The organism is Arcicella rosea (assembly GCF_040543805.1).
GTDB classification, from domain to species: domain Bacteria; phylum Bacteroidota; class Bacteroidia; order Cytophagales; family Spirosomataceae; genus Arcicella; species Arcicella rosea.
The window spans coordinates 1-57,671 of the sequence record NZ_JBEUMS010000013.1 but is presented as its reverse complement, the minus strand read 5'-3'; the positions used below and the strand labels follow the sequence as shown (position 1 = coordinate 57,671).

General features: G+C 35.5%; 45 protein-coding genes. 11 read left to right on the top strand and 34 right to left on the bottom strand.

What is annotated here, in order from left to right:
* Positions 1-77: 77 nt before the first annotated feature.
* Positions 78-1,067 (bottom strand): ClpXP adapter SpxH family protein, encoded by a 990-nt coding sequence (locus ABID42_RS16555; RefSeq protein WP_367284616.1) that lies wholly within the window; start codon positions 1,065-1,067, stop codon positions 78-80.
* A 305-nt stretch (positions 1,068-1,372) separates the two neighbouring features.
* Between ABID42_RS16555 and ABID42_RS16550 the strand changes: the two genes are divergently transcribed.
* From ABID42_RS16550 to ABID42_RS16540, 3 genes are all read left to right on the top strand, one after another.
* The gene (locus tag ABID42_RS16550; RefSeq protein ID WP_323689281.1) at positions 1,373-1,696 is read left to right on the top strand and encodes a winged helix-turn-helix transcriptional regulator; all 324 of its coding nucleotides are present in this window, start codon (positions 1,373-1,375) and stop codon (positions 1,694-1,696) included.
* Between the two features lie 191 nt (positions 1,697-1,887).
* Entirely contained in the window at positions 1,888-2,787 is a 900-nt protein-coding gene (locus tag ABID42_RS16545) for a helix-turn-helix domain-containing protein (RefSeq protein WP_435521481.1), read from the top strand.
* Between the two features lie 65 nt (positions 2,788-2,852).
* The gene (locus tag ABID42_RS16540; protein ID WP_367284614.1) at positions 2,853-3,602 is read left to right on the top strand and encodes a hypothetical protein; all 750 of its coding nucleotides are present in this window, start codon (positions 2,853-2,855) and stop codon (positions 3,600-3,602) included.
* Positions 3,603-3,741: 139 nt separating this feature from the next.
* Here ABID42_RS16540 and ABID42_RS16535 read toward each other — a convergent pair whose 3' ends face one another.
* The 17 genes from ABID42_RS16535 to ABID42_RS16455 all read right to left on the bottom strand — a co-directional run bounded on the left by ABID42_RS16535 (position 3,742) and on the right by ABID42_RS16455 (position 32,146).
* Complete coding sequence (locus ABID42_RS16535; RefSeq protein WP_367284613.1) at positions 3,742-6,837, bottom strand: efflux RND transporter permease subunit; 3,096 nt, start codon at positions 6,835-6,837, stop codon at positions 3,742-3,744.
* Between the two features lie 11 nt (positions 6,838-6,848).
* Positions 6,849-7,904: an efflux RND transporter periplasmic adaptor subunit gene (locus tag ABID42_RS16530; RefSeq protein ID WP_367284612.1), complete on the bottom strand. Its 1,056-nt coding sequence runs from the start codon at positions 7,902-7,904 to the stop codon at positions 6,849-6,851.
* 11 nt (positions 7,905-7,915) lie between these two features.
* Positions 7,916-9,247: a TolC family protein gene (locus tag ABID42_RS16525; protein ID WP_367284611.1), complete on the bottom strand. Its 1,332-nt coding sequence runs from the start codon at positions 9,245-9,247 to the stop codon at positions 7,916-7,918.
* 70 nt (positions 9,248-9,317) lie between these two features.
* The gene (locus ABID42_RS16520; protein WP_367284610.1) at positions 9,318-9,749 is read right to left on the bottom strand and encodes a MarR family winged helix-turn-helix transcriptional regulator; all 432 of its coding nucleotides are present in this window, start codon (positions 9,747-9,749) and stop codon (positions 9,318-9,320) included.
* A gap of 169 nt (positions 9,750-9,918) precedes the next feature.
* On the bottom strand, positions 9,919-13,206 hold the full coding sequence (locus ABID42_RS16515) for a glycosyl hydrolase (RefSeq protein WP_367284609.1): 3,288 nt from the start codon (positions 13,204-13,206) through the stop codon (positions 9,919-9,921).
* 198 nt (positions 13,207-13,404) lie between these two features.
* Positions 13,405-13,695 carry a Dabb family protein gene (locus tag ABID42_RS16510; RefSeq protein WP_367284608.1) on the bottom strand — a complete coding sequence of 97 codons (291 nt, stop codon included), beginning with the start codon at positions 13,693-13,695 and terminating at the stop codon, positions 13,405-13,407.
* A gap of 155 nt (positions 13,696-13,850) precedes the next feature.
* Positions 13,851-17,066: a TonB-dependent receptor domain-containing protein gene (locus ABID42_RS16505; protein ID WP_367284607.1), complete on the bottom strand. Its 3,216-nt coding sequence runs from the start codon at positions 17,064-17,066 to the stop codon at positions 13,851-13,853.
* Positions 17,067-17,399: 333 nt separating this feature from the next.
* Positions 17,400-18,479: a FecR family protein gene (locus ABID42_RS16500; protein WP_367284606.1), complete on the bottom strand. Its 1,080-nt coding sequence runs from the start codon at positions 18,477-18,479 to the stop codon at positions 17,400-17,402.
* 80 nt (positions 18,480-18,559) lie between these two features.
* Positions 18,560-19,129, bottom strand: coding sequence for an RNA polymerase sigma factor (locus tag ABID42_RS16495; protein WP_323689273.1), 570 nt, complete (start codon positions 19,127-19,129; stop codon positions 18,560-18,562).
* Between the two features lie 225 nt (positions 19,130-19,354).
* Entirely contained in the window at positions 19,355-20,980 is a 1,626-nt protein-coding gene (locus ABID42_RS16490) for a sulfatase family protein (protein ID WP_367284605.1), read from the bottom strand.
* A 220-nt stretch (positions 20,981-21,200) separates the two neighbouring features.
* The gene (locus tag ABID42_RS16485) at positions 21,201-22,586 is read right to left on the bottom strand and encodes a replication initiation protein (RefSeq protein WP_367284604.1); all 1,386 of its coding nucleotides are present in this window, start codon (positions 22,584-22,586) and stop codon (positions 21,201-21,203) included.
* A 736-nt stretch (positions 22,587-23,322) separates the two neighbouring features.
* Positions 23,323-24,213, bottom strand: coding sequence for a hypothetical protein (locus tag ABID42_RS16480; protein ID WP_367284603.1), 891 nt, complete (start codon positions 24,211-24,213; stop codon positions 23,323-23,325).
* Between the two features lie 4 nt (positions 24,214-24,217).
* Positions 24,218-25,165 carry a ParA family protein gene (locus ABID42_RS16475; protein ID WP_323689269.1) on the bottom strand — a complete coding sequence of 316 codons (948 nt, stop codon included), beginning with the start codon at positions 25,163-25,165 and terminating at the stop codon, positions 24,218-24,220.
* A 655-nt stretch (positions 25,166-25,820) separates the two neighbouring features.
* Complete coding sequence (locus ABID42_RS16470) at positions 25,821-27,266, bottom strand: TolC family protein (protein WP_367284602.1); 1,446 nt, start codon at positions 27,264-27,266, stop codon at positions 25,821-25,823.
* Complete coding sequence (locus tag ABID42_RS16465; protein ID WP_367284601.1) at positions 27,266-30,457, bottom strand: efflux RND transporter permease subunit; 3,192 nt, start codon at positions 30,455-30,457, stop codon at positions 27,266-27,268. The genes ABID42_RS16470 and ABID42_RS16465 overlap by 1 nt, the downstream gene beginning before the upstream one ends.
* Positions 30,458-30,483: 26 nt before the next feature.
* Positions 30,484-31,569 (bottom strand): efflux RND transporter periplasmic adaptor subunit, encoded by a 1,086-nt coding sequence (locus tag ABID42_RS16460; protein ID WP_323689266.1) that lies wholly within the window; start codon positions 31,567-31,569, stop codon positions 30,484-30,486.
* Between the two features lie 160 nt (positions 31,570-31,729).
* Positions 31,730-32,146, bottom strand: a complete 417-nt coding sequence (locus ABID42_RS16455) for a hypothetical protein (RefSeq protein WP_367284600.1) — start codon at positions 32,144-32,146, stop codon at positions 31,730-31,732.
* Between the two features lie 617 nt (positions 32,147-32,763).
* Here ABID42_RS16455 and ABID42_RS16450 point away from each other — a divergent pair.
* A complete protein-coding gene (locus ABID42_RS16450) occupies positions 32,764-33,945 on the top strand; it encodes an ATP-binding protein (protein WP_367284599.1) in 1,182 nt (393 codons plus the stop codon).
* A gap of 292 nt (positions 33,946-34,237) precedes the next feature.
* Here ABID42_RS16450 and ABID42_RS16445 read toward each other — a convergent pair whose 3' ends face one another.
* The 4 genes from ABID42_RS16445 to ABID42_RS16430 all read right to left on the bottom strand — a co-directional run bounded on the left by ABID42_RS16445 (position 34,238) and on the right by ABID42_RS16430 (position 39,196).
* Positions 34,238-36,151: a YgiQ family radical SAM protein gene (locus ABID42_RS16445; RefSeq protein WP_323689262.1), complete on the bottom strand. Its 1,914-nt coding sequence runs from the start codon at positions 36,149-36,151 to the stop codon at positions 34,238-34,240.
* Positions 36,152-36,370: 219 nt separating this feature from the next.
* A complete protein-coding gene (locus ABID42_RS16440; RefSeq protein WP_367284598.1) occupies positions 36,371-37,267 on the bottom strand; it encodes a helix-turn-helix domain-containing protein in 897 nt (298 codons plus the stop codon).
* 12 nt (positions 37,268-37,279) lie between these two features.
* The gene (locus ABID42_RS16435) at positions 37,280-38,293 is read right to left on the bottom strand and encodes a zinc-binding alcohol dehydrogenase family protein (RefSeq protein ID WP_367284597.1); all 1,014 of its coding nucleotides are present in this window, start codon (positions 38,291-38,293) and stop codon (positions 37,280-37,282) included.
* An 84-nt stretch (positions 38,294-38,377) separates the two neighbouring features.
* Complete coding sequence (locus tag ABID42_RS16430; RefSeq protein WP_367284596.1) at positions 38,378-39,196, bottom strand: SDR family NAD(P)-dependent oxidoreductase; 819 nt, start codon at positions 39,194-39,196, stop codon at positions 38,378-38,380.
* Positions 39,197-39,443: 247 nt separating this feature from the next.
* Here ABID42_RS16430 and ABID42_RS16425 point away from each other — a divergent pair, with 247 nt between their 5' ends.
* Positions 39,444-40,475 (top strand): sensor histidine kinase, encoded by a 1,032-nt coding sequence (locus ABID42_RS16425; RefSeq protein ID WP_367284595.1) that lies wholly within the window; start codon positions 39,444-39,446, stop codon positions 40,473-40,475.
* Complete coding sequence (locus tag ABID42_RS16420; RefSeq protein WP_367284594.1) at positions 40,476-41,174, top strand: LytR/AlgR family response regulator transcription factor; 699 nt, start codon at positions 40,476-40,478, stop codon at positions 41,172-41,174. It abuts the gene before it with no gap.
* A gap of 161 nt (positions 41,175-41,335) precedes the next feature.
* On the opposite strand, the gene ABID42_RS16415 is transcribed toward ABID42_RS16420, so the two are convergent.
* The 7 genes from ABID42_RS16415 to ABID42_RS16385 form a co-directional block, all read right to left on the bottom strand.
* Entirely contained in the window at positions 41,336-42,931 is a 1,596-nt protein-coding gene (locus tag ABID42_RS16415; RefSeq protein ID WP_367284593.1) for a Na+/H+ antiporter, read from the bottom strand.
* A gap of 105 nt (positions 42,932-43,036) precedes the next feature.
* Positions 43,037-44,122, bottom strand: coding sequence for a 4-oxalomesaconate tautomerase (locus ABID42_RS16410; RefSeq protein WP_367284592.1), 1,086 nt, complete (start codon positions 44,120-44,122; stop codon positions 43,037-43,039).
* A gap of 201 nt (positions 44,123-44,323) precedes the next feature.
* Positions 44,324-45,103: an NAD(P)-dependent oxidoreductase gene (locus ABID42_RS16405; protein WP_367284591.1), complete on the bottom strand. Its 780-nt coding sequence runs from the start codon at positions 45,101-45,103 to the stop codon at positions 44,324-44,326.
* Positions 45,104-45,114: 11 nt separating this feature from the next.
* Positions 45,115-45,732: a 4-carboxy-4-hydroxy-2-oxoadipate aldolase/oxaloacetate decarboxylase gene (locus ABID42_RS16400; RefSeq protein WP_367284590.1), complete on the bottom strand. Its 618-nt coding sequence runs from the start codon at positions 45,730-45,732 to the stop codon at positions 45,115-45,117.
* Positions 45,733-45,804: 72 nt separating this feature from the next.
* Positions 45,805-47,463, bottom strand: a complete 1,659-nt coding sequence (locus ABID42_RS16395) for a carboxylesterase/lipase family protein (RefSeq protein WP_367284589.1) — start codon at positions 47,461-47,463, stop codon at positions 45,805-45,807.
* A gap of 28 nt (positions 47,464-47,491) precedes the next feature.
* A complete protein-coding gene (locus ABID42_RS16390) occupies positions 47,492-48,208 on the bottom strand; it encodes a PIG-L deacetylase family protein (protein WP_367284588.1) in 717 nt (238 codons plus the stop codon).
* A 22-nt stretch (positions 48,209-48,230) separates the two neighbouring features.
* Positions 48,231-49,187 (bottom strand): VOC family protein, encoded by a 957-nt coding sequence (locus tag ABID42_RS16385; protein WP_367284587.1) that lies wholly within the window; start codon positions 49,185-49,187, stop codon positions 48,231-48,233.
* Positions 49,188-49,287: 100 nt separating this feature from the next.
* On the opposite strand from ABID42_RS16385, the gene ABID42_RS16380 reads away from it, so the two are divergent.
* From ABID42_RS16380 to ABID42_RS16360, 5 genes are all read left to right on the top strand, one after another.
* Positions 49,288-50,166 carry a helix-turn-helix domain-containing protein gene (locus ABID42_RS16380; RefSeq protein ID WP_367284586.1) on the top strand — a complete coding sequence of 293 codons (879 nt, stop codon included), beginning with the start codon at positions 49,288-49,290 and terminating at the stop codon, positions 50,164-50,166.
* A gap of 112 nt (positions 50,167-50,278) precedes the next feature.
* Positions 50,279-50,617 (top strand): zinc ribbon domain-containing protein YjdM, encoded by a 339-nt coding sequence (locus ABID42_RS16375; protein ID WP_367284585.1) that lies wholly within the window; start codon positions 50,279-50,281, stop codon positions 50,615-50,617.
* A 345-nt stretch (positions 50,618-50,962) separates the two neighbouring features.
* The gene (locus ABID42_RS16370) at positions 50,963-51,415 is read left to right on the top strand and encodes a DUF2141 domain-containing protein (protein ID WP_367284584.1); all 453 of its coding nucleotides are present in this window, start codon (positions 50,963-50,965) and stop codon (positions 51,413-51,415) included.
* Between the two features lie 100 nt (positions 51,416-51,515).
* The gene (locus ABID42_RS16365) at positions 51,516-52,559 is read left to right on the top strand and encodes a sensor histidine kinase (RefSeq protein WP_367284583.1); all 1,044 of its coding nucleotides are present in this window, start codon (positions 51,516-51,518) and stop codon (positions 52,557-52,559) included.
* Positions 52,534-53,301 (top strand): LytR/AlgR family response regulator transcription factor, encoded by a 768-nt coding sequence (locus tag ABID42_RS16360; protein ID WP_367284582.1) that lies wholly within the window; start codon positions 52,534-52,536, stop codon positions 53,299-53,301. The genes ABID42_RS16365 and ABID42_RS16360 overlap by 26 nt, the downstream gene beginning before the upstream one ends.
* 74 nt (positions 53,302-53,375) lie before the next feature.
* On the opposite strand, the gene ABID42_RS16355 is transcribed toward ABID42_RS16360, so the two are convergent.
* The 5 genes from ABID42_RS16355 to ABID42_RS16335 all read right to left on the bottom strand — a co-directional run bounded on the left by ABID42_RS16355 (position 53,376) and on the right by ABID42_RS16335 (position 57,227).
* Positions 53,376-53,963 carry a porin family protein gene (locus ABID42_RS16355; protein WP_367284581.1) on the bottom strand — a complete coding sequence of 196 codons (588 nt, stop codon included), beginning with the start codon at positions 53,961-53,963 and terminating at the stop codon, positions 53,376-53,378.
* A 239-nt stretch (positions 53,964-54,202) separates the two neighbouring features.
* Positions 54,203-55,198 carry a type II toxin-antitoxin system HipA family toxin gene (locus ABID42_RS16350; protein WP_367284580.1) on the bottom strand — a complete coding sequence of 332 codons (996 nt, stop codon included), beginning with the start codon at positions 55,196-55,198 and terminating at the stop codon, positions 54,203-54,205.
* 1 nt (position 55,199) lies between these two features.
* Entirely contained in the window at positions 55,200-55,523 is a 324-nt protein-coding gene (locus tag ABID42_RS16345; protein ID WP_367284579.1) for a HipA N-terminal domain-containing protein, read from the bottom strand.
* Between the two features lie 11 nt (positions 55,524-55,534).
* The gene (locus ABID42_RS16340; RefSeq protein ID WP_367284578.1) at positions 55,535-55,738 is read right to left on the bottom strand and encodes a helix-turn-helix domain-containing protein; all 204 of its coding nucleotides are present in this window, start codon (positions 55,736-55,738) and stop codon (positions 55,535-55,537) included.
* A gap of 196 nt (positions 55,739-55,934) precedes the next feature.
* Positions 55,935-57,227: a DUF4861 family protein gene (locus ABID42_RS16335; protein ID WP_367284577.1), complete on the bottom strand. Its 1,293-nt coding sequence runs from the start codon at positions 57,225-57,227 to the stop codon at positions 55,935-55,937.
* Positions 57,228-57,671 lie beyond the last annotated feature (444 nt).

Below are 57,671 nucleotides of genomic sequence, written 5' to 3'. Positions count from 1 at the left end.
AGGGGGAAATAAACATAGTGAGCATCATTCTATTGCTAAAATGATGCTCAAAAATAGGCTTGCATTTTGTTGGGTTGCTACTTTTTCTTCCAAAGAGAACCATTCTTACTTGCGATTTGAGTCAATTCCCCATTTTCTACAAGCTTTTGAAGGTAAGCATCCGTTTCATTTCTAGGCATTCCCGACAGTTCTGCAAATTCTCTAGAGGTAAGTGTTTGATATTGTGTGAATAAATTATTCCAATTTTTATTAATTTGATTTTTCTCAACTTTGGGCTGTAGTTTTTTTAACGTTTGTTCATAAACGCCAAAAGGCTTACTTCCATAAATGGTTTCGTATTTTCCTTCGCTATCTACAAAATACATGGTCGGGAAACCCCTCACTCCTAGTTTGCGCCCCAATTGTAAATCTTCTGAAAAAAGTGTTTTGGCTTTCCCTTCATAATCTTCTTGCAAACGATGAACATCTAAACCCACTTTTTGTGCAGCAAGCGATATATTCTCCCATTTAGCGATGTTCTTCTTTTGCAGGAAAACCATTTCTCTGATTTCACGAAGAAACAACAGTGCTTTTTCTTTACTCTGTAGTTCTGCTGCTTTAAAAGCAATAGAAGGCGGGTAGGAAGAATTAAGTGGATCTTCAAACCAAATATCACCATCAATGGGCATATCATAATATTCACTTACTTCATCCCAATGGTGCGCCACATCTGATGGTTTACTGATTCCCCCACGGTTATACGACCAGTCGGGCAACAAGCCCCCCATTCTGTATTCTACCTCTATATTTTTACCGTATTCAAGCTTTAATTTTCTCAATTGTGGCTCTATTCCCCAACATGAAGAACAAATAGGGTCGGTATAATAAATAATTTTAATCTTTTTTTGGGCTTCGTCTTTTAGTGTTTTTGAATTTTCGTTAACATCCGAATCAGCTATTTCGCAAATGCCAGTTTCTAAGTCACACAAAAGAGGATTGTTTGTTGAGTTATTCATATTTTGTTGTTTCACCTGAGCGGTAGCCAAAATTGGCAATAACATCAGGCTTAGTATTAAGGTATATTTCATTTAGAATAATACCGTGTAGGTTTAATTTAATTGTTCCTTGAGTTTCTGATACAAAGCTCTACATATTTTTGATGGGTGTCAATTAGTCAGAAAAACATGACTATTAAATAATGCCTTATTTTTAATTTTTTTTGCAAAAGATGTTAATTGAAGTTAAAATCAGCTTGAACAAAAGAATAAATCAAGTAAATTGCCCAATTACTATCATTTTGAACTTTATCAAATAAGAAAGAGTTAACATACCAATTGAACATTTTTTCAGAAGAGCCGCCTTACTATATCTGAATATCAGCGCATTAAAATTTATGGAATTTAAGACAGCAAGTACTGATGGATGCCCAGCAGAACATCTTTTAAAAACTCTTTCTGGGAAATGGAAACCCCAAATTTTTCGAATAGCCTTAGAAGGCCCTATTCGTTTTAATTTGTTATTACGACAAATTGAAGGTTCTAACAAACAATCTATTTCGGTAGCTTTAAGAGAATTGGAAGAACAAGAATTATTAGAAAAAGTAATTATCAAGCAAAAACCATTGCATATAGAATATAATTTGTCTGAAAAAGGCAAATCACTTATTCCTATTTTTCGTCAGTTGGAGTTCTTGTCACATGAACAGGTTTTGAATTAAACATTACCATTTATAAATACCAAAGGGAGTATGGAGGCTAAAACTTTTGTACTCCCTTTTTATATGTCATTACCTATAAATCTCAAGGATTATATAAATTACTGTATATAATACCATTATTACTGATTAAGAATATAAATATAAAATCCATGAATATTTATATTAATTTTGGCACAACAGTCAGTACAATCATGGATAAAATCGTAAAATTAGAAAGCGTAGTTCAGTTTAACGCAAAGAGAGGTCAAGAAACTTTACATCCATTGGTAAGTGTTCTAGACCAATCAAAATCAATTCCCATTGAAGCCAATCGCTATGTTTCAGAACTTTATGTCATCTTTTTAAAAGATGTAAAATGTGAAGAAATGAAATACGGACGTAGCCATTACGACTATCAAGAAGAAAGCCTAATTTTTATTGCTCCGGGTCAAGTATTTGGCTTTGAGTTATCCGACAAAATATTGGTTCAGCCAAGCGGTTGGGCATTGGTATTTCATCCAGATTTTATTCGTGGTACTGCACTCGGCAGGCATATTAAAGATTATACTTTTTTCTCTTATGATGTCAACGAAGCCTTACATATCTCCAATCGTGAAAGAGAAGTAGTGTTAGAATGCTTTAAGAAAATCAAATTTGAATTAGAAAATGGCATAGACAAACACAGTAAAACATTAATTATCAGCAATATAGAATTGTTTTTAAATTACTGCGTAAGGTTTTTTGACAGACAGTTTATTACTCGTGAAAATCTAAATAAAGATGCTTTAATAAGATTTGAGCGATTATTAGACGGTTACTTCCAATCTAATAATCCCCAAAAATTAGGTTTACCATCCGTTAAATACTTTGCTGAACAACTTCATTTATCAGCCAATTATTTCGGAGATTTAGTCAAGAAGGAAACAGGAAAATCCGCACAAGAATACATCCTCAGCCAAGTAATCGACATTGCCAAAGAGAAGGTTTTCGATCATAGCAAATCTATTCAAGAAATTGCTTATGAAATGGGTTTTAAATACCCACAACATTTTACTAGACTGTTCAAGCAAAAAGTGGGGCAATCTCCCAATGAATACAGACTGCTTAATTAAAGAAGTTACAATTATCAGAATCAATCAAAAACCCAACTAATATAAAAACGATGTCTTATCAGCGAATGCAAACCTGTGCCCTAAAACGGCACTTGTTATTTAGTTTATTGCTTGTTTCCAATATTATTTTCTGCCAAAAAACAGATAGTCTTCAGCACAGTACTCATTTAGAAGGAACTGTAACCCTAACCAATAATGGACTTTCGTTTATTCCAACTTTTATGTTGGGAAAGCCCGCTACGATATTCGATTTTATAGTCCGCAAAAATCGTTTTAGTTTTGAACCTCAGCTTCGTTTTGCCATTGAAGATGCCAAACCTTGGTCTTTTCTTTTTTGGATGCGCTATAAATTAGCACAAAAAGAAAAATTCAAAATGGGCATAGGCATTCATCCTTCTATTGTTTTTCAAAATAAATCCATTATCGACAACGGAGTATCAAAAGATCTCATTACCGTCAGGCGTTTTTGGGCAGGAGAACTAACTCCGAATTATTACCTTTCTAAAGACATTAGCATTGGGCTTTATCTTTTATATTCAAGAGGACTTGCCGATGCTACTCAACATACCAACTTTGTGGCATTAGGAAGCAATTTCACAAACATTAAAATTAATGAAGCTTTTTACATGAAATTTGCGCCACAAGTTTATTATCTGAGATTAGACAAAGTAGATGGCTATTATGTAACCTCAACAATTACTTTAGCAAAACATAAGTTTCCTTTGTCACTTTCTTCAACCGTAAATCAAAAGATTCAATCGAATATTCCTAGTGATGATTTTGTTTGGAATGTTAGTTTAGCGTATTCCTATTAAAAGAGGCTGTCCAAAAAGTTTTTATCGCCCAATATTATTCTGCGAAAGATCTCAGCCCTGACGCTCAGTTAAGCACCAAAGAATATTTAGTTGTTGCTTTCTTTTAGGACAGCTTCTTTATTAAAAATCTATCTATTTCTTATTTAGCTTGAAAACGTCTTAAAATTCTATTCTTCATGCCTTCAATAATGTAATACATACAAGGTACTAACAATAAAGTCAGGAACATTGAACTTGTTAAGCCTCCGATAATTACCCAAGCCATTCCATTTTTTACTTCTGCTCCGGAACCTGAAGCCAACGCAATCGGCAACATACCCGTAATCATGGCGATGGTCGTCATTAAAATTGGGCGTAAACGTTCTTTCCCTGCTTCTACCAAAGCTTCTTTTACCGATAAACCTTGTTCTTTTAAGTGATTGGTGAAATCGACAATCAAAATCCCATTTTTTGCCACCAAACCTAATAACATAATCAAACCAACGATAGCGAAAATTGTCAACGATTCCATCGTTAAAGCCAAGGCTAATAACGCTCCAATTAATGCCACAGGAATTGAAAACAGTACTACAAATGGATAAACAACACTTTCGTAAAGTGCAACCATGATTAAATACACTAACAAAATTCCTAATAACATGGCTGTTCCTAAACTACCAAAAGCATCTTTTTGACGTTGGGCTTCTCCTTGATAATCAATCACTACGCCTTCTGGTACTTTAATTTTAGCAATTTGTTTTTGTAAATCTGCTACAATCGTTCCTGTTGGGCGACCAACTGCCGAAGCCGTTACTTTGATTGAATTCATACGATCGGAACGTTCTAACACTGCCTGACCCACTACTTCTGAAACGGTAGCAACATCTTTTAATTTTACAATCGTGTTACGACTATTACGAAGTGTTAATTCACGAACATTTTCGATAGAACGTTTATCCGATTTTTCTAAAGAAATATTAATCGGATACTCCTCTCCTGCTTGTTTAAACTTCGATTGGTCGTTCCCTCTAAAAGCTAATTGAATAGCCCCTCCTACTTCTGGAACTGTCAAACCAGCATTGGCAATTTTATCACGGTCGAGTTCAATGGCAATTTCTGTTTTTAAACTTTTCGTGCTAAATTCTACATAATCAGTTCCTGGCGTTTTACGCACTATGGCTTTGATTTGATTCGCAATATCCTGAATCACAGCCATATCCACTCCTTTAATCGCAATTTGAATCGGTGCTTCGCTACCTCCTGTAAGGCTCACTGGACGAATCACTACTTTTACACCTGCAATTTTCGTTATTTCATCTCTTATGGCTGCACTAAAAGCATCTGTCGAAACTTTACGATGTTCTTTTTCTACCAAAGTAACCGATATTTCCGAAATATTTGAATTAGAACTTCCCGTACCAGCCGCACCTGTTTGCGTACCTACATTGGCAAAAACTTTTGATACTTCTGGTTTCTGCAATAATAATTGTTCCACTTGTTTGGTCATCAAATTGGTTTGTGCCAAAGGCGTTTGCGGAGCCATTTCAAGCTGAATGGCAAACTCGCCACGGTCGCCAGAACCTGCAAAAGATGAACCCACAAAACCTGTTGCTAACAAGGCAATTGAACCTACAAACATCACAAAAATGCTAATTAATACCCATCTTTTATGACCAAGTGCCCATGTCAATAATTTGCCATATTCTTCTTTTACATTATCTAAAAATCTCTCAAAAGCTAAGTTAATTTTTCCCCAAAGGCTTGATTCACTCAAAATTTCAACTTTCCCCCATCTTGAAGCTAATAATGGCGTTAAAGTAAATGACACGAACAAACTCATCAAAGTAGAAAAAACAACTACCAATGAAAATTCACGTAAGATATTTCCAATTAAACCGCCACTCATTGATAAAGGTAAGAATACCACAACGTCCACCAAAGTAATCGCAATCGCTGTAAAGCCAATTTCTTTTCGTCCTTCAATCGCTGATTCTACTCTACTTTTACCCATTTCAAGGTAACGATAGATGTTTTCTAAAACCACGATACTATCATCCACCAAAATACCTACGACTAAGGAAAGTCCCATTAATGTCATCAAATTGAGCGAAAACCCAAAAATATACATCAAAATAAAGGTCGGAATCATTGCCGATGGAATGGCAACCAATACAAAAAGTGAACTTCTGAAACTATGTAAAAAGAACAACATTACCGCTCCAACAATGATAATCGCCAAGAACAAATCGTGCATTACGGCATCGGCAGAAGCCAACGTATAAATAGATTGATCAGCAGCAATATCATAAGAAAAGCTTTTCGAAGCATAACTCGCTTTAATTACTTGCAATTTTTCTTTTACCGATTTACTCACATTCACCGCATTGGCATCGGCTTGTTTTACGATTTCAATACCAATTCCTGCTTGACCATTGTTTCGGTTCAAGGTTTTTGTTTCTGTTTGTCCGTCTGTAATAACCGAAAGGTCTTTTAATAAAACTCTACTTCCATCCGCATTTTGACGAATAATCAAGTTTCTTAATTCTTCTACTTTTACCAATTTGGCATCCAAACGAATAGAAGTACGACTGCTGTTACTCAAAATACTTCCCGCAGGATACGAACTATTACTGTTCGAAATCATTTGATTTACCTGTGCCGAAGAAATATTATAAGCTTGTAACTTATCGTTATCTAAGTTTACTTGAATTTCACGCTCGTTTCCACCAATCAAACGTACTGTACCAACGCCTGCGACGTTCGATAAAATTGGTTTGATTTTTTGATCAATTAAATCATACAATTCTGGTTCAGACATTTTTGCCGAAGCACTGATTCTTAATACAGGAATTTCGTCTGTATTAAAACGATTCACAACAGGGTCGTCGGCATCGTCGGGTAAAGTAGATTTAATTTGATTAATTTTTCTTTCTGCATCTCTTTGTGCATCAAGCGTATTAATCCCAGATTTTAATTGTACAGTTACTAATGAAAGCCCTTCTGAAGAAGTAGAAGAAATCTTGTCGATGCCTTCAATGGCCGAAACGGCTTCTTCAATCGGTTTGGTTACAACGTTCTGAATTTCATCGGAAGACGCACCACGATAGGTCGTCTGAACCATGATAATATTCGCTTCAAATTTAGGTAATAGGTTATAATTCAATTGTTTATAACTCACAAAACCAAACAAAATAAGCGTTACGAAAATTACTGTAATCAGTAATGGTCGTTTTATTGATATTTCGGTAATTGACATATTGTTAACGATTATTGATTGGTAGTTTTACTAATTTTACTTCCGCTAGTCAAGTTGATTTGTCCGCTGGTTACTACTTCTTGTCCTGCTTGTAAGCCAGAAATTACTTCAATGTTTTCTCCGATTTCACGTCCAACAGTAATTTTCTGAATCGTAGCGACATTGTTTTCCACCACATAGACATAAGGATTTTTTGTACCTTCTACCAAAGCCAATTTCGGAATTTGTAAAACACTTGCTTTACGACCTAAATCAAAACCAACCATTACATAAGTACCTGCTCTTAATTGATTGGTGTTCAATTGTAATTCTACTCTGTAATTATGGTTTTCGTCACCTTTTGGCGAAATGAATTTCACTGTTCCAACAAAGCTTTTGTTTGGAAAAACATCCGAAGAAATCGTAGCTGCTTGTCCTAATTTCAATTGATACACATCTTTTTCATTCACAAACACAACGGCTTTCAAATGAACGTCATCAACAATCGTTGCGATAACTGTTCCCGGACTTACATATTCACCAGCCATCAATTTTCGAGAAGTAACAACTCCGCTAATCGGTGCGACAATGTTCCCATCCGCAATTTGTTGTTTTACTTGTTCAATTTGAATACGAGTATTTTCAACATCATATTTAGAATTGATTACGCTCAATTCTGTTCCTGCATTTCCTTTGAACAAATCGTTATTACGTTGATACTCTTTTTCTAATTTATTAAGTGTTAACTCATTAGCTTTCAAATTGATAATTTTCAATTTTGAATCTAATTGCCCAATCACTTGTCCTTTTGAAACTCTTGAACCAACTTCAACCGAAAGTTTTTCGATTTTACCTTGAACGCCGATGGCAATTGTTGCTTCGTTGCTCAATTCTAAATTGGCTGGCAAACTTACTTTGCCATCAAATGGTTGGAAATCTACTTTAATCGTTGAAACTGCTACAGGAATAATTGAGCGGTCAACCACTACTTTATTCGCTTCAATTTTTTTCTTATTTTTAGCAAGTGTGAATGCGATTGCTCCTGCCAAAACAAGTAATGATAATGTTATGATGAAAGACTTTTTCATGGGTCTGAAGATTAGAATTGGTTGATATAGCTTTTTAAATTTCCTTTAGATTTTTCGTATTCAAGTCTTGAACTCATTACGTTAATCAAAGAAGTGATATAATTACTTTGTGCCTCTTTATATGAATAATCTGCATTGAGCAAATCAGAAAGCGTTGAAACGCCTTTTTGATATTCCAAATCGCTACTTTCAAAAACCTGTTTGGCGAAATAGAGATTTTCACGATTGATGACTAAATCTGATTGTGATTTCTGCAATTGTGCATTTGAATTTTTGAAAGATAATTGCAAATTATTAGCACTAATTTGCATGTTTGCTTTAGCATTCAATAAACTAATTTCTGCTTGCTTCAACTGACTTAATTTGCGGTAGCCACTGAAAATTGGCACACTTACTTTCAAACCAACCGTTGAAAAATCAAACCAATTAGAAAATGATTTTGCAAATTCATTATTCAAACTGGTAGCGCCATAACGTGCGTACATCGAAACCGTTGGCAAAAAAGCGGCTTGTTTACGTTTTACGTCAAATTCTTGTAATAAAGCATTGTTGTTTTGAATTCTGTAATCCAACAAATTACTTACTTGAAAATTATTGTCTTTTTCAACAAGCGCTAAAGATTCATAATTTGAAAATTCTATCACATTAATTTCTTCGTCCAACGACATCCCCATAGCATGTTTTAGTTTGTTCAATGCCACTTGCTTATTCATTTCCAAGATTGATTTCTGCGAAACGATATTATTCAAGCTTGATTTAGTACGGTCGTAATCGGTCTTTTTAATGACTCCTTTTTCTAAGCGCAATTTTAGAATGTCCAATAATTCACGGTATTTTTTCTCATTTTCTAGCGTGATTTTTTCTTGTTCTAAATAAACCAATACTTGAAAATAAGCACTGACCGTATTGTAAATGATATTGTCTTGGTTTTGCTCTTTTTTCAAAATCGACAATTGGTTATTCGGTTCTGCGGCTTTGATTCCTACCAACATCGACTTATCATATAATACTTGGTCTAATTGAGCTGTACCTGTAGTATTATATTGCGTACCAAATTGTAACCTAATTTCTGTCGGACTAAATGCGCCTGCTGGAATAATAGAAACTTGTCTTTTGAGGTTATCATCAAAAGTAATATTGGTACTTACTTGTGGTAAATAACCCGCTAATGCTTCTGTTGATTTTTGCTTGGCAAGGGCGATTTCGTTCTCGTAAACAGTGTTGCTCACATGGTTCTTGAGCGCAAAATCTACACACTCTTTTAAGGATATATTCTTTTGTGCATGAACATCATAGCCCAAAACGAATAATATCAGATAAAAGAAAATCTTATTCTTTTTCATAATGATAGTTGATAAAAATATTATTGACTTTAGTGATAGTTGATTTTGTCAACTATTTGAGCAAAAAAAACTACTTTTCAGCGTTCTCTTTTAATTTAATAAGTACTTTTTTGAATATCTCTAATTCATCTTCTGAAATATCTTGCATATTTCTTTCACTAAGACGATTGATAATTTCCTCGCATTTTTTGATTACTTGTGTGCCTAATTCTGTGATAACAATATGTTTTTTACGGCGATCAACGGCATCATTTACTCTAACAACATAACCCATTTTTTCAAGCTGATCAATATGGCGCATAATCGCAGATTTATCTTTTTGCATGATTTCTGCTAAATCCGACTGTATCGACTCTTCTTGTGATGTTAAAATCCTGAGTAAATAATGTTGTTCAGGAGTTATGTTAACATTCTGATTTTCAAACTCTTTAGCCGATTGTTTGAAGAGTGCTCTTATTGTATTGGCGAATAAAAACTGAAATGAAGTCTTTGTAATTTCCATAAATTCGTTGACATTAAATATAGTTGACGTTATCAACGATTCAAAATTACAACTATTTTTGATTGTACAAAAACATTTTGTAATTTATTTTTAGAAGGAATAAAAAACCACAGTAAAACATTGAGAAATAATGTTTTACTGTGGTTAAAATTTACACCTAAAATTCAACTTACTTCTTCTGCAAAATTTTCACTTCAGTCAATAAACCCGAAGGTAATAAAGTTGAATTGGCTTGATAGAAAGGCATCGTTGTAAAAGTTGTTTTGTTTTTTTCATTGGGTTGTGCATCACCAATAAGTCGGTTTACCCAAAGGTTGGTTACTTTTACTTCAATCGTATTTTCTCCAGTTTTAATCACTTCTGAAATATCCACTTTGAATGGTTTTTTCCAAGCCACACCCACATTTTTACCATTGATAATTACTTCAGCAATGTTTTTAACCTCGCCTAAGTCTATTTCAATTGATTTTTTATCCGATAAATTATTGATTTTAAACGTGTTGGTATAAGTTGCCGTTCCTGAAAAATATTTAACATCAGCATCCGTGTTTTCAGACCAAGAACTTAATTTATCGAAAGTCACATTTTTGTTGTTGAAACTTACTTTCCACGGACTGTCGATTTTAGTCAATACTGTTTCTTTTTTCGAAGGAACGGTATAAGTATTAGCTATTGCTTTGTCTTTGAAAACAACAAATAAAGCTCCCCAAGAATCAAATTTCAATGGAACAATTGTTCTTCCATCTTTAATTTGGAAAGATACTTTTTCAGATTTTCCAGTTACAGGATTCCACAATTCTGGTGTTTTACCTGTTACTCTGAAACTGATTTCTGCTTCATTTTCCTGCTCACTTCTACTGTCTAACCAATAAATATCTTGTTCAGTCGTTTGACGATGACGGAAAAGTATTTTGCTTTTAGCATTTTTAATAATCACATCAGGTTGAATATTGAGTTTATCAAAGCTTGTTACATTCGCATTTTTCCAAATTTCATTAGCTAAAGCTTGGAAAGCCTCGTCATTATCTGATAAACTTGGTGATTTTACGGGTTTGTTTCCAATTACTTTAATACCAGCATCTACTAAAGTTTTGATTTTTTTCAAAACTGATAAAGTCATTACTTTAGCCGATTCGTCTAACATCAACACATCATAGGTATTACCACTTTTTGCCACTAATTTGCCATTTTTCGCTTCAATCACATTTTGAAGTGCGGTAGCATTCACAAAATCAAATTCAAATCCTGCTGGAATATTTGGTAATTTTTCACGACAAATCCATGTAATATTCGTGTTTTCGCCATAATAGTACAAAATATCCGCTACGTTTTTACCTTGTTGAAGCATATAACTGCTTCTTCCTAAATACTCCATCCAAGCTTTTCCGCCAGTTTCAGACCAAGTTTCGTGACGAGTAAAATACTGACCGAATGGTCCAAGTGAGAAACCTGGTTTTTTATCGTCTAAAGGTTGGTGAACAGAAGTATGAATCACAAAACGGTTCAAGCCCGAAGCCAATTCTAAATCGGCAGTACGTTTTAGTTTTTCTGGATTCCAACTAAAAGCATTTTGAATAGAAGTCATCGACTCAGCCGCTACAATATTTTGTCCGTAAATATTGGCTACCGACGCTGCTTCACGAATATCTGCTTCGCTACGTACTTCTTCGTTATTTCCACCTGCCAAACTTCCGGGAGTCCACATCGCAGACATCGGAATATCTGCATAACGTTTTACGTCCATCCCATCCGCTAAGTAAATACGACCACCCTCATGCGATTCTGTGTAGCGTTTCATCCCTCTTTTGTGCAATTCTTCGCCAATTACGTCGTAATGGTTTTCGGCAATCATCTCGCCAATCGTTTTTCTGAAATCCCATAAGAACTTTTCACTGGCTTCAACACTTTTCACAACTCTGCCCGTCAACACAGGAATCCAAGTAATGAGGTCATAGCCACGTCTTTTCTTAAATTCAGCTGGCATATCTTTCGTCCAGTTCATGTGACCAGCTTCGTAGCTATCCAAAATCATGTACTCAAGTCCCTTCGCTCCCATCATGCCACCCGTGGCATCTTTGTACATATCCAGATATGTATTGATGTACTTTCTTACGGCATCTTTGTCTAATTTATCAACTTCCAAACCTGTTGCTTCTGGCGATGCTGGGTGATTTTGACGACCCGTCAATGAATATCCCAAACGCACAACCATCCAATTTCCAGCAGGAACATCCCATTCTAAACTGCCATCGGCTTTTAATTTACTCGTTAAATCAATCACATTTTCAGAAGAAATAACGTCAGCATTTTCTGGTGAATAAGTTTTTGAATCTTCTTTCCAAGGAGAAAAACCTGCTTTCTCTTCCGTTTGGTCAATACGAGAAGTATTGAAAAGTACAAATTCTGAGACCTTTGTACCTTCTGGCTTAGGTTCGCCTGTGGGCATACCAATCATGGCGGCAAAAGGACTTATTGCCCCAGGAAGTGTCTCGAAGCAAATTCGCCAATATTTTGCCGTCGTGGCTGGAATTCCAACCGTAATAAATGGCAAAGTACTGTTAGGAACTTTAGTAATCGTTCTGAAATTCACACCATCATCACTTACTTTTAAGCTACGATTGGTTGGCCCTCCGTTAAATTCTGCCAGTTCTCCTGCTGCACCAACACCAACTGCAAAAGCTTTGAAGGTTTGTGGAGTATCAAATTCATACTGTACCCACATATCTTTTCCAACTTCCATCGCTGGTAGCTCATAAACTTTGCTCAAGTCATGGTCTAACATCAATTTGGTATCAAATTCGCCCCCACTTTTTGTCATTTTGGGGTTTAAATCCATCAGATGCTTTTCGTTAGATGGTAATTTGTAAGCAATTACAAGTGCATCCGCAGCAAATTGTGGCATTGTCCCAATAAATCCACCCATTATTCCGCCTGATTCAGTGCCAATTTCTTGAAATTTACCCACTGCTTCGGGCAATTTTGGTAACTGAACATTTTGTTTTTTTCCGCCTTCAACAATTGCTTCTGTCCAGATATACTTTTTCATCGCATCTTTAGGCTCAACCCAAGGGCCACCTGTAACACTCCAACCCGGCGAGCCTGCAATTGCCATTTCAAGTCCTTTTTTGTCGGCTAATTCCGTCGTGAATTTGAAAGCATCTTTCCATTCTGGTGTCATAAACACCAATTTTTTAGGCACGACAACAGGTGTAAATAAATTGGCATCAAAGTTTTGGAAACCGCCAATTCCCACACGACTCATCCATTCTAAATCTTTTTGGATACCGTCTTTTGTAATGTTTCCATTCATCCAGTGCCACCAAACTCTTGGTTTAGCCGAATTGGGAGGTGCCTGAAAATCTTTTTGTAAAGAATTGACTTGCTGTGCTTTACCATTCATTACTCCTACCATTAGTACAGCAACAGCTGTCTGGAGGAATTGATATTTTTTCTTCATTGTTTTCTGGATAAACAGTTTAAAATTTCTATCTAAAGTATTTTAAAAGATTTTTGAATATGAATAAATCGAAGCTGTTTAAACTTTTGTATTTTCCTATTAGTGGGCGAATTAATTCGCCCACTAATAGGAAAAATGAGGTTTTGAATGCCAAGATTAAATTTACAAATCATCACTCATTCACTAAATCACAACTCACTACATCAACTCATAATCTATTTCTAAAAAATCAGCGACTGATTTCATCCAGTAATTCTCAACAAAGTGTACATGGCTTGGATGATTTGAATAAAAATCATACTGCTCTGTAGTATCAAATTCCATTGAAATCCCATATTCAAAATGGTTTTTGGGGCTGATTTGCTTGAGTACTTCAAACTTTTTTACTCCTTCGATGTTGACTAATTTGTCCACTGCTTCAAAAAATGCTTGTTTTTCAGCAGTACTTATGCCGTCTTTGAGTTTGAGAATTACTGAGTGTCTAATCATGTTTTTTATGGTTGAAAATTGCTCTTTTTTAGGTTTTAGAAAATGAAGCTTTTAAAAAGACCTCACCCCCAACCCCTCTCCAGCTGAGAGGGGAGCTTTTTGAGTTTAAAAGCCCCCTCTCAGCTGGAGAGGGGGTTGGGGGTGAGGTTTATTTTTTAAAACTTAAATGTGGCGGTCAAGAAATATGCTCTTGGAGGTAAACTTAAAGTTGAGTAAACAACATTTGGATTTGCCTCTAACTGAGCTTTCGTAAAGCCTTGTCTATCTAAAGCAGCAGGGAATCCACCCGGTGCCGACCAGCCCATTACGCCATTTTGGTTAAAGATATTATTGATATTAGCTTGTAATTGCCATTTTGCATTTAGGTTATAGCCCAAATTCAAATTCGATTGGCTAAACGCTGGCAAAGAAAAAGTATTGGCTACGTTGGCGGCACGTTTTCCCATATAAGAAAAATCAAGTGATGAATAGAAATTTCCTTTGGTATAAGTAGGCGAAATTCTGATAATCACGCTGGCATTATTATCGGTTTCGTTACCAGAAAAATCCTGTATTTTATCATCTGCTTTTCCATTTGCACCCAAAATCCAAGTTTTATATTCGGTTGCTTTTGAAGATTGGAAAGTAGCCACTGCACGAAGACTTAGGTTTTTAGTGAAACTGTGATTCGCCTCAATCTCTACTCCCATCGTCGTAAATTTATTGTACAATACCGGTGTGTTGTAGGTTGACGATAAATCTACTGTTTCTTGACCTTGTACTTGTTGCGGAACATTGCTTAGGATGCTATAAAATGGCGTCACAAACAAATTGGTATTCCCAGATTTTACTTTATATCCTATTTCGAATTGCTGAATTTTTTGGGCAATTGGGTTTAAATTGGCTGCTCCAAAAGCAGTATTCACCGTAACAAACATATCTAAATCAGGTGCTTTACTGCCTTGTGAAAAGCGACCATAGACCGCTTGCTCATCAGCAAATTTATAGTTCAAACCTCCAGAGAAAGAGAAAGTATTCACACTTAGATTATCGTAACTATATTTTGCTGTAATTTTTCCGCTCGAATTATCATAAAAAGTTAAAGGGTTTCCGTCTGTTCCACCAGTACTTGAAGGCGTTGAAGTAGCAATTTGGTTTGTTCCAGAATAAGCAACTTTTTCATAACGAACGCCCCAGTCAAAATTTAAAGCAGAGCTAACCGTCCAGTTATGTCCAAAAAACAAAGCTGTTTGTTGCTGACTTGCTGTGATAACGTTTACGGCAACACTTTTTCCTGAACCGCCAATTACTCCATTAGGATTAGTAATTTGATAGGTATTGCCATCAAATCCTGCCAAAGTAATGGCTGTAAGTGTTGGACGTGGCGAAGTCATTTGTGAAAATGCAAGACCAGCATCCGTCGAAGACAATCTATCCAAATTTGAATTAGCATAAAATAAACCTCCAGTAAAACTCATATCTTTTACTTTTTTCGTAATCGTAAACTGGTCGATAAATTCTTTCATTCTATTGTCTGAATAAAACAATGGATTGAAATACAATGAGTTTTTCTGGATAGAAGCTCCCGGAAAATTACTACCGTTATCTATAAAATTGAAGCCTGCAAAATTACCATTGACAATATTGGGTGCTTGTGTAATAGAGCCAAATTGTGTTCCAGAAGCAAGGTCTTTATAAGAATAAGTACCAAACTGACCCAAAAGACCCGGAATAGCATAGAAAACCAAACCATCAGCCGCAAATGGATAAGCTACGGCAGTAGTATTCCAAACTGAACTTTTATCAGAATATCTTGCTTTGTTTTCAATGGTTAAACCTTCGCCTATACTTTGCTCCCAGTTCAAACCGATAGATTTGTCGATTGAGTGAATTTTATCTCTTGAATCGAAATGTACTTTTTTACCTGTATCATTAATCGTAAAATCAGCTTGTACAGACGGAATCAACACTGTATTCGTTTGCGTTACACCTGCTGGTAAAGTAGGATTAGTGAAACCAATTGTTGGCAAAAACTCAAACCAAGCATTGTGGTCGTTCAGGTATTTAGCATAAAATTTTAGCGAACCGCTTTTGTAATTTTTTACTAAGTTAGCTTTTACTTGACCGCCATTATTCATTGGATAACCCGGATACCTTGCCCCATCTGCTTGACGATAAAAACCTCCAATATTGTACGTCAAAGATTTATCTTTACTTAATGGTCCACCAAAATTTACATCTGTACGATAAAACGGATTTTGTCCATTGCCTTCTAAACCATACTTCGCACGGATTTCGCCCGCAAATTCTTTCCCCCCAGTTTTTGATACGTAGTTAAAAATACCTCCCGGAGCATTGTTTCCTAAAATAGAAGCAGTTCCACCACGCACAGCTTCTAATTTTCCTAAAGTAGCATCTGTACGAAGAAAATAATCTGGACCGTAGTTTCCGAAAGTTGCGTTAGTTACTGGTAAACCGTCTTCCTGCATTGAAACATAGTAATAACCAGATGCGCCATCATTTGACCCAACTGAAACCCCACGAGAATAAACAGTATTACGGATTTCTCCCAAAGATGTGTTAACAAAAACGCCAGGAATATTTTTCAATAAATCTGCGGCACTGCTGATGGCGAGTTTATCAAATTGTTTTGCGCTCAAAGTAGAAATCGCTACCGACGATTCCATTCTCGTTCTTTTATCAAAAACACCCGTTACAATTACTTCTTCCAAAGCGGCAACGTTTTCTTTCAAGGTCAAGTTAATACTTGATTGAGACGCTACTTTTATTTCTTGCGAATAAAAACCTATGAACGAAAAAACAAGTACAGCATTTCCATTGGGTACATCAATTCTGTATTGCCCTTTTGCATCAGTAACGGTGCCTTGTTGTGTTCCTTTTAACAGGACGGTTACGCCTGTTAGTGGCTCGTTTTTTTCGTTAACAATTGTTCCTGATACAGTTTGTTTAACGGGTAAAGTATTGTTCTGGTCAATATCGTCCGCTATTTTTCTGTATTCCATAGGCATCACATTATTCTCTTTTTGTTTTAGAATAATCTGGTTGCCATTTAACTGATACTCAATGTTTAAAGATTTGAATAACCTATCAAGTGCCGACGAAAGTGTTTCATTCTGGCTTTTGAAAGATACTCTTTGCTCTGATTTAATCGCTTGGGGACTATAGAAGAATCTTACATTTGCAGACTTTTCTATCTGGACAAGTACGTGCTTTAATTTTTCTTCGCTGGATTGAACACTTACTTTTTTATTCAGTATTTCTTGCGCTTCTACATCTTTTGCCATGCTAATGCCGATAAAAGATAGTGTAATAAAAAGTTGAACCAACGAAATTTTCATACATTGGATTAATAAATCATGATTTTTTTTCATACTTTTGACTGTTTTGTTTGATTTTGCTAAACTTTGAACATAACAATCCCCTTCAACCCTTTTCAGGATGTTGTACCAAAACGGGGACTTTCTGAGCCAGTAGGTCTGCACACCTTCTGGCTCTTACTTTTTTACTGACACTTAATTCTTAATTTTTACTTGAATTGTACTTTAATAATCGGCTAATTATAAATCTGCACATTGATAATCAGCGCTTTAAGTATAAGTTATGAATTTAAAACTAACAACTCAGCACTCATTCTTAATTGCAATTGGTACTCTCATACACTCAAAACCCATACTTCACCACAATTCAAAACTCATAACTCCAAATTACTTACATCCTTTTGCATTAATTAAAATTTTTCCTTCCAAAACTTCATAAGAACCTCCGACAATATTGGTGATGATGTCTAGTTTTTGGAAAAGACTCTCATTTTCAAAAGCTCCCGTTACTTGGCATTCTGCTAGAAGAGCTTCATTATAGACAATCTCAATACCATAAGCCAACTCAATTCTTTTGAATACTTCGCTTAGCGGCGCTTCGTTAAATTCAAAAGAAATGCCATTGGCATTAACGATAATGGGTGTAGTGATTAATTTTTTATCATACTGATCCGTATTTCTATCAAAAATGGCTTGTTGATTGGGGAGCAATACCACGCCTTTTAAAGTGTTTTCTTTTTTACGTTCGTTTAGGTTTTTAAAAACACTTACTTTTCCTTCTTGAACAGAAACCACAACGTCTTTCATCTCTTCAAAAGCTTTTACATTGAATCTCGTGCCCAATACTTTGGTCGTTACTTCGTTTGCCATCACTAAAAAAGGTTTAGTTGGGTCTTTTGAAATATCGAACGTTGCTTCGCCTGATAGAATGACTAATCTTCTATCATTTTCAAAATTTTCTGGATACGTAATTTTACTTTTGGGCGCCAATAAAACGGCCGAACCGTCGGGCAGATGAATTAAGATAGGTTTATCAAGTTTATTGACTTTCTCGATATGCGCTTTGTGTAAAGTCGCTAAATTTTTATGATAAGCTGTGTTTTGCAAAGAAAAATAAACTAAGCCAATGAGCATGATGATGATGGCTGCTCCAGACCAAACAACAGAAGACGATAATTTCAGAATCTTGGCCAAAGAAGTTTTTTTCTTATTCGTTTCCTGAATTCTCGAAAATATATAGTTTTTAGCTTCAACAGAAATATTATTCGATTCATAGGTTTTAAGCCCCATCTGAATCGTACCAATAATTTTTGCTGCCTCTATGTACTCTCTTTTATTTGTGGGATTACTCTCCAACCAAGTTTGCCAAAATAGCTTACTTTCCTGATTTGGATTTAATTGATGGGTCACGAAAACATCATCAATTAAAAAATCTGAAACCGAATATAGTATATAATTATTAGCCATCTGTTCTGTTACTATTTTACAAAATAGACACAGTCCTTATTGTTATATACTCACTATAATCTAAAAAAAAATTAAAAAAATTATAATTTTAAAATCGGCAATGATTTTCGTAACTTCTCAACGGCACGAACAACTAAGTTTTGTGCTGATTGTCGGTTGATACTCATCACATTAGCCACTTCGTTGTATTCTAAATCTTCCACAAATCTCAATCGAAGTGCTTCTTGTTGGCGTGGCGGCAATTCGCTAATTAATTTATTCACTAATTCTTCTTTCGAAAAACCATCAACATTGTTAAGCAGAGTGGTTTCTTCGGATATGGCTTCGTCCCACAATTCATCAAAATCTCCTTCGTTCAAAGCCATGTATTTACTTTCTTTTCGAAGAATTTGGTTTTGCATTCGGTTTTTTAAAGCCCTCAGTAAATAAGCACGAATATTATTAGGCGTAACAATGTTGTTTCTTTTATCCCAAATTTCCGTAAAAACATCATGGATACAATCAAACACAAAGTATGACGAAAGTGAAGAAAGACTCATTCCGTATCGATACATCGCACCCACATTTTGCTTATAAATCAATGAGTACGCTTTCTCATCTCCTTTCTTAAAGGCTTCCCATATATTGGTTTCTATCTGTTCGGAATCCATGGTTTCGTTAGATAAGCGACATTACAATGTTAAAATAATATCATTTTTAAACAAAAAAATACAAACTAAAGCTCTTAACATTCATGTACTGTCATGGATAAGTAATTATACAATACTTACAAAAAATTGAGCGCATCAACCCTTGCACTTAAACTAATATTATAGTTTAACAGATAATCAACTCAGAAATATATTGATTATCTGTTTTATCCTTCGATAAGTAAATCATCTAATTATCTTTCCAGTACCTTCAAGCTCTTTGTACTTCTCAATAAACTTTTTATCAAGTGTTTCCGAATCTTTGTACTTTATCCGTAATTGAGCCAATTTTTGATGTAATTCTTTCTTTATAGCCGCATACTTGGGGTCGTTATAAACGTTTTTCAATTCGTTTTTATCGTTCGTGCGGTCATACAATTCCCATTCATCAATGTCATAATAGAAGTGTATTAGCTTATATTTTTCGGTTACGATGCCGTAATGTCTCTTCACCATGTGAATACTCGGATATTCATAATAATGATAATAAGCAGCATCTCTGAAGTTTTTGCCATTTCCTTTAAAAATTGGGATCAAGCTTTCGCCTTGCATATCGCTTGGGGCTTTAATTCCTGCCGCCTCAAGGAACGTTTGGGCAAAATCGAGGTTCTGTACCATTTGTGTATTTTTAGAGCCTGGTTTGATAACTGTTGGCCATTTTACCAAAAGTGGCGTTTTGAACGACTCATCGAAGATAAATCGCTTATCAAACCAACCATGTTCACCCAAATAAAAACCTTGGTCTGAAGTATAAACCACAATCGTATTTTCCTCTAAATTATTTTGCTTTAAAAAGTCTAACACCTGCCCCACTCCTTCATCTACCGAAGCGATACATCCCAAATAATCTTGCATATATCTTTGATAACGCCATTGCATTTTCTCTTTTTCGGTCATAGAAGGAAATTTTTTAACAAATTCCTCATTCATTTTTCCGTAGGCTTCATCCCAAGCTTTTCGCTGTGTTGGATTCATTCGCCCTACAGTGTTTTCGTAAAAGCGAATATCATAAGGATGCGATTCTTTAATGCCCAATTTTTGCATATTTTCTGGAAATACTTTTGAATCTCCAGCCCAATTCATGTGCGTAAGCAAATTCATCTCTGCTTCTTTGGAAGCTCTACCCCTACCCTCATAATTATCAAAAAGAGTAGCGGGTTCGGGAAAAGTTTTATTCAAATATTCTTTAAAATGGCGTTCAGCAGGCAGCCATTCTCTATGCGGCGCTTTATGCAGATAAGCAAGAAAGAATGGTTTATCTTCATCTCTTTCATTTTTTAGCCAATTGATTGTTAAATCTGTAATAATGTCGGTTACATAACCCAATAGTTTCTTTTTACCTTCTTTTTTGGTAATAATGTCTGGGTTGTAATAATTGCCTTGGTCTGGTAAAATCTGAAATTCATCAAAACCTTTTGGATTATTACCAAAATGTAATTTCCCAAACATGGCTGTTTGGTATCCATTTGCTTGAAGAATTTGCGGGAAAGTAATATTGGTGCTATCGAAAGGAAAATAATTATCTATTTTACCATTTATGTGACTGTGTTTTCCAGTTAAAATTACTGCACGAGAAGGCGCACAAATAGAATTAGTCACACAAGCATTGGTAAAAAGCATGCCTTCATTGGCAATTCTATCAATATTGGGAGTCTGAGTAAGGCGTTTATCATAAGCTGAGATGGCTTGATAAGCGTGGTCGTCGGACATAATAAACACAATGTTTGGTTTCTTTTGCTTTTTAGGCTTGAAAGCAAAAAACGCAACAGCTACCGAGCTGATGAGTAGCAGTGTGATAATTATTTTTTTCATAGAGAAATTGTTAATGGATATTTTGAAACCGAGCAATGCAATTGACTAATTTTCACAAAGAATCAAAATGATACAATAAAGTTTGAAAATACTATAAAACAGCCTCATATAAAAACAAAACATGAATTATTATAACTAAATCAATAATCTCATCAAGTAATCGGTAATAATCCAATTAAAAAGGGACTTAAAAGCTCCTTTTAGCATCAAATTTGTAGTTTCAGGTTAAAACCTCCCAAGCTCCATTTCTTTGTAATGTGATTTTTTGCTGAAATCTTTCAAAAAACCAATCTGCAAAAACGGTTTCTTTCGTTCTGTTCTCTTTTTCCAAAAGCTTCACTCCTACCGAACTGTTTAATGCTTCTTCATTGACTGAACCGTCTTTGTGAAGAAATAGACTTGAAAATAATTTTTCAGAATATAAACTTCTTAATTCTTCGACGATTCCATGAAATATTTCATGTTTAGACGCAATGGCGAGTTGTTGTAAATAATCTAAAAACCATTGATTAAACTCTCCTTTCCAATATTTTTCAATTTCTTTACTCTTCAATTTCAATTCGGTATTTGCAACAAGTGGCGCAACCTGAACAGTACTTGTCCCTTTCAACACATTCGGATTTTGCAAAGCCCAAGTAACAAAACCAATCGGGTTATGAATATTCTTGCCTTCAAGAATCAATTTATTGGTTTTACTGATTTCCTGTCCTACAGCTTCTATCCCATAAAAATTAATCCATTGTTCCAATAAAGATTTGGTCATTCCTTCCCAATTTTTAGTCACATTCAGCAAATCATCTAATTCACCATCTGTACTTATCTCTTCGGCAATTTCTGGGAAGTATAACATTTTTCCCACGTCTTGCTTATTTTTATTAGGCGTAATCCAAAAAGTTAAGGCTGTAACTGCTCTTCCTGTCTTTACTTCATCGAAAGTAAATTTAATGTCCGTAAATTCCTCAAGGTCTTCTTGCGCTTTTACAATGACTCTTTGCTTAAAATTGCCGTAAAGTGGATATTTATCAACTACATCCAACATTTCTTTCAATTCCTGAATTTTAATTTGCCTCTTGCCTATCGTTTCGTACTGTTTTAGCAATTCATAAATTCTGATGGAAAAAGAGCTTTGTAGCTTCAAAATATTTCTTACATCATACATCAAAAACTGGCTTTGCAATTGAAGCAAGAACGGTTTCATGTCTGGATGAAAGGAAATATCTAAATACTTGGCTGATTTTTCTTCTACAAAGCTTTTAACGCCTGTGGCTATATGTGTGAAGAGTTCCATCTTTCCGTCTGGCGTGTCCATCAACACTCTTATTTCTCGTCTTCCTAAGCGCTCTGCTCCTTGTTTGAGGTATTTGTAGGAATGTCCGTCTTCTTGTAATTCAAAATCTTGAATTACTTCGTGTAGGTAAATTCGATATACTTTAAAATCTTCATCGTCTCGATGAATTTTCATTAACATTTTAGTGAAAACTCGCATTTCCCAAATGTCAAATCTATATTTACCTTCCACCAAACGGTTTGCCTTGCGAATAAGCCTGACAACATTGGTTTCTTTCTCTGTATTGCTATTATTTTTATCGTTTTTGTGCTTTTTCATTCTCTACCGAAATATTACATGACGATTTTGGTAAATCTGTTATATTATCTAACAATTATAGCCTTTTTTTAGGTAATTCTGTTATAGTAACTAGGTAATTCTGTTATACTTCTCGGTAATTCTGTTATAGTAACCGGTAAATTTGTTATATTTAAGCTCATAAGTATCTATTTATCAATTGGTTACGAGCCCCGAAAATACATTAAAAGACATATAAAAGAATTAAAACAAACAAAGAGGAAATTTTTATTTTTGAATGTTGCTCATTTTTATTTTTTCTCTTTGTTTAGAAGGCTTTTATTATAAATTGTAGCTATTATTTACTCCGAAATTGTTGACATTCATAATCAACTATAACAATTTTACCTAAATTCTTCAGAATGCTATTTATTCTTTCGTGATATTTTAAGATAAAGATGTATTTTTCAACAATTCTAAAAGCTTTATAGATGATGTGGTTAAGGTCTGTAATAATAGATAAAATGTAGGCTACAAATTCTGGTATTTTTGTTATAGTTGATGAATTTTTAGTCATTTTTAGCACTCTTTAAAAGTGCAAGCGTTGCACTTTTAGGAATTTTGTTATACTTACAACAAGTGAAGCCTTTTGTACTTTGAATGAAAGGTGCAACACTTGCACTTTTGGTATTTTTGTTATACTTCGAATTTGAATTATAAATTTCCTTGTTTCCTGTACATTCCTAAAAGTGCAACGCTTGCACTTTTAGGAATTTTGTTATAGTACAGATTTTAATTGATATATTTTTTTGATAAGTAAATCGCAATCGGATTCTTTAGCAATGTTATTGGCTAATTCAATAATCTGACTTCTTAATGTTTCTTTAGGAATAGTACTGGCAATAATTGCTGGACTAGATTTTTCAGTTTTGCCGTAGATTTCGTTTAAATCAGCAATTGACTCCACTCCTATATCTTTACGATCGGCTAAAAGTTGGATTTGTTTTTTGCTTAAAGTAGAAGTACCACTCAATACTTGTTCTTGAAGCACTTTGCTTAATTTCGATAAACCTTCCGCAAATTTGCCATCATTTTTAATGGTTCGAACACTTACGTTAAACTCATCCGCTAATTTTTCGGCTACATTTACAGGCTTATTGTCTTCGCCTTGTACTTGCAAGGCTACTCCTCTACTGCCTTTTTGAGTATTATATTTCAAACCTCGTAAATAAGATTCTTCTTCAGGAGTAATATTTCGTCGTCCTAATTGTAAATCAATCATAAATTCTTTGACTTTCTCGATAGATTCAAAGATTTTAAGATTGATTTTAAACTCAATTTTATTTTTCTGGCAAATCGCATAGCGATTATGCCCATCAACTAACACATACAACGTTCTATCAAGGTCATCTTGTTGAAGTTCCGTTGACGTCGTTTCCCAAAGAATTAGCGCATCTTGGCAACCATGCGTAATTAAATTTTGCTCAAGCTGAGTAAATTGCTCTTGACTAAGCGGGCGGATTAAATCTCTTAATTCATCAAGAACGACGATTGAATTTTTAATGCGCTCAACGTCATTAAAGCCACCAATAGGAGCGGGCTTTGGAATGTTGTGTATCGTGGCTACTTCTACTGCACGTTTTTTAAATATCTCTTTTTTCGATCCCATCTGCTTATTCGTTTGAAATTACTTCGTGAGCAAGTTCCATATAGGCTGTTGCTGCTTTTGATTTAGAATCGTATTGGAAAATATCCTGATTCATGTACTGGCTTTGTTTTAAAACCGTTGTATTTTCGATAACGCTTTTAAAAACAGGAATAGAAGGATATGTTTCTTGAACACTTTCCATCATTACTTGATGAATAGTTTGATTTGGATGAACCATCGTGAATAAAAAACCACGTACCTTCAAAGAAACATTCGTATATTCTCTAACAGCCGAGATTTTTTCTAGTAAATTTTTAACGCCATTAAAAGCAGAAGATTCAGGCTGAATAGGAATAATACATTCAGTAGAAGCATTCAAGGCTGAAATCGTCATTAAACTTAAAGAAGGAGGGCAGTCGAAAAGAATAAAATCGAATTGGTCATTCAAAGCCTGAATTTTTTTAGCTAAACGCATTTCAGAACCTACTTCCGTAATCAGTTTTACTTCATAAGTAGCCATTTCAATATCTGATGGCGATAAAAATAAATTGGGTTCAATTTCAATGAGTGGGAGAGGGTCTCGTGAAATCAAAGAAGTAATTACTTGTTTTTCAGGAGAATGAACCCCAAAGCATTGAGATAAATTTCCCTGAGAATCCATATCAACCAATAAAACACGGTATTTCAGTAAAGCAAGTGCTTTACCTAAATTTATAGTTGAAGTAGTTTTCCCAACACCACCTTTGTGATTGATAATAGCAATACTTCTTGCTTTAGAGAAAGTAGAGTCAGTATAACCGTAGTTTCTCATGGCAACTTCTAGTTTCTCTAAATGTTTATTCGAGAATGCCTGAATGCCTTCTAAAGCTTTATAAATGGTAGTTGCAGGTATTTGAGCTTCTTTTTCAAGTTGAGTTCTATTGATAGAAGGGCGTGAAAAGAGAAATTTACGGACAGTTTCAGTCGTAATCATTCGATTTAATGTTTCGATTTTAACTTTTAAATAATAATCAAATATATAATATTTTATATATAAATAAAAGTAAAATATAAAAGTGTATATTTTGAAAGTGAAATTATTATATGTTTTGAAGCAATAAGTCTATTTTTGATTTTAATAATAGTACTTATTCGCACTTTGAATGAATGTTTGTTAATCAAATATTATGATAATTAACGGAGTGAGTAGGAGGGATGTGCGTGATTTAGAACCAGCATTCTCATAAATGAAATCGTGGTTTTGTCCAAAATTTAAATAGATTTCATGGTCATTAATCCATTTTAATACAGGATAAAAAGAGTATTAAAAGGCATATTAGCAAGTAAAATAGATGGTTTATTTTTTGATGAATATGAGATAAGTACAATTTTTGAAACATGCAAAGCATGAAAATAGCCAAGCAAATTGAAGCTTTTAAGTGTTTTTTCAAAAATATTTAGGCATCTTATTTTTGTCAATTTATTGAAAGACAAACTATTAACAGTTTTCAGATAACGGATAACTTGTACGAAGTACTTAAAACAAGAATCTAGTTTTTATTAATCAAAAAAAAGCGGTCAAAAAGAATTTTCGACCGCTTTTTGATTAATATAGAGACAATTAATCTTTATTTTGAGAAATAAACTCATTAATTCCATCCACCACCAAGTGCCCGATAGGTATTCACAAGGGCATTCATTTGTTGCATTCTGGTTTCAATCAATTCCATTCTTGATTCTAATACATCACGTTGAGTCAATAATACTTCCATATAATCAGCTCTGGCAGATTTAAACAACTTGAGCGATATGGCTGTAGATTGCGTAAGTGCCTGTACTTGATTGTTTTTCATCGTGTAGTTTTTCTCCAAATTATCAATATTAGATAATTGGTTAGCTACTTCGATATAAGCATTCAGAATGGTACGTTCAAAATTATAAACAGCTTGTATCTGCTTGGCATTGGCATTTTTATAAGTTGCCGTGATGGCATTCTTATTGATTAATGGACCCGCTAAATCTCCTGCCAAAGAAGACATCAACGTCTGAGGGATACTTGCCAAATAAATAGGGTTAAATGACCTTAAACCCAAAGAAGCCGAAAGTCCTAATGAAGGATAGAAATTAGCTTTGGCAACACTTATATCCAATTTTGCTGCTCCTAATTTGAATTCTGCTTGTCTAATATCAGGGCGATTTTCCAACAATTGAGAGGGAACACCCGCATACATTTTTGAAGGAATTAATTCATTAAAATGTTCTGAATTCCTTTGAACGTGTTGCGGAAACCTACCTACTAGGAAATTGATGCGGTTTTCAGTCTCAACAATATTTTGTTGAATTTTGTACTGAAGACTTTTTGTTTTAAAAACCTCTGCTTCAAACCTACGTACAGCCAATTCGCTTACTTTTGCGGCTTCTTTTTCTAATTTGATAATCGTTAAAGCATTGTTAAGAATATCAATGTTTTTTTGGATGATGTCCAATTGATTATCCAATGCCATCAATTCATAATAAGAATTGGCAATTTCAGAAACAAGATTAGTAACCAAGAAATTTTTCCCTTCGACAGAAGCTAAGTAATTGGAAACTGCCACTTTTCTAGCATTACGAAGTTTGTGCCAAATATCTACTTCCCAACTGGCAAAAGCGCCTAAATAAGTATTGGGTAAGATTGCTGGCGTTGCTTTACCTGGTTTTATTTCAGAAATCTCATCACTTGCTCCTTGACTGGTGTATCTTGATGTTTTTTCAACACCAGCACCACCACCAAGATTAACGAAAGGTAAGTATTCTCCTTTTCGGGCGCTTATTTCGTTCTGAGAAATTTCAATTTCTTGTAAAGTAATGTTTAACTCCTGATTGTTGTGCAAAGCAGTATCAATTAGGGCAGACAAATAGGGGTCAGTAAAATAACTTTTCCAAACAGTTTTTGCTGTGTTGGTAGAGTCCTGAGCGTTATTAAAACGCTCAGGGACATATTTACTTTCCTTTTTTTCAACGATGTTAACGGGTACGACACAAGCCGAAACCGATAATGCTAAGACAAAGAATCCCAAGCATTGACGGGCGATTTTATTGCTTATTGTTTTCATTATTCTTCTTCGGGTTGAGGGAAATTGTCGATTGAATGGACAAAATCTTCGGTTAATGAATCTTCATCTTCGTTTTTAATCAGCTTTCTACCTTCGGCTAAACTTCCGAAAATGTAATACAAGCCCGGTACAATGATTACTCCGAAAATTGTTCCGAAAAGCATACCGCCAAGGGCTGACGCTCCAATGGTATGATTACCAATTGCCCCAGCACCATGTGCAAGAATTAGTGGAATCAAACCTGCGATGAAGGCGAAGGATGTCATCAAAATTGGACGGAAACGTACTTTTGCTCCTTCAATAGCGGCTTCCATTACCGTAAAACCTTGCTTGTGCTTCATCATGGCAAATTCTACAATCAAAACCGCATTTTTCCCCAGTAAACCAACCAACATTACAAGTCCTACTTGTGCATAAATATCATTCGCCAATCCCATTAATTTGAGTAGTAAAAACGAACCAAAAATACCCGCAGGCAATGAGAAAATTACTGACAATGGAATCAAGAAACTTTCATATTGTGCTGCCAATACAAAATACACAAACACGACTACAATCAAGAAAATGTAAATGGCTTCATTTCCTCGAAGCGTTTCATCTTTTGAAAGTGCCGCCCAGTCAATATCAAATCCTTGTGGTAATGTTTCTTTAGCTACTTCTTGAATTACTTTAATCGCTTCACCACTACTGTATCCTTTTGCAGGAGCTCCTCTGATGGCGGCTGTATTGTACATGTTATAGTGGTTAATTTCGTTTGCGCCTTGTACTTTTTTGATTCTCATAAAGGCAGAAAACGGCACCATTTCATCACGATTATTTTTTACATACAGTTTCAAAATATCCGTCGGAAGTCTTCTGTATTCTGGTGCTGACTGTACGAATACTTTAAAGAAACGCTGGAATTTGATAAAACCGAGTTCGTAAGTACTACCGATAAAAATCGACAGCGTATTCATCGCATTACCAATTGAAACGCCTTTTTGCATCGCCAATTGGTTATCTATTTCGATTTCATATTGCGGATAATTCGCACTAAAGAAAGTAAATAAGCCTGTTAGCTCTTTACGTTTCCCCAATTCTTTCATGAAATCATTTTTCACATTTTCCAATTGTTTATAATCACCAGAATTGGTTTTATCTAACAATTGTAAGGCAAAACCGCCCGCTGCACCATAACCCGGAACCGCTGGTGGATCGAAGAATTCAATCGTTGCACCCGGTATCTCTTTGGCTCTTTCTTCCAGTTCATAAATGATTTCATTTACTGAGTGTTCACGTTCAGACCAAGGTTTTAAGTTAATCAAACAAGTACCAGCATTTGAACCTCTACCTTCGGTAAGTACCTCATAACCAGCGATTGATGAAACAGATTGTACGCCTTCTACTTTCTGAATGATTTCTTGTAGTTTACCAGAAATATCATTTGTTCTTTCCAAAGTTGAACCCGGAGGCGTTTGAATAATGGCATAAATCATCCCTTGGTCTTCAGATGGAATAAAACCAGAAGGAAGAATCGTAGTAATACCAAAAATACCAAAACTGAAGGCCAATAATATTCCGAAAGTAAGTACTCGTCGGTTTACGATTAATCTTAGTAAACCTACATATTTACCCGTCAGTTTTTCAAAACCGCTGTTGAAACTATCCAAAGCCCTATTGAGCCATGTTTTCTTTCTTGGTTGTCCATGATTATTTTTCAAAATCATGGCACAAAGTACTGGCGTAAGGGTCAAGGCAACGAAACCTGAAATAACGATAGATGTTGCCATCGTAATCGCAAATTGCCGATAGAAAATCCCTACTGGACCCGTCATAAAAGCTACTGGAACGAATACGGCGGTCATCAATAAAGTAATGGCAATTACCGCACCACTGATTTCTCCAATTACTTTTCTTACGGCATTGTAAGGGGAGAGATGTTCTTCTTCCATCTTGGCATGGACGGCCTCGACGACGACAATCGCATCATCGACCACAATACCAATCGCTAACACAAGGGCAAAAAGCGTAATCATGTTGATAGTCAGTCCGAAAAGTTGCATAAACATAAATGCACCAATCAAGGATACTGGAACAGCAATCGTCGGAATCAACGTTGAACGCCAATCGCCCAAAAAGACAAACACTACCAATGCTACCAAAATAAAGGCATCACGTAAAGTATGAATTACGTTTTCGGTGGAAGCATCAAGGAAGTTAGAAACGTCATAACTGATTTCATAATCCATGCCAGGAGGGAAGGATTTCTTGAGTTGCTCCAATTGTTCTTTTACTTTTCCAATTACTTCGCTGGCATTACTTCCATAAGTTTGTTTAAGTACAATCGCCGCTGATGGATTTCCGTTTAGGTTAGAATAAATATCGTAATATTCACTACCTAATTTAACTTCTGCCACATCTTTCAAACGAAGAATTTCTCCATTTGGGTTGGCTCTGACAATCACATTTTCGTACTCTTCTGGCTTACTAAATCTATCAGAATAGGCTAAAACGTACTCTAAAGCTTCCGAACGACTACCATCGCCTCTACCGATACGACCAGCCTTACCAATAACACTTTGGTCATTAAGGGCTTCCATGACTTCATCTGGCGAAATATTATAGGCTCTCATACGGTCTGGGTTTAACCAAACACGCATAGCATATTGACGGCTACCCAAAATTTTTGCTTGTCCCACACCATTAATCCTTTGTAATTCAGGAATCATGTTAATCCCTGCATAATTGAAAAGGAATTTCATGTTGGCGTTTTTGTCCTTACTGAACAAATTAACGTACATCAACATACTTGGCATGATAGGAGTAATTACTACCCCTTCTCTTTGTACTAATGCTGGAAGTTTGTTTGTGACTTGTTGTACACGGTTTGAAACCTGCACTAAGGCTTCGTCGGGGTCTGTACCCAAATTAAATACAATTTGAATGTTTGCTTCGCCCGCACTGGTAGCATCTGAGGTCATGTATTTCATGCCCCAAGCACCGTTAATGGATTGTTCCAAAGGAATAATCACCGACTCTGCCAGTGATTTAGCACTTGCACCCGGATAAGATGCAGAAACCATAACCATCGGAGGAGCAATTGAAGGAAACTGCGAAGTAGGCAGCGTCTTAATCGCCAGTACGCCCATAAAAATAATAACGAGCGATAATATGATGGCTAATACTGGCCTCTTGATGAATTTATTAAACATATTATTAGTTTTTTGAATCGTTATTACTACTCAGCATACACTCTTAAATTGGCAAGAACTTTTTGAGGTTCTTCATAGTCGTAGGTTATTTTGGAATTGTCTTTTACCTTACGAATTCCCTCAAGCAGTATTCTGTCATTTGCTGAAATACCACTTTCTACAACATATAAATCGGGCATTTCAGCACTGATAGTGATTTCTTTTGAATGCACGATATTGTCTTTTCCTACCACAAAAACATACTTTTTTTCCAGTACTTCAAAAGTGGCTTTCTGAGGAATAATCAAAGCATTTTTGAATGGCACAACCATTTGGATATTACCAGTTTCTCCATGACGCAAAAGCCCTTTTGGATTCGGGAAGGTCGCTCTGAAGGCAATATTACCCGTTTCATTATTGAAATCGGCTTCAATGGTTTCCACTACACCTTGATGGTCGAATAACTGATGATTTGCCATCGACAGGTTTACCGTCATCAATTTATTGCTTTGCGTAGTAGCTTTATAATTCAAATATTCAGCTTCCTGAACGTTGTAGTAAACCCACATTTTGCTATTGTCCGAAAGCGTAGTCAATAAATCGCCTTCTTCTAAAAGACTTCCTAATCTAACTTGGAAATGGTCGATGATACCATCAAAAGGAGCTCTGATTTCAGTGAAACCAAGATGTACTTTAGCGACAGCTAACTCAGCCTTTGCTTTATCTAATTTGGCTTTTGCTAAGGCTAACTCATTGCGAGACACGATATTACTGTCTGCTAATAGTTTGGTGTTTTTATATTCTACTTCTACAAAATTGGCTTCTGCTTCTGCTTTTTGTACTTCTGCTTGGTATTGTACAGGTAGAATTTGAAATAAAAGTTGTCCTTTTTTAACAAACTTACCTTCGTCCACAAAAATTTGTTTTAAATAGCCTCTTTCCAATGCTCTTAGTTCGATATGCTGAATGGCATGAATCTGACAAACATAATCATTCGTAACAGTAGTATCTTTTTGGATAGGACTGGTAACCAATAGCTTGGATTCTTCTTTCTTTTCTTCATCTTTTTTAGATTCACAGCTAGTATGGCACAACAAAGCACCCAAGCTCATGATGATGAGATTTTTTTTCATGATCATTTTCTTTAAATATATAGTTCCGGAAATTTTAGATTGTATAGGGTACAAAAAGACGCACAGCGCTAATGATAGCCTATTAATGTTGACAATAAGAATGAAAATTGAATGGGGAGATGATTAGTGCAATATCAGATTGTCACTAAAAGCATTGGTATCATATTCTGAATACACTGAATACGATGAATAATTTATAAAGAGGATAATGTGAAAAATGCTTACCGAAATGTAAGACTTGAGAAGTATTGAGTACTAAAAAAAGTTTTGCGTACCAGTTATAAAAAGGAGCGGAAGTAATGTAAGTGTTTGCTATATTCTTTTTGTGAGAGATATAGCTTTCTTCATCGTCATCTTCTTTATGCTCTTCCTCAGAATCGTAAAATAAATTTTCACGATTATCATGTGAAATAGTAGTGAAGATGTTTACTAAATCAGGTTGATGATTATTAACACTGATATTTTTGACTGGGGCAAAAAAAGCAACTTCTCTGTTTGTTCGAGCACTTAGCTGATTGCTAAGACCCAACAAGAGAATGCTAATTGAGAGGAGATATTTGAATATTGCCTTTGTCATCAACGGCTAAAGTAATCTACGTTGATTATTCGCACAAAACTTTTAATCTTAAATTTTCAATAAATGACAAAAGTTCTTTTATTATTTATATATTATCTTTTATCGTTTAAATAAATTATCGACTTGTCAAAAACATAGGCTCAATCCTTACAGCAAATTTGCTTCAAAATTGAGCCTATTGTTTATCGTTTTTTATCTCTTACGAAGTAATTTTTCTTTTTCTTTGATTTCGATACAGGGCTTTCACCGATAATCTTATCAATGGTTGCTGTTGTGGTCTTTTCTGTGGTAATACTCAATATTTCCACCATTTATCCAAACGCCCATTGGCGAGCCTGTGCCATTACAATATGATTTTAGTTACTCTTTTCCATCACTACAATATCGGCACGTTTAGAGGTGTCCGTACCAAATAGGATAAAAAGTATTCCCTTTTTTATCTGTAGATTCAAAAATTTTAAGTTCAATTATTTGAATTTCAGCATCTTTAAAAACACTTAGGGAAAACTTTGTATTTTTTAATATTTGGTTGATTTTTTGTTCATTAGGCTACTGATTATAATTATTTCAATATATTTGTCCTTGCAAATATAAATTACAATATTATAATTACAAGGATGATTGCGAGAAATAGCCAAGTTGAAATCATTGAATTGCTCGAAGAATTTCCAGCAGTAAGTATTTTGGGGCCAAGACAGGTTGGGAAGACAACGCTTGCGGAAGAGATAGCATTATCATTAAGTCCTGAACCGATTTATCTTGATTTGGAAAGTCCTATTGATCAAGCAAAGTTAAATGACCCAGAAGCCTATTTTGAATTACACAAGGGGAAACTTATTATTTTGGACGAAATCCAGCGTGTACCTGAATTATTTGCAATATTAAGAGGAGTGATTGACCGCCGAAGAAGACAAGGTTTCAGAACTGCTCAATTCCTGATTTTAGGTTCTGCATCACTTGACCTTTTAAAGCAGTCTTCGGAATCTTTGGCTGGAAGGATTGCTTACAAAGAATTGACAGGTTTGACAGCTTTAGAAGTCAATTCTCTAAGCCAAACCAGTATTGATATGCTTTGGCTTAAAGGGGGCTTTCCAGATAGTTTTCTTGCTAAAACAGAATCAGCCAGTTTTAGATGGCGACAAAACTTTATCAGTACTTATTTGGAAAGAGATATTCCACAATTGGGAACAAGAATACCTGCGGTAACATTACGCAGGTTATGGACAATGTTGGCACATCATCAAGGAGGACAATTAAATACAGCACAATTAGGAGCAAGTTTGGGAATAACTATTCCAACTGTAAAGCGATATATTGAATTATTAGAAGATTTATTTCTTGTCAGAACTATTCTGCCGTGGTCTGGAAATGTTGGGAAAAGATTAGTCAAAACTCCCAAAGTTTATATTCGTGATAGTGGATTGACTCATGCTTTGCTGAACCTTACTACTCAAGACGATTTGTTGGGGCATCCAATTGTTGGAGCAAGTTGGGAAGGTTTCGTTATCGAAAATATCATTGCTTGTTTACCTCAAGGGTTAACATTTTGGTTTTACAGAACTTCAGCAGGAGCAGAAATAGATTTAGTCATTGAAATCAACAATCAAGAAAGATATGCCATTGAGATAAAACGTTCTTTATCACCTACGGTTTCTAAAGGTTTTTATTTGGGCTGTGAAGACATAAAAGCTACAAAACGCTACGTAGTTTATCCCGGAAAAGAAAGCTATCCTTCTGCTGAAGGAGTCAAAACTATTTCTTTGGTAGATTTGATGAAAGAATTACAAGGTGAAGTTTAAATTGTGAATATTAATTGTCTAACGACTTTAAACTCCTAAAATAGTTTTGTGCGAATATTTGAAACATAAATCATCTCAAATTTTAAAATCAAAAAGCGGTCGAAAACTGAATTTCCGACCGCTTTTTGATTGATAAGACACAGATTATAAGTATCAATGCAAAATTATGAATTATAAATTATGAGTTATAGTGTTCATTTTCAGTAACTTAATTTTTAATCAAAAATAATCATGCACTGCCACTTAGGTAATGAAATTTCATAATTCATAACTAATAATTCATATCTCAATTTTATCGCTTAAAATAATTCTTTCTCTTTTTCGCTTTTGCTGATTCGCTTTCACCGATGATTTTGTCGATAGCCGCTTGCTTTTGACTTTTTAAAAGTCGGTCAGCTAAATCTGGACGATTGAGTTTGTGTAAACGCTTACGAATCCAATCTTTAAATTCTGGTTTGTACCAGAAAAAGTAATTGTTCTGATTTTGCTTTTCCTCTTTCGTTTTTGCCGTTTTAATAGGCAATAAAGTATATGGATGTACACCAGAATAATAAATTACTTCGGCAACCGTCATCGGCGTAGGAGTGAAGTCTTGTACTTGTTCCAATTGAAAACCTAAATCCTTCGTTTCAGCGGCAAGATTTGCCATATCAGCTTCTTCACAGCCGGGGTGAGAAGAAATAAAGTAAGGAATCAAAGGTTGTTTCAAGTTATGTTTTGCCTGAATGTTATCGTATTTTTCCTTGAACTTTCTGAAATACTTAAACGATGGCTTACGCATTACTCGCAAAGTAGCGTCTGAAGTATGCTCTGGAGCAACTTTCAAGCGACCAGAAACGTGGCGAGTAACCAATTGTTCCATGTAAATATCATGGTTGCCATCTTGGTTGTTTTTATTGAAATCATCTACCAATAAATCATAACGAACACCAGAACCCACAAATGCTTTTTTGACACTTGGATGAGCATCTACTTTTTTATAAATCTCTGTCAAAGGCGTATGAGAAGTATCTAAGTTCGAGCAAATTACAGGGTGAATACAACTTGGACTTTGGCAACGGTTACAAATGGATTCATCTTTCCCTTTCATTTGGTACATATTCGCCGAAGGACCACCCAAATCTGAAATATAACCTTTGAACTCAGGATGATTCACGATTTGATCAACCTCTTTCATAATCGACTTTTCACTACGAGAAGCAATAAATTTGCCCTGATGTGCCGAAATCGTACAGAAACTACATCCGCCAAAACAACCACGGTGCATATTAATCGAGAACTTAATCATCTCGTAAGATGGAATCGGTCCTCTTTTTTTATACTTCGGATGTGGCATACGAGTATATGGCAAATCGAAAGAAATATCCATTTCTTTTTCCTCCATCGTTTTGAAAGGAGGATTAATTACCAACGTTTTATCAGCTACTTTCTGAATAATACGATTCGCTTGCCATTTGTTCGATTCTACTTCTACTACTTTGAAATTGGCAGCGTATTTGAGTTTATCTTTCAAACAAATTTCATGGCTTGAAATTTCTACCGTGTCCCAGTTATTGAACTCTCCAAGAGGCTCAGATGCAGGCTGTAAGTAAGAAATCTGGTTGACATTACGAATGGTATCTAAAGGAACGCCTTGTTTTACCAAACGCAAAATCTCACGAAGCGGTTGTTCGCCCATGCCATAAACCAACATATCCGCACCCGAATCGAATAGGATAGAAGGCAACAATTTATCTTGCCAGTAATCGTAATGCGTAACACGGCGAAGCGAAGCCTCAATACCTCCAATCAATACTGGAACATCAGGATATAGCTCTTTTAAAATTTTGGTATAAACTGTAGTGGCATAGTCAGGACGATAGCCCGCTTCGCCACCTGGCGTATATGAATCATTTGAACGCAAACGTTTGTTGGCTGTATAATGATTCACCATCGAATCCATACAACCAGCCGTTACGCCAAAGAAATATTTTGGTTTTCCTAATTTTTTAAAGTCACGTAAATCATCTTTCCAGTTAGGTTGAGCCACAATCGCAATTTTGAAACCCTCACTTTCGATGATACGCCCAATTACAGCCGTTCCGAAGGCAGGATGATCTACGTAGGCATCTCCCGAAATCAGAATTACATCCAATTCGTCCCACCCACGTTTTTCTACCTCTTTTTTGGTCAGAGGCAACCAGTCAGTTATTGGTCTTTCAATCATGATGTAAAATTACACAAGAAAGGAATGATAAAAATCATTTTTCTACAATAATTAAGCAAATACTGTTCTTAATTAATGGCTATTGAATTTATTTTCAGCTCATTAGATTTAATTTTCTGATTATGACAGCAATTACTTTGTTCTTGTTATGCCAATAACTGTTTTGGAAAGAGATTTGTTTGGTGGACATTTACCAGAGTAATGAGCCATACCTGAAAATCAATTCATACTCAAATCTTTAAACTGAACGGGTGTAATGCCCACTACTTTTTTAAATAGCCGTGTAAAGTAAGGTGGGTTTTCAAAACCTAATTGATAGGCTGTTTCTGCAATGGTATTGTCGCTACTCAAAAGTAAATTTTTAGCTTCATCAATCAAGTAAATATGGATATGGTCTAAAGCTGTTTTTCCAGTTTCTTGTTTTAATAAATCGCTTAAATAGCGAGCAGAAGTATTAAGCTGTGCCGCCATTGAAGTAACGGTGGGTAGCCCTTCTACTTGTAATTGCCCACTTTCAAAATAATGATTCAGTACTTTATTAAATTTAGAAACCATCGTTCCCGATAATGTTGTGCGGGTGATAAACTGTCTTTTATAAAAGCGTTGTGCATATTTTAAGATAGAATCAAAATGTGTCAGAATGATTTCTTTGCTAAATTCATCTTGATTGTTTTTATATTCAGCATCTATTTTATGATACAGTTCCCATATCGTTTGCTCTTCTGAAGGCGATAAATGCAAGGCTTCATTGGCTTCATAATCAAAATAATGGTACTCCTTGATTTCGTTGTGTAGGCGATGACCCAACAGATAATCTTCATGAATAAAAATCACAAAAGATTTCTCCGACAATGCTACATTATTGATTTCAACCACTTGTCGTGGTTTTACAAAAGACATTGAACCATTATCGTGGTCATACTTGGTTTTACCATAGCTAAAAGTACCAGATTTGATTTTCTTGAATGAAATCATATAAAAATCACCAGTAAATTTATTTCCTCCCCAAGAGCAAGTTGTGAGTTCCTGACAAGTCAACAGGCTCATCATTGGGTGTTCTGGTAAAGGATAGCCACTTGTTTGATGTAATTCCGAAATTGTTTTATAATGGTTCATGCCTTTTGATGGTTAAAATTTGATGGCCAATTTACCAATCGTTTTTCCTGACTCTAATTGCGTATGGGCTTTTTTCAAGACATCTGCTGATAATCCATGAAGTGTTTCTTTTAAAGTACCGACCAATACGCCTTCATCCAATAAATCAGCTACTTGATTCAAAATATGATGTTGCTGAATCATGTCTTCGGTTTGGAACATCGAACGAGTGTACATTAATTCCCAAGAGAAACTAACACTTTTTGTCTTTAATTTATTCAATAAAAGGGGTAATGCACTGCCTGTAATGGAAGCAATATGTCCTTGTGGTTTGATGAGTTCAGCCATGATATCCCAATAAAAATTGGTATCTACAAAATCAAGGATAAAATCAACAAATTGGAAGCCTTCATTGCGTACTTCATTGACTAAATCTTGATGATTGACGACTACGTCTGCGCCCATTTCTTTACACCAAGCAATACTTTCAGGACGAGAAGCCGTTGCAATCACTGTTAAGCCAAGCAGTTTTTTGGCTAATTGAATGGCAATAGAACCCACACCACCAGCGCCACCAATGATTAAAATGCTTTTGCCTTTATCTTTTTCAAGACTCAATCGCATTCTATCAAATAAGATTTCCCATGCAGTTAAGGCTGTCAATGGAATCACAGCCGAAGCTTCGTCGCTCAAAGTAGTTGGTTTTTTGCCTACAATTCTTTCGTCGATTACTTGATATTCAGCATTCGAGCCTTGTTTGGTGAGGTCGCCAGCATAGTAAACGTCGTCACCTACTTTAAATAAAGAAACATTTTCACCTATAGCTTCCACTGTACCCACGGCATCCCAACCAATGATTTTTGGATGCTCCAAAACGCTGTCTTTGGCTGCACTCTGTCTGATTTTAAAATCTACAGGATTCACCGATATTGCCCTGATTTTCACCAATAATTGATGTTGTACAGGAACTGGTTTATCTGTTTCAAAATCAATAAAACTATTTTCTTCTACGATAGGAAGAGAGCTTTTAAATCCAACTGCTTTCATGGTTATCTGTTTTTGTACGCTGATAGCTTTGAATGGCTATCAGCGTTTTAGATTTCAAACGAATTTTCACAAAGATATGTTCAGCTACTTGCCATGAGCTTGGGTACTTATTTCTTTACAAGCATCCCAAGTCGCTAAACGTTGCTCATAAACTGCCTTGGCAACAGGATAACCAATTTTACCCAAGAAAAGACGCAATGGAGGTTCAGGACTATTAACTAATGCCAAAACAGCATCAACAGTAGCACTCGGAACACCATAGTTATCAGGATTATAAGTACTTTGGAAAGCAGTTTTCATCTCATCATAAGCCTCTATTCGTTCAGATTGTGCTGATGAAGCACCTGCCCAATCGGTTTCATAACCATTAGGTTCAATCAAAGTAACCTTGATGCCAAATGCACTTACTTCGCTGGCTAAAGTTTCAGTTAAACCTTCAACAGCAAATTTTGAAGCATTGTAAAGTCCTAAAGTTGGAAGTGTAAAGATGCCCAAAACGCTACTTACTTGGATGATATGCCCACTTTTTTGCGCTCGCATATAAGGTAAAACAGCTTGCGTCACCCAAAGTAAACCAAAGAAATTTACTTCCATTTGTTGTCTGGCTTCTTGTTCTGAAGCCTCTTCTACCGCTCCGAATAAACCATAACCTGCATTATTAATCAATACATCAATTTGTCCGAAATGCGCATGAGCTTTTGAAACGACTTCAAAAACTTGTTCACGATTGGTAACATCTAATTGTAAAGGAAGAATTTGATTCCCAAATTCTTCAGATAAATCTGCTAAATCTTGTAGATTTCTGGCAGTAGCAATTACTTTATCACCATTTTGTAAAAAGGCTTTTGCCCATATTTTCCCGAATCCACGAGAAGCGCCTGTAATTAAAATCGTCTTTGTCATATTTTTGTTTTTTTTGATGTGACAAAGTTAAGGGATGCCTTTCGGCTCAGACTTATACAAAAATCGGTACTTATGATACATAATGACGTAGCGTTTTTTATCTATGTACTCAATAAGAGTCTAGTCAATTCTCAAAATCAACAAACGTCGTTGGTGGCAAATAAGAGTAGTTTGTCTAATTTTCAATCCATTAAAAACCGTTCTTTTATAATTAATCATACATTTACTCATCAAATACAATGATTAAATGAACAACCGTCAAAATTCCATTAGTTTCAATCTTAGTTTCTGGGTGCTATACTTTTTGTATGAATGGCTAGGAATGGGTGCCGCTACGGATCAATATTATGTCTATTTCCTAAAAGCCTGTACCTCTTTTCCGATAGCCTTTGTGGTGTCGTATTTATCAATTCATTTGTTATTTAACAAATTTTATCTCTCGAATAGAAAAAGCATTTTTTGGATAGGACAAATCATCGTAGCCTTGGTTTTTGTCATGCTCAAACGCTACATCAATTATTATTACTTGTATCCTTTGTATCATATCGAAGGCACTTATAAACCACTTATCTTTTTACCCAAAATTTTAATTGAGTTCGTCAATCTTTACCTGATTGTTTCATTATACGGAATGTTCTTTTTTGTAAGAAGTTGGTATCGTCAGCAACAGGCATTGCAAGAACTTAAACAAGAAAAAATTGCCGCTGAACTAGAGCTACTCAAATCGCAAGTTCAACCGCATTTTATCTTTAATATGTTGAATAATATTTATGCGGGTGCGTTCAAAAATAGTCCAGAGACGGCTCAACAAATATTAAAACTTTCTAACCTGATAGAGTACAGTCTTTATGATTCTAAAAAAGAAAAAGTGCCTCTACAGGAAGAATTAGACTATATTAGCAATTATGTAGATTTACAAAAAATACGCATTGGCGATAGGTTAGACGTCTCTTTTAATATTTTCGATAACATCAGCGGTTTTCAAATACCCCCTTTATTACTGTTGCCCATTATTGAAAATTGTTTTAAACATGGCGTAAATAAATCCATCACTCAAGCGTGGATACGCATGGATATTTCAGCCAAAGAGAGAACCATAACTTTTAAAATAGAAAACAGTATTGAGCCAGAGAATGACACAAAATTGACGCAAAATGGAGGATTGGGCTTGAAAAATGTAAAAAGAAGATTAGAGTTACTCTACCCAAATACGCATGAATTCGATATTTATCGAGAAGAAAATAGTTGTTTAGTCGTCTTAAAAATCCTTGTCAATTAAATGAATCGCTGCTTAATCATCGATGATGAACTCCCAGCCAGAGCACTCATCCAAATGTACTTGGAAAACCTTCCAGATTTTGAAGTGGTTAAAACATTAGACAATGCTGTAGAAGGCTTTGTTTATTTGCAAAATCACAGCATAGATTTATTGTTTTTGGATATTCAAATGCCCAAAATGACAGGCTTAGAACTGCTAAAATCCTTACAAAAAAGACCCAAAGTGGTGATGACAACCGCCTTTCGGGAATATGCCGCAGAAGGTTTTGACTTAGATGTTTTTGATTATTTAGTAAAACCCATCAGTCAAGAACGCTTTCTTAAAACCATTTCAAAATACTTATACTTTCAGGAGGTTACGCAACATGTTGAACCACCCAAATCTAACTATGACGACGCCTATATCTTTTTTAAAGTAGGGAAGGAGCAGATAAAAGTATTTCTAAGCGACATTCTATACATCGAAGGCTTGAAAGATTATATCAAAGTATTCACCAGCCAAGGCATGTATGTCGTTTATGAAAGAATGGGTTTTATGGAAGCCAAATTACCAGAATCCAAATTTGTACGCATCCATAAATCATTCATCATTGCAGTCGATAAAGTATATTCTTACAGCAACGAATGTATCAAAATCAACAATCAAAAAATCCCCATCGGCAGAATGTATAAACAAGGGTTTTTGAGTCGGGTTTTATAGCTAGCGTCGTTGGTGGCTTATCATCGATGTTTGTCTAAATTTCAATGCTACTCAAACATTAGCTTTATAATTTATGATACTTTTACTCATTCAACCGAATCTTGTCCATAGGAATGGGATTAATCTCATTCCTATGGATATATTTTCAAAGAATAATTTCCCTATATTTTTCGCTCTCTAATCTTATACTCCTCAATATCAATCAGAGCGTGATATTTTCTAATCAATTCTTCATCAAACTCATCAAGATGATTAATTTCATTCAATAAATTTCTTTGTTCTTCTAACAATTCAAGGTAAATAACTTGATTCTTTTTGACCGTAAATCCTTCGAAAGTATCCTTCGTTTCAATGGCGTGACTTAAAAAGTTTAGTTCAATGCTAAGTCTTTCGTACAAATTATTAATGTGTGCATTTTGAAGGCAATTCTTCCCATATTTTTCTTCTAAATATTGTAATGAGTTTTGTGCCATTTTATGTTGAATACTTACTTCCTGTTCCTTTTCAGGAATTGCATTATCAACTAATTTTACCTTTTTAATAAGCCAAGGAAGAGTAAGTCCTTGAAAAACTAAAGTGACTAAAATCACAATAAAAGTGATAAATAGAATCAGGTTTCGATTTGGAAAAGCCTGACCTTCTTGAATAACCAAAGGAATAGAAAGCGCAGAAGCCAACGACACTACTCCACGCATACCTGCCCAACCATGTATTAAAGGCAATTTCCAACCCGGATTGGGGTCGGCTACACGAATGTAACGGCTGATAAAACGAGTAAAAACAGAAGCTCCCATCGAACAAATGATTCTGCTAATAATCAATACTAACGAAATGGCTAAACCATACCCAATGGCTTTTTCTAAACTGGTATCACCCAGTTGTTCTACTACCGAAGGCAATTGAAGTCCAATCAGCATAAAAACCAAACCATTGAGGACAAACACTAAACTACCCCAAACATTGGTACTTTGAATTCTACTCATATAAGTAAGCATACTTTGTCGCTTACTTGATAATAAAAGTCCCCCACTTACTACCGCCAGTACGCCCGAAAAATGAAAATGCTCAGCGGCATAATACATAAAATAAGGTGTGAGGAAAGTTAAAACAACTTCTATACTGGGTGTGGTAGGTAACCATTTATGAATGGCGAAGAAAATAAATCCAACGGCTAAACCAATCAAGGTACCCATTAAAATGACAGAGAAAAAGCTATTGGTCGCTTCCTGCCAATGAAATTGTCCAGTAATAACAGTTGCTAAGGCAAAGCGAAATACAATTAATGAAGAAGCATCATTGAGTAAACTTTCGCCTTCTGCAATACTCAAGAGTACTTTTGGTACTTTCAACTGACGCATGATAGTGGTTGCAGAAATGGCATCGGGGGGAGAAATGATTCCTCCTAACAAAAAGCCAAGGGCTAAAGTAAAACCGGGAATCAGTGCTTGAGAAACGAATGCAATGACGCAAGAAGTAATAATTACAACAGGGAAGGCAAAACTTGTGATTGCTCTTCGCCATTTCCAAAATTCCTTCCATGAAGTTTGCCAAGCGGCTTCATAAAGTAATGGAGGCAGGAAAATAAAAAAGACTAAATCGGGCTCAATCGTAATGTTAGAAAAGATTGGAAACAAGCTAAGTGCCAAACCTCCCAATACTAAAACGATAGGATAGGCAATTTTTAACTTGTTGGCAATCATGACCAAAGCCAAAATGATTAAAATAAGCGTTACATATTCAATGAATAAACTTTGCATGAAAGAAGGTTTTAAAAACGTATAAGTCTAAGAGTTTTGATAAGAATGTAATTCCGAAGATATAAATATTTATCAAAAATAGCCCTTACTTACCTAATTTAATGATTATTCTTGAATAAATACTTCTCCTTTACTCAACAACCTTGCCGTTCTGATAACCCCTGATTTTTTAATTGTTACTTTATCTTCATGTCGCTCAAAATCTAAACTCACCGTAAATTCTCCAGAAGGATGCTCAATGGATAAGTTTTGAGGAGTAAGATTTGTTGATTCAAATTGAGCAATTCCATCTGTTACTGTATTCGGAATAATACAAGCGCTAGCAACCGAAACAGCTGCTAAAACGCCAATAGCTTCGTGTACAATATGTGGAATAAACATACGAGTATTGATAACACCACCGTTTTCGGGTGCTGAAACTAAGCACATTTTAGGAATTGTTTGCTGACTAACGTCTCCTAAATTCATTAAATATCCTGCTTGTAATCTGATACTTTCAACCTTTTTTTTCAAAGAATCATTAGCTTCCAAAGTGTCTTTACTTTCGTTTCCGACCAAGTCAAAATCACTGGCTCGCATCACCACAATGGGCATTCCATTATCAATACAGGTTACTGCTATGCCGTCGATGATATCTTTGGTATTTCCTGTGGGTAATAATGCTCCGCAAGTAGAGCCAACGGTTTCTAAATAATTACAAAGGATAGGAGCGGAAGTACCCACAACGCCATCTACTTTGGCATTGCCTTGATAATTCATTTTTCCGTTAGGTGTCTGAACGACTACTTCACAAATTCCTCCTGTGTTGACAATATTTATTCTGGCTGAAGTACTTGGGTGCATCGCTTGAATCATGCCTGATTCTATGGCAAAAGGTAATACGCCCGCTAGGATATTCCCGCAAGTTTGTGTGATAGAAATTTTACCTTTCCCAACTACAACTTGTATAAAAAAGTAATCTAAATCAGCTACTGGATTTTCAGAAATACTAACGATGGCAACTTTACTGCTCAGTGAAGTTGCTCCGCCCAAACCATCAATTTGGCGAGCATCACCCTCGGTAGTTCCTTCCATCGCTAAAAGTAAATAACGATTTCTTTCGTTTTCGTCAGCAGGTAAGTCTTCAGCTTTGAAAAAAAGCCCTTTAGAACTCCCGCCCCGAAACTGCATATATGGAATGGCTTTTTGCATATTTTAAATAATGCTTAATGATGAATGTGTAGTGCGTAATGTCTTTTGATGATGAATGTTTTTTATGCTTAATGTGTAAAAGCGTAATGGTTATAAATATTTGGAAGAAAGCTGTTTTCAATCTTCAAATTAAATCCTACAGGTAACCATTACGCACTACGCATTTATCATTACGCATTAGAAAGCACTACGCATTCATCATTAAATAAAACTAAGTTTTTCTAAATTACTCCTAGTCCCTTTTGTTACAATTGGGTCGATGCCTTTGGCTTCTAGCATTTCTATTACAGCCTCCATTTCGTGCATTCTACGAATGGCATGGGTTTTACTTCCTTCCACAAAACGGTCAATCAGCTCATTGTTTCCGCCAATCAAAGAACTGATTTGTCCACGAATGTACGGTTCCATACCGAAAGCTTCGCCTGCTTCCATGGCTTCACAAACTACTGCTGCGATACCTTTATAGACAATTGAACGCAATAATTTACGAGTAGCGGCATCGCCAATCTTACTGTTTTCAATACTTGAAATATCGAGTTTTAAAGATTGTATTTTTGCTAAAAAATCTTCTGCATATTCACCTGAAGCTAAAAGAGGCGTCATGATTCCTTTAGGTGGAACTGGTGCCATAATGGCTAAATCTATCATTTTTACACCTGAAGAAGCTAAAATAGAAGCGATTTTCTGTTTCTTTTCTGGACCAGAAGTATTCATTTCACAGAAAAACTGATGTGGTTTTATTACGCTTACTATTTCTGTGGCAATTTCTTCTGAAACCGAAGAAAGGTTTGCACTAAAGATGATATCTGCTTCTTGAACAGCTTCTGCATTGCTAGCTTTTACTTCAATAGAAGGATGTAATTTGCGAAGTGGTTTGGGGTCATATCCTATAACTTTTACCCCTAAATTAACCAAATCATTGGCAAAGTGGCTTCCCGCTTCCCCTAAACCAAGCATGGCAATTGTTAATTTTTCACTCATTTTTAGCTTTATTAATATCCAAATTTTTCATCCCAACCATAAATCTGGATTGAAGGTCTTCCTTTTCTAAGTTCTGCTCTTGTCCTTTCTTCTTTGGCTTCTCTGGCTTTGGCTTTCTCAATTGTTTCTGCTATTTTTTCAAATGGAACAACCACAACGCCATCACGGTCGCCCACAACGATATCGCCTGGATTGATTAATACTTCGCCAATCACAATGGCTTCGTTGAGTGTCCCATCGCCATGATTTGAAGTACCACGAATACATAATCCTCTTGAAAAAACTGGAAATCCCATTGCTTCAATATCATCGGCATCTCTCACACATGCATCAATTACTAAGCCATTGATTCCTTTGGTTTTTGCACCCAAACTCATTAAATCGCCCCAATAACCCGCTTCATAAAAGCCTGAACAATTGGCAATTAATACATCGCCTGCCTTGGCATAAGCGTAAGCCCGATGTAACAAAACATTATCACGGGGCATGGTTTGAACGGTATAAGCTGGACCACAGATTTTCATGTTGGAAGCGATGGGCTTGATGCCCGAAGGTAAATAGCCTTGATTGCCCATTGCTTCGCAAATTGTTGCAGCAGAAAATTTTGAAAGTTCTTGTATGAGTTCCATCCCTAATCGCAACCCTGTAAGGTTTTTAAAACCTTACAGGGTTAATCTTCAATTTTAAATTTAATGCGTAGCCTACGCTAAAGCTTTTCTTGCTTCTCCATCGGGGTTGTTTACCAGTGCAGGAGTATCATCCAAAATCATGGTTTCGCCATTTTGTGTGCTATAAGCTTTCCAAGTGGGTAATCCGCCACCATTTGGATTTCCTGTTTTGACAAAATTGAGAAAGGATTTTGCCATTTTTTCCGACAATGCTCTTGGACGTTTTCCGCCACCTGTATGTGTTAACATCAAGTCTGTATTATAAAACCAAAAACAAATATCGTCGCAGTGGAATGCACGCATTCTGCCATCGAAAAGTGGCGGTTGCCAGCCAAACCAAGCCAAATAAACAGGTGCTTTTTGTTGCGATACTTTTGCATCGGCTGTGGCTACAGCATTTTTTCGGTTTGAAAGAATTAATGACCAAATTTCGATTGGACGAGACTTCGGAAAGTTTTTAGCAAAGGCATCAACAATTTCACCTGATTTTGCTCCAAAGCGAGGTTCTATTTTTGTTTTTACCTCTGCCAATGTGATATTTTCCAAAGCGGCTTCTGTTCTACTTGGGCTCTGCTCGTTGAAAGTTGAGCAAATCATTAATGGAATATTACTTGAAAAATGATTTGAATCACTGAAAAATGCTTGATCATTTAAGTATTCGCCGTCGGAAACGGGCGAATATCCACCTCTTTGTATGTTAAGTCGTTTGGCTTCATCTGCCATTTTATCGACTGCTCTGGTCGTAATGTCAATGTATTCTCTCCACGGAATTTGTTGTAATTTTTCAATCTCACCTTGTTTCAATCCAGCTTCTTCCATGATTTTCAAGCCTAATTTTTCGGCATATTCTTTATTTGCACCAATCAAAGAGCTCCCGCTCAAAGCCACGGCTTTATGAAATAAACCTTTTGCTGATGGCATATTCATCAGACAAGTAACTTTTGCTCCACCGCCCGATTGACCAATAATGGTAACATTATTCGGGTCTCCACCGAAATTAGCGATGTTATTTTTTACCCATTCTAAAGCAGCAACCATGTCCAAACTTCCAACATTTCCTGAAGCGGGATGTCCGCCTACGGCTTTTAAATGACTATAACCGAATGGTCCAAGTCGGTGATTGATAGAACAAAAAACAACGTTACCAAGTCGAGCGATATTTTCTCCATGATAACCATCTTGTTCTATCGCATTGCCATTCGTAAATCCTCCCCCATGCAACCAAACAATCACTGGACGTTTTTGCGTGTCTAAAGCAGTAGTCCAAACGTTTAATTTTAAGCAATCTTCTGAAACATCGTCATAATTCCAATGGTCAACAAAAGAAGCATAAGTATTGGCATATCGTTTTTCCATAATCTGCGGAGCAGTATTTCCCCACCAAAGTGCTGGACGAACATCTGCCCAAGGCGTTGGTTTTTGTGGGGGCATAAAACGATTTTTACCCGAAGTATCAGCTCCATAAGGAATGCCTAAAAACTGATGAATGCCACGAAGAATGAAACCTCGTACTTTTCCATGCTCAGTATTAGCAATAGCGATGTTGTCGCCTACGAATAAAATTTGTTCATCAGCCACAGGTTTTGCAGACTTCGGTACACTAACAGTATTCGCCACAGCTTGTTGCGAAATACCCAAGCCTGCCACACCGACACCCAGTGATTGAATAAAATTACGTCTTGTTGGTTTCATAGTTACTGATTGTTATAAAGGTTGAAATTTAGAAAATTGTACAGACAACTCTTGGCACTTGGCTTTGGTGTGCTTCTGCAAATTTGATGTCTTTTTTGCCAGAAATTCTTCGAGCGTGATTCGCCCTTCGTGAAGCCAATTCTGCATAATAATCTCTCAAATAAGTTTGAGCACCCATACATGCCATCGCTGCCATTTTTTTCTCAATTACCGAAGAAATATCAATAAATGTGTCTGGTACGAAACCACACAGTTCAGGCTGGTGTGGCTCGAAAGAATACCAAGCTGGTGGGTCGATATTCTTAAAAGCACTTGGTACACCAGCACCACTTGATAGCAACCTCGCTCTTTGTGTAGCTTGAAATGCCAAAGGATGATCTGGATTAAAGGGGTCTTTTTCTGAATGTGTTAAAATAACGGTAGGCTCAAAATCTCCAATGATATGCGTAAGCTGTTCGACTCTTTCGTCAGAAATCAACATCGGGTAATCGCCCCAATCTAAAAACTGAATGGGCGTACCGATAATATCTGCGGCTTTTTGAGCCTGTTCATGACGAATAATTTTTACACTTTCAATACTTCTTTTAGGGTCTTTTTTCCATAATTCTCCAGATTCTCCACGTTCTCCGTAAGACATACAAATCACTAAAGTTTCTGCTCCTTCCTCAATCGCTTTGGCGATAGTCCCCGCCGACCGCCAAACAAAATCACCCGAATGGGCACCAATAACTAATAATTTTTTCATAATATTCTTTAATGCGTAGTGATTAAACAATTTCTTCCAACATCGGCGTACCTCTGGTATGGAAACTCTCTACGGTTTTCAATCCCCAAGCTTGTCCTTTCATTCGTTCTTCTTTGTTCCAAACAATGGTTTCGTAATCGGGGTCAAGAATAAGGCGAGCGGTCGGATTTGCTATTTCAATACGATTTCCTCCCGGTTCATAGAGATACAAAAAGAAAGTCTGCTGAATAGCATGTTTGTGTGGACCCGTTTCAATAAATACACCATTTTCCAGCGCAATATCTGCGGCTAACAATACTTCTTCACGACTATTAACAGCATAAGTAAGATGGTGGAAGCGTCCCGAAAGTCCAGAATGGTCTTCAGTAATCGCCAAATCATAAGATTTTGAGTTGACAGAAACCCAAACGCCTTTTGGCTGGTCGTCAAAAACGATGGTTTCAGACATTCTTCCGCCTAAAACGCCAAACTGAAAGTCTCTAAAAGCGACGATGTCTTTTGCCAATAAATTCAAATGGTCGATTCGTCTCACATTCATTCCTCTTCCCGGAAATTTACTAGCAGTATTTTTTAAGGCGGATTTGTTTTCTCCTTCGGCTTTGTACTTATGCGTATCAAAATAGATTTCGCAAATATGTCCATCTGGGTATCTGAATCGATAAGTTTTGCCATAGCCACATTCTCCATCTTGCCAACCGATGCCTAAACCTGTTGCTTCAATGGCTTTTACTCGTCTTTCAAGCGCTTCTTGACTACGAGTTCGCCAAGCAAAATGGCCAATGCCCGAATGCTTATGAGCCGTCAATTTCAGTGAATAATGCTCATAGTCGTCGTAAGCACGCAGATAAACCGAATCGCCTTTGGTTTCCGAAACCGACATTCCTAAAAGCTCTGTAAAAAAGCGAATACTTTCGTCAAGTTTAGGAGTAAGTAATTCGACGTGTGCCAAATGGGCAAGTTCCCAAGTAATGTTATCCATTCAATAATGGGTTTTAAAAAATGTCTGCAAATTTTGAGAAAATCTACAAGATAAGCAGGAAACTATTTTTACTTTTATGGATACAAATCAAACATTATAAATGTTGTCCGAAAAAAATATCACCAATTTTGATGGCTTATATGGAGATGTTCAAGGGAAGTATTCTTCTGAATATATTTTCTTAGAACTTATCGTTACTCGTAGCCAAACATTCGATTGGAATATCAAACCACATATACATTCTAATCTTTTTCAGGTATTTATCGTCAAAAAAGGCTCTTTAAGCTTTCAAGAAGAAACTAAAGCGCATCAACTTGAAGCACCTTGTATTTTACTGATTCCGCCAACATTATTGCATGGATTGGTTTACTCTCCCAATGTAGAAGGCTATATCCTTACTTTATCAGAAAGTATTATTGAGGATATTTTTAAAACATCTAGTTCAATTTGGAAAACCTTTGAACAGATAAGTGTTTTAAAAAACTTTGAAGGAGAATCTTCTTTTGAAAAAATCTTAACAGTAATAGCAAATCTGGAAAATGAATTGTTTGGCGATAATCCCGAACGTTTTTTGATGTTAAAGGCTTTTATTACCCAGTTTTTTATTGCAGTCCACAGATTGACGAAACAAGAGGATGCTCAACAAGCGGGTTCTTTGATGATGAATTATTTTCGGAAATTTCAGCAAAGTATCAAGCAGTCGGAATATCCCAAAAGTATTCCAGCTTTTGCGGATGAATTAAATATTACACCCGTTCATCTCAATAGAATTTGTAAGGCAGTTTCAGGAAAATCAGCGATAGAATTGGTTCATCAAAATCTTATCAATGAGGCGCAAAAGTATCTTTTGCATACTTCTTACTCTGTTTCAGAAATCTCATATTTACTCAAATTTGAGTATCCAAATTACTTTGCAAAACTCTTTAAAAAGTATGTGGGAATGTCACCAAATGAGTACAGAAAGCATGATAGAAAATGAAATAGCCTTTGGTTTCAGAATTTGCTTTTCGGGTTTATTCATGAAATATGCTTAATTTTGAGGATTGTTAGATTTTCCTAGCACATCAAAATCCTAATTCTTAATTAATTCCATGTCCGAATTTGCTCCTTGTCCAAAATGTAAATGTGAGTACACTTATCCAAGTGATTCTTTGTTAGTATGTCCTGAATGTTTCTACGAATGGAATCCAGATGAAGTAGAAGCTGAAGAAGCGGGGTCTAAAATATTAGACTCAAATGGAAATGAATTGAAAGATGGCGATACAGTGGTTGTCATTAAAGATTTACCCGTAAAAGGCGCTCCGAAAGCCATTAAAGCAGGAACGAAAGTGAAAAATATTCGCCTAACAGACGGCGATCATAATATTGATTGTAAAATAGACGGTTTCGGTGCAATGGCTTTGAAATCAGAATTTGTTAGAAAAGCGTAGTTAGCTTTTAGCTGTTTACAAAATTGTTTAAAGGCAATAATTGATATGAAAATTCCTATCGGTTATCGCCTTTTTTTTATGATACTTCACCTAGTGTTTCTTGCAAAAGTGCTGTGTATGTAGGATCTCAATAAACCCTATACTAGGTTGGTGACATATTGTGTTTCTTGCAAAAGTGCTGTGTATGTAGGGCGTTCTTAAAATATCAAGAATAATTATATGCTTTATTATAACCTCTTCAATGCCTATTTTGCCCGCTTGCCTGTTTTTTTTATGTCATATAAAGCACAATAAGCATACTTTCGTTTAAGAAAATCATTCCTTAATTTTTTAAAATAAAGTCTTATGAAAACAAATGTTTTTTTTAGTACGATTTTATCAATCGGACTATTTTTTACTCTTTTCAGCTCGAATATACTAGCTCAAAATACCCAAGTTACTGTTTCAGTTTCGGGAATTAAATCTGGGAAAGGTAAGATTGTCTTAAACGTATTCAAAGATAGCGATGGCTACGAAAAAGAACGTCCTTACAAAATATTTCAGTTCGATAAAAAAGCACTTACCAACGGTACTTTAGTATTAAAGTGTACTTTGGATGCTGGTGTTTATGGCATAACGCTTTTGGATGATGAAAATAGTAATGATAAAATGGATAAATCGTTTATAGGAATGCCCAAAGAAGGCTTTGGCTTTTCAAACTTTTTTATGGAGAAGTTGAAAAAACCAAGTTTTGAAGACTTTAAGATTCAACTGAAAAACGATAATGCCAAGATTGATATAAAAGTAAAATATATCTAATCAAAAGGGATTTAGCTTTGTAAATATACCTCATTGTGATAGTTGATGGTTCTGGATTCAAAAGAGTTCAGAACTATTTTATTCATCAAAAATCGCCCTTATGAAAATTGTACTGCCCATAAAAAGTCTGATTGGTATCAATTGGTTGTTGACAGTAGTCTTCAGTGGAATTGTTTGCTTGTTTTTGTTTCAAATCAAAACCGAACAGCATCCCATTCTTTATTCTTTTATGACAGCCACCACAATCTCGCTGATAAGTTATACCAATATTTACGTCCTAATTTATTTATCTAAAATTTATGAATTGAATTCCAAAAAATTCAGGATTTACCGCTGTGTAATAACTTATACCGTCAGTGCCATAACATATCTAATCGTTTGGCCAATATTTGCTTTTTTTTCCAAAAAAGAATGGTCGCATGATGACTTTGCATTACTGTTAACTTTTATTTTATCAAGTGCACTTATTAATACGCTGATTCTACTTCTCCAAGATTTCGTTTTATTACATACTCAGAAGGCACATACTGAACTAGAATTCTCTAAACTAAAAACGGCCCATGCCGAAGCCGCCAATTTGCTGTTACAACAGCAAATACATCCTCATTTTCTGTTCAATGCCCTCAATACTGTAAAAGCTTTGTACAGAAAAGATACTAGCGCTGGTGATACTTATATCGTTCATTTAGCCAATTTTTTACGGGCATCTATTTTTACGCATTCCTCCAAAGTATCAAGGTTAGATGAAGAATTGGCTCTTTTAAAAGACTATCTTGAGATGCAGAAATTTAGGTTTGGTTCGGCTCTGTGTTGTATCATTACATTACCAAATGATATTTTAGAGAATTATTATTTGCCATCATTCTCTTTACAACCATTGTTAGAAAATGCCATTAAGCACAACGAACTAACCGAAGAAATGCCATTAAGAGTTGTAGTTTGGTACATGAACGACAGAGTAATTGTATCCAATAATTTGCAAAGGAAATCTGTTAAAATGGAATCTACTAACAATGGATTGGCGAACCTCTCTGAACGTTACAGACTTTTGTCGAGTGACAACATCATTATTAAAGAAGAAGATAAAATGTTTTCGGTAAGTATAAAACTATTGTCGAATGAATATAGTAATCATAGAAGATGAAAGATTGGTAGCTGATGACCTCGAAGCAAACATTAAACAATTACTGGCCGATACAGCCAACATTGTTCAGCTTCGTTCTGTTAAAGAAGCCGCTACCTATTTAAACGATGCTCCTTTACCTGATTTGATTTTTAGTGATATTCAATTAGGGGATGGACTGAGCTTCGAAATTTTTGCAGCCGTTAATAAGCCTGTACCTGTAATATTTTGTACTGCTTACGACGAATACGCTTTGGAGGCCTTTAAAGCTAATGGTATAGACTATATCCTAAAGCCATTTACTACACAAATACTTGAGCAAGCTTTAAAGAAGTACAGACAATTAAAACAAGTATTTACGGCAGACCAAGGCTTTCAATATAATGCTTTGATGCAAATGTTGGCAGAAAAGAACCCTCAGAAAGCGGCATCAATCATCGTATATCATCAGGATAAAATCATTCCTATTAGTTTGGATGATATTGCTTTATTTTATTTGGAAGGCGAAACTACACATTTACTTACTTTTGGAGGTAAAACGTATTTTCCGAACAAGGCGCTCGAAGAGCTTGAACGAATTGCAGGGAGTCATTTCTTTAGGGCAAATCGGCAGTTTTTAGTTTCACGTAGTACTATTATTGATGTATCAAGCTTTTTTTCGAGAAAACTCTCTTTAAACCTTTGTTTACCTTTTAAAGAGAAGATAATTATCAGCAAAGCAAAAGCATCTGTTTTCCTTGAATGGCTTGCTAGAACTGGATGATTGCTGTTTGGGTATTATAAAAACCCTTACTAAAATTAGTAAGGGTAAATGTATGGCAGTACATTTAGAGGTACTTAAAAAAGATAAAAAACACTTACTTGTATGGTATTATTGGTAAAGTCATTTTTGATATTTGAGATGTCAAAATTACTTACTTTCGAGATGCCATAAATGTATCTTGCCCCAATACCCAAGCCTCCTGCTGTTTGATAGCCCAAACCACCAACTACAGATAAATCAAGTTTTTTGACAAATTCACTTCCATTCAGACCTTCAATATCTTCTTTTAGTTTCATTCCTACTTGTGGACCAGCTTCAAAATAAATACCTGATTCAGTGCGGTACTTTAATTGAAAAGGAACGGTTAGATAATAAATTTTCAAGTCTTGATTATCCCAAACACCCCCTTTTACTTTCGCTCCTTGCGTTGAAAAGAGAAACTCTTCTTGAATCGACAAGTTATCTGTTAATTTAAACCCGACAACTGCACCTGCATGAAAGCCCAGTAAACCTTCGGTATCAAAATTGGCGTTGTTGAAATTGCTATAATTTGCACCTGCTTTCACACCAAACTCGAATCTTTGCATAAGATTTTTGATAGGACTTTGCCCAAAACTATTGGTAGCTACTAAAATAAAACTTAATAAAATTAGTTTTTTCATCTTGATTAATCTTTTAACGTTTAGTTTACCCAAGCACCTCGCTTGATAATTTGATGCCTAAAATTCATACTTAATAAAGCATCAGGGAAGTAAAACAAAAGCGAAGCGGGCAAAATCAAGTATGAGATGGAATAGCGAGGATTCAAGTTTTTTGCTAAAACGGAATGTCAATTAACCTTTTAAGATTTTGAATTGAAAACAATAAAACTAGTCTAGTAATCATTGAGCGGGTTTTACCATTATACCAAATAATTACGCTTAGTATTATACAAAAGTAAATAAGCCTTTTTACTGGCATTTGATAGGAATGAGTGATTTGTTAGCGTTTCTACTTGTGTTTGTCGCTGTAAAAATGGCTGTAAAAGCTTTATGATTCTATGTTCTGCAATACCTATTCTTTTCCCAAATTCTATAAAATCATCTTGATGAACATGTCCTGAATTTTTGAAATGTTCCGACTCAAAACCATCTTTGAATAACCCTTTATCCAAGGCAAAATCCGTGTCGGCAACGTGTAAACGAGTATTAATTAAATCGTAAGCAGGACTCAAAACGTAATCTCCTTTGGGTGTTTCAAGTACTGAAAAATTCTTTAAATGTGCGTCTCCATTGCTGAAAAGGTAATTGAAAACCACTATAGAAAAGTACTTGTCCATTTCTATGCGCCAAGTGGGTACGTATTTTTGTATCAATTCTGCTAAATCTTCATAACTAAATTCATACTTGTAGTTTGGTCCAAAATTATCTTTGGTTTTTCCAGCTAAACTGGCAAAATCTTCCTCGCCCCATTTTAGTCCGTCAGGTCTGATATCAAAACGTTTGGTGAGATAGGAGGGAGTACCATCTTTAAAAAATACCAAAGCATTTTCTGCTGTTTTAATGCCATAAACTTGCCAGGCAATTTGCATCGTAAGATGTTCATTTGCTGGTACTTGATCTACTTTTTTTAAATCTATTGGAATCGGTTTTAAAATATACTCGCCTTGTTCACCTTCTTTGGTGAGCCTTAATTGGTTTTTATCCAAGAGTAAACTCAGTTTTTCCTGAACACCCGAAATAGAAATTCGTTTTCTATTTTCCATGAATAAATCTTCAATGTCTTCATTCGATTGCGGTACTTGATAAGGCAAAATATGGCTAACTTTTTTATTATTGAAAACTTTTCGCAGACAAGCGGGACTATAACTGCTAAAACCCTCTGCCAATGTGCCGGGACAATATTTTATCTCTTCCATATTAATTCAAAGGTTTAAGAGTTACTGCACCGATGGTATCGTATTCTGAGGTTTTCGCTAATAATCCGAAATGGTCATTTTCATCTATTTTCAACAACATACTTTGCAATTTACGATTTACGCCTTCGCTGAGCATATTATAAAAAAATGGAAATAAGATTTCTGAAACATATACTTGTTTTGATTTGGGTAAAGTAAGGCTAATTGGCTGACTATCAGATGATAATAAGTAATTATCGTCATACTGAAATAGATAGTTTTGTCGATTTTCTTCGGTAAGTATTCCTGCTAAAATACCATTTCTATATACTGCTAATTGTCTCATTGTTTGATTTTTCAAGGATTAACTTTTTTGATTGACCAAACTAGTTCCATACCCAAAACCTCTGACAGTTTGGTGAGAGTTTCAAGTCTCGGATTGGCTTTACCACTTTCAAAAGCTTTAATCGTTCGAAGTCCCACATCTGCCAATTCTGCCAAGTATTCTTGCGTAACGCCCAATTGTTCTCTTCTTTGTTTTAATTCCTGTGATAAATCCATCTAAGTATCATTTTATAGTGCAATATACAGCACTTTTTGTTGATGTTGAAGTTTTAAAGATAAAAAAATAAGCCAAAGGGGCTATATGATGCCCCTTTGGCTTATTTTTAATAGCGTGACCAAAGACACGTTTGAAGTATAAACAGATGAGAGAATCTAATCAGCAAATCATTTTTTCTGACTCAATTCATAATTCTTACTGTACTTTAATAGAAACTTCAGTATTCAATTGAGCCATTAATTTTTTAAGATAATCTTCAAAACACTTTTCAGTTTTGAAACATTCATCGGCCAATTCCCAAGCACCAACAGCATAATAACGTAAATTGCTGTTATTTTTTAAAGCCAGTTTTGCATAGTAACTTAATGCAAATGAGCCAGTTTTAGGCGATTCTCCATAGCCTTGATAAACTTCAGAAGGCACAATAATGGCTAAACCAATGATGAATTCTTTGTTATAGCTTTGCGCATCATGCGTATAAAGGGCAACAAATTTTCCTTGTTTAATTTCTGTTACTGGATGATTCGTCGCTACTTTCGACAGACCAATGACCACCGTTTCGTCTCCTTTCAATCCAGAAAATTTTACGTTATTCTGATAAGCATACATGCCTGGCCAAATGGTTGGTTTTTCAGATAATTGGTAAGTTCTATCAGTCGTTGGTTTCCAATTATGATAATCTAAACTAATCTGTGATTTTACAGCACCTTCGCTAACAATCTTAAAGTCAGTAGATTCTACATTATGAATAGTATCGTTTGCCGTTACACCAACTCTATAAAGTTGGTTATTGATTAATAAACCCACACCACCAAGACCAACCGAAAGTCCTTCAGCATTCCCTGCTGGTAAAATATCACGCCCCCAATCTTTCAAAACATGATAATTATCCTGAACAGCACCTGTTTCTGAAATTCCAACATTTTCTGGAGAAATAGCAGAAGTTCTTTTCCCAAATAAATCCTTTGCATTTCTACCATCAAAGTAATGACGGAAAGCTACTTTATCGTTTTCCCATGATGGCCCGTCGGTTTGATAAGGCTGATAACCAATAATTTTAGGTAATTGGTTCGCATAAAAAGTATCGCTAGTTTTTGGCTCAACGGGCGTATTTTTTGAACTTCTTTTTCCAAAACGTACACTTGTTTTGATAGGATAGCTAGGCTGATTACTTGTCCATTTTAGGGCTAATCGCACACTTGATTTTTGAGGAATATCTGCTACAAAAAATAGCTCATCAAACTGTCCATCTCCATCTAAATCATTCAATTGAGAAGGAATTTCTTTCCCTTTTTTATCAATAATCTGAGGAAAAAGATGCTTGTCGATTTTCGATTGAAAGCGTTTTGTTGCAATACTTACAGGCTTTTCTACTAAATCAGTATTGCTTTGATTGGTTAAAGTAATGCTATTACCAGACAGACTTTTCTGAGCCAAAGCATTTAAGCTAATAATAGTGGTAAATGTTAATACAAAGAGTTTGTTCATATTGAATAAATTTAAATTTTAAGAGTTGAATTCGTAAAAATAAATCCATTCCTTTCATTTTCAAAATCATTAGCAAATGCTCCAACAGTTCGCATGATAGCAGTTGGATTCCAAATTTTTAAAATGCTAATCGTTCTGATTCTACTGTTTTACCATGTAGAATGGTGGATATATTTAATGGTATCGACATGTTTTAATATTTTTTAGCACTATCGGAAAAGTACAAAATATTATGTACTAATATACAGCCGTATAAGCTTATCATCACTGTAAAGTTAGAACATATATCCTACATTAAAAAAATGAATGCTTAGGCAGAAAATACCAAAGACATCAAAGAATAACATTGGGAAGGAACAATCAGTAAGTAGGAGGGAGAAGAGTTTTAATGAAGTAAGAATAGCGTAAATACTGAGAGAATATAGTTGGTGGTATGTGTAAACC

What these genes read in the sequence shown, in the direction of transcription:
- ABID42_RS16555 (WP_367284616.1), bottom strand. Translation starts at nt 1,067, where the DNA reads ATGAAATATACCTTAATACTAAGCCTGATGTTATTGCCAATTTTGGCT.
- ABID42_RS16550 (WP_323689281.1), top strand. Translation starts at nt 1,373, where the DNA reads ATGGAATTTAAGACAGCAAGTACTGATGGATGCCCAGCAGAACATCTT.
- ABID42_RS16545 (WP_435521481.1), top strand. Translation starts at nt 1,888, where the DNA reads ATGGATAAAATCGTAAAATTAGAAAGCGTAGTTCAGTTTAACGCAAAG.
- ABID42_RS16540 (WP_367284614.1), top strand. Translation starts at nt 2,853, where the DNA reads ATGCAAACCTGTGCCCTAAAACGGCACTTGTTATTTAGTTTATTGCTT.
- ABID42_RS16535 (WP_367284613.1), bottom strand. Translation starts at nt 6,837, where the DNA reads ATGTCAATTACCGAAATATCAATAAAACGACCATTACTGATTACAGTA.
- ABID42_RS16530 (WP_367284612.1), bottom strand. Translation starts at nt 7,904, where the DNA reads ATGAAAAAGTCTTTCATCATAACATTATCATTACTTGTTTTGGCAGGA.
- ABID42_RS16525 (WP_367284611.1), bottom strand. Translation starts at nt 9,247, where the DNA reads ATGAAAAAGAATAAGATTTTCTTTTATCTGATATTATTCGTTTTGGGC.
- ABID42_RS16520 (WP_367284610.1), bottom strand. Translation starts at nt 9,749, where the DNA reads ATGGAAATTACAAAGACTTCATTTCAGTTTTTATTCGCCAATACAATA.
- ABID42_RS16515 (WP_367284609.1), bottom strand. Translation starts at nt 13,206, where the DNA reads ATGAAGAAAAAATATCAATTCCTCCAGACAGCTGTTGCTGTACTAATG.
- ABID42_RS16510 (WP_367284608.1), bottom strand. Translation starts at nt 13,695, where the DNA reads ATGATTAGACACTCAGTAATTCTCAAACTCAAAGACGGCATAAGTACT.
- ABID42_RS16505 (WP_367284607.1), bottom strand. Translation starts at nt 17,066, where the DNA reads ATGAAAAAAAATCATGATTTATTAATCCAATGTATGAAAATTTCGTTG.
- ABID42_RS16500 (WP_367284606.1), bottom strand. Translation starts at nt 18,479, where the DNA reads ATGGCTAATAATTATATACTATATTCGGTTTCAGATTTTTTAATTGAT.
- ABID42_RS16495 (WP_323689273.1), bottom strand. Translation starts at nt 19,129, where the DNA reads ATGGATTCCGAACAGATAGAAACCAATATATGGGAAGCCTTTAAGAAA.
- ABID42_RS16490 (WP_367284605.1), bottom strand. Translation starts at nt 20,980, where the DNA reads ATGAAAAAAATAATTATCACACTGCTACTCATCAGCTCGGTAGCTGTT.
- ABID42_RS16485 (WP_367284604.1), bottom strand. Translation starts at nt 22,586, where the DNA reads ATGAAAAAGCACAAAAACGATAAAAATAATAGCAATACAGAGAAAGAA.
- ABID42_RS16480 (WP_367284603.1), bottom strand. Translation starts at nt 24,213, where the DNA reads ATGGGATCGAAAAAAGAGATATTTAAAAAACGTGCAGTAGAAGTAGCC.
- ABID42_RS16475 (WP_323689269.1), bottom strand. Translation starts at nt 25,165, where the DNA reads ATGATTACGACTGAAACTGTCCGTAAATTTCTCTTTTCACGCCCTTCT.
- ABID42_RS16470 (WP_367284602.1), bottom strand. Translation starts at nt 27,266, where the DNA reads ATGAAAACAATAAGCAATAAAATCGCCCGTCAATGCTTGGGATTCTTT.
- ABID42_RS16465 (WP_367284601.1), bottom strand. Translation starts at nt 30,457, where the DNA reads ATGTTTAATAAATTCATCAAGAGGCCAGTATTAGCCATCATATTATCG.
- ABID42_RS16460 (WP_323689266.1), bottom strand. Translation starts at nt 31,569, where the DNA reads ATGAAAAAAAATCTCATCATCATGAGCTTGGGTGCTTTGTTGTGCCAT.
- ABID42_RS16455 (WP_367284600.1), bottom strand. Translation starts at nt 32,146, where the DNA reads ATGACAAAGGCAATATTCAAATATCTCCTCTCAATTAGCATTCTCTTG.
- ABID42_RS16450 (WP_367284599.1), top strand. Translation starts at nt 32,764, where the DNA reads ATGATTGCGAGAAATAGCCAAGTTGAAATCATTGAATTGCTCGAAGAA.
- ABID42_RS16445 (WP_323689262.1), bottom strand. Translation starts at nt 36,151, where the DNA reads ATGATTGAAAGACCAATAACTGACTGGTTGCCTCTGACCAAAAAAGAG.
- ABID42_RS16440 (WP_367284598.1), bottom strand. Translation starts at nt 37,267, where the DNA reads ATGAACCATTATAAAACAATTTCGGAATTACATCAAACAAGTGGCTAT.
- ABID42_RS16435 (WP_367284597.1), bottom strand. Translation starts at nt 38,293, where the DNA reads ATGAAAGCAGTTGGATTTAAAAGCTCTCTTCCTATCGTAGAAGAAAAT.
- ABID42_RS16430 (WP_367284596.1), bottom strand. Translation starts at nt 39,196, where the DNA reads ATGACAAAGACGATTTTAATTACAGGCGCTTCTCGTGGATTCGGGAAA.
- ABID42_RS16425 (WP_367284595.1), top strand. Translation starts at nt 39,444, where the DNA reads ATGAACAACCGTCAAAATTCCATTAGTTTCAATCTTAGTTTCTGGGTG.
- ABID42_RS16420 (WP_367284594.1), top strand. Translation starts at nt 40,476, where the DNA reads ATGAATCGCTGCTTAATCATCGATGATGAACTCCCAGCCAGAGCACTC.
- ABID42_RS16415 (WP_367284593.1), bottom strand. Translation starts at nt 42,931, where the DNA reads ATGCAAAGTTTATTCATTGAATATGTAACGCTTATTTTAATCATTTTG.
- ABID42_RS16410 (WP_367284592.1), bottom strand. Translation starts at nt 44,122, where the DNA reads ATGCAAAAAGCCATTCCATATATGCAGTTTCGGGGCGGGAGTTCTAAA.
- ABID42_RS16405 (WP_367284591.1), bottom strand. Translation starts at nt 45,103, where the DNA reads ATGAGTGAAAAATTAACAATTGCCATGCTTGGTTTAGGGGAAGCGGGA.
- ABID42_RS16400 (WP_367284590.1), bottom strand. Translation starts at nt 45,732, where the DNA reads ATGGAACTCATACAAGAACTTTCAAAATTTTCTGCTGCAACAATTTGC.
- ABID42_RS16395 (WP_367284589.1), bottom strand. Translation starts at nt 47,463, where the DNA reads ATGAAACCAACAAGACGTAATTTTATTCAATCACTGGGTGTCGGTGTG.
- ABID42_RS16390 (WP_367284588.1), bottom strand. Translation starts at nt 48,208, where the DNA reads ATGAAAAAATTATTAGTTATTGGTGCCCATTCGGGTGATTTTGTTTGG.
- ABID42_RS16385 (WP_367284587.1), bottom strand. Translation starts at nt 49,187, where the DNA reads ATGGATAACATTACTTGGGAACTTGCCCATTTGGCACACGTCGAATTA.
- ABID42_RS16380 (WP_367284586.1), top strand. Translation starts at nt 49,288, where the DNA reads ATGTTGTCCGAAAAAAATATCACCAATTTTGATGGCTTATATGGAGAT.
- ABID42_RS16375 (WP_367284585.1), top strand. Translation starts at nt 50,279, where the DNA reads ATGTCCGAATTTGCTCCTTGTCCAAAATGTAAATGTGAGTACACTTAT.
- ABID42_RS16370 (WP_367284584.1), top strand. Translation starts at nt 50,963, where the DNA reads ATGAAAACAAATGTTTTTTTTAGTACGATTTTATCAATCGGACTATTT.
- ABID42_RS16365 (WP_367284583.1), top strand. Translation starts at nt 51,516, where the DNA reads ATGAAAATTGTACTGCCCATAAAAAGTCTGATTGGTATCAATTGGTTG.
- ABID42_RS16360 (WP_367284582.1), top strand. Translation starts at nt 52,534, where the DNA reads ATGAATATAGTAATCATAGAAGATGAAAGATTGGTAGCTGATGACCTC.
- ABID42_RS16355 (WP_367284581.1), bottom strand. Translation starts at nt 53,963, where the DNA reads ATGAAAAAACTAATTTTATTAAGTTTTATTTTAGTAGCTACCAATAGT.
- ABID42_RS16350 (WP_367284580.1), bottom strand. Translation starts at nt 55,198, where the DNA reads ATGGAAGAGATAAAATATTGTCCCGGCACATTGGCAGAGGGTTTTAGC.
- ABID42_RS16345 (WP_367284579.1), bottom strand. Translation starts at nt 55,523, where the DNA reads ATGAGACAATTAGCAGTATATAGAAATGGTATTTTAGCAGGAATACTT.
- ABID42_RS16340 (WP_367284578.1), bottom strand. Translation starts at nt 55,738, where the DNA reads ATGGATTTATCACAGGAATTAAAACAAAGAAGAGAACAATTGGGCGTT.
- ABID42_RS16335 (WP_367284577.1), bottom strand. Translation starts at nt 57,227, where the DNA reads ATGAACAAACTCTTTGTATTAACATTTACCACTATTATTAGCTTAAAT.